The 57,232-nt window shown below is 62.8% G+C and carries 51 protein-coding genes (2 of these 51 only partly in view); 26 read left to right on the top strand and 25 right to left on the bottom strand.

The genetic code is table 11. The features are described from left to right. The 5 genes from J7548_RS06610 to J7548_RS06630 form a co-directional block, all read left to right on the top strand. A protein-coding gene (locus tag J7548_RS06610) for a tripartite tricarboxylate transporter substrate-binding protein (protein ID WP_290972066.1) crosses the window boundary here: on the top strand, nt 1-435 show its 3' portion. Its footprint begins 528 nt before the window's first position; 435 of the gene's 963 nt are visible here — the last part of the coding sequence; its start codon lies off the left edge, out of view; it ends in the stop codon at nt 433-435. Nucleotides 436-491: 56 nt separating this feature from the next. Then, nucleotides 492-1,598 carry an ABC transporter substrate-binding protein gene (locus J7548_RS06615; protein WP_290972069.1) on the top strand — a complete coding sequence of 369 codons (1,107 nt, stop codon included), beginning with the start codon at nt 492-494 and terminating at the stop codon, nt 1,596-1,598. Nucleotides 1,599-1,781: 183 nt separating this feature from the next. Continuing rightward, complete coding sequence (locus tag J7548_RS06620) at nt 1,782-3,593, top strand: iron ABC transporter permease (RefSeq protein ID WP_290972072.1); 1,812 nt, start codon at nt 1,782-1,784, stop codon at nt 3,591-3,593. A 15-nt stretch (nt 3,594-3,608) separates the two neighbouring features. Beyond that, nucleotides 3,609-4,706: an ABC transporter ATP-binding protein gene (locus J7548_RS06625; RefSeq protein ID WP_290972075.1), complete on the top strand. Its 1,098-nt coding sequence runs from the start codon at nt 3,609-3,611 to the stop codon at nt 4,704-4,706. 179 nt (nt 4,707-4,885) lie between these two features. Next, nucleotides 4,886-5,959: a porin gene (locus J7548_RS06630; protein WP_290972078.1), complete on the top strand. Its 1,074-nt coding sequence runs from the start codon at nt 4,886-4,888 to the stop codon at nt 5,957-5,959. 100 nt (nt 5,960-6,059) lie between these two features. Here the strand turns inward: J7548_RS06630 and J7548_RS06635 are convergent, their stop codons facing one another. Together J7548_RS06635 and J7548_RS06640 are read right to left on the bottom strand one after the other, a co-directional pair. Continuing rightward, nucleotides 6,060-6,638 carry a disulfide bond formation protein B gene (locus J7548_RS06635; RefSeq protein ID WP_290972081.1) on the bottom strand — a complete coding sequence of 193 codons (579 nt, stop codon included), beginning with the start codon at nt 6,636-6,638 and terminating at the stop codon, nt 6,060-6,062. Nucleotides 6,639-6,648: 10 nt separating this feature from the next. Further along, on the bottom strand, nt 6,649-6,807 hold the full coding sequence (locus J7548_RS06640; RefSeq protein ID WP_290972083.1) for a DUF5993 family protein: 159 nt from the start codon (nt 6,805-6,807) through the stop codon (nt 6,649-6,651). Between the two features lie 190 nt (nt 6,808-6,997). Here J7548_RS06640 and J7548_RS06645 point away from each other — a divergent pair, with 190 nt between their 5' ends. Then, a complete protein-coding gene (locus J7548_RS06645; protein WP_290972085.1) occupies nt 6,998-7,963 on the top strand; it encodes a 3-hydroxyacyl-CoA dehydrogenase NAD-binding domain-containing protein in 966 nt (321 codons plus the stop codon). A gap of 51 nt (nt 7,964-8,014) precedes the next feature. On the opposite strand, the gene J7548_RS06650 is transcribed toward J7548_RS06645, so the two are convergent. Further along, on the bottom strand, nt 8,015-8,920 hold the full coding sequence (locus J7548_RS06650) for a LysR family transcriptional regulator (RefSeq protein ID WP_290972088.1): 906 nt from the start codon (nt 8,918-8,920) through the stop codon (nt 8,015-8,017). A 138-nt stretch (nt 8,921-9,058) separates the two neighbouring features. Between J7548_RS06650 and J7548_RS06655 the strand changes: the two genes are divergently transcribed. Both J7548_RS06655 and J7548_RS06660 read left to right on the top strand, forming a co-directional pair. Continuing rightward, nucleotides 9,059-9,487, top strand: coding sequence for a PACE efflux transporter (locus tag J7548_RS06655; protein WP_290972091.1), 429 nt, complete (start codon nt 9,059-9,061; stop codon nt 9,485-9,487). An 83-nt stretch (nt 9,488-9,570) separates the two neighbouring features. Continuing rightward, complete coding sequence (locus J7548_RS06660; RefSeq protein WP_290972094.1) at nt 9,571-10,209, top strand: FMN-binding negative transcriptional regulator; 639 nt, start codon at nt 9,571-9,573, stop codon at nt 10,207-10,209. A 12-nt stretch (nt 10,210-10,221) separates the two neighbouring features. On the opposite strand, the gene maiA is transcribed toward J7548_RS06660, so the two are convergent. The 3 genes from maiA to J7548_RS06675 are packed head-to-tail and all read right to left on the bottom strand — an operon-like array spanning nt 10,222 to nt 12,806. Continuing rightward, complete coding sequence (gene maiA, locus J7548_RS06665) at nt 10,222-10,857, bottom strand: maleylacetoacetate isomerase (RefSeq protein ID WP_290972097.1); 636 nt, start codon at nt 10,855-10,857, stop codon at nt 10,222-10,224. A 27-nt stretch (nt 10,858-10,884) separates the two neighbouring features. Then, complete coding sequence (locus tag J7548_RS06670; RefSeq protein WP_290972099.1) at nt 10,885-11,037, bottom strand: hypothetical protein; 153 nt, start codon at nt 11,035-11,037, stop codon at nt 10,885-10,887. Between the two features lie 23 nt (nt 11,038-11,060). Next, nucleotides 11,061-12,806, bottom strand: a complete 1,746-nt coding sequence (locus J7548_RS06675) for a cytochrome c biogenesis protein DipZ (protein ID WP_290973309.1) — start codon at nt 12,804-12,806, stop codon at nt 11,061-11,063. A 351-nt stretch (nt 12,807-13,157) separates the two neighbouring features. On the opposite strand from J7548_RS06675, the gene J7548_RS06680 reads away from it, so the two are divergent. The 5 genes from J7548_RS06680 (at nt 13,158) to ilvD (ending at nt 18,812) form a co-directional block, all read left to right on the top strand. Further along, on the top strand, nt 13,158-13,898 hold the full coding sequence (locus J7548_RS06680; RefSeq protein ID WP_290972101.1) for a response regulator: 741 nt from the start codon (nt 13,158-13,160) through the stop codon (nt 13,896-13,898). Beyond that, nucleotides 13,895-15,223 (top strand): HAMP domain-containing sensor histidine kinase, encoded by a 1,329-nt coding sequence (locus J7548_RS06685; protein ID WP_290972104.1) that lies wholly within the window; start codon nt 13,895-13,897, stop codon nt 15,221-15,223. The genes J7548_RS06680 and J7548_RS06685 overlap by 4 nt, the downstream gene beginning before the upstream one ends. Nucleotides 15,224-15,368: 145 nt before the next feature. After that, nucleotides 15,369-16,409 (top strand): alpha/beta hydrolase, encoded by a 1,041-nt coding sequence (locus J7548_RS06690; protein ID WP_290972107.1) that lies wholly within the window; start codon nt 15,369-15,371, stop codon nt 16,407-16,409. A gap of 202 nt (nt 16,410-16,611) precedes the next feature. Further along, entirely contained in the window at nt 16,612-16,818 is a 207-nt protein-coding gene (locus tag J7548_RS06695; RefSeq protein WP_290972110.1) for a hypothetical protein, read from the top strand. Between the two features lie 131 nt (nt 16,819-16,949). After that, nucleotides 16,950-18,812 (top strand): dihydroxy-acid dehydratase, encoded by a 1,863-nt coding sequence (gene ilvD / locus J7548_RS06700; RefSeq protein ID WP_290972112.1) that lies wholly within the window; start codon nt 16,950-16,952, stop codon nt 18,810-18,812. A 77-nt stretch (nt 18,813-18,889) separates the two neighbouring features. Here ilvD and J7548_RS06705 read toward each other — a convergent pair whose 3' ends face one another. Then, complete coding sequence (locus tag J7548_RS06705) at nt 18,890-20,008, bottom strand: DJ-1/PfpI family protein (RefSeq protein WP_290972114.1); 1,119 nt, start codon at nt 20,006-20,008, stop codon at nt 18,890-18,892. A 59-nt stretch (nt 20,009-20,067) separates the two neighbouring features. Between J7548_RS06705 and J7548_RS06710 the strand changes: the two genes are divergently transcribed. Further along, entirely contained in the window at nt 20,068-21,087 is a 1,020-nt protein-coding gene (locus J7548_RS06710; RefSeq protein ID WP_290972116.1) for a GlxA family transcriptional regulator, read from the top strand. Here J7548_RS06710 and J7548_RS06715 read toward each other — a convergent pair. The 4 genes from J7548_RS06715 to J7548_RS06730 all read right to left on the bottom strand — a co-directional run bounded on the left by J7548_RS06715 (nt 21,084) and on the right by J7548_RS06730 (nt 24,767). Then, nucleotides 21,084-21,959, bottom strand: a complete 876-nt coding sequence (locus tag J7548_RS06715; protein WP_290972118.1) for an NAD(P)-dependent oxidoreductase — start codon at nt 21,957-21,959, stop codon at nt 21,084-21,086. The genes J7548_RS06710 and J7548_RS06715 overlap by 4 nt on opposite strands. Continuing rightward, entirely contained in the window at nt 21,956-22,279 is a 324-nt protein-coding gene (locus J7548_RS06720) for a putative quinol monooxygenase (RefSeq protein ID WP_290972119.1), read from the bottom strand. Before J7548_RS06720 ends, J7548_RS06715 begins: the two co-directional genes overlap by 4 nt. Before the next feature lie 8 nt (nt 22,280-22,287). Beyond that, the gene (locus J7548_RS06725) at nt 22,288-23,637 is read right to left on the bottom strand and encodes a flagellar biosynthesis protein FlgA (protein ID WP_290972121.1); all 1,350 of its coding nucleotides are present in this window, start codon (nt 23,635-23,637) and stop codon (nt 22,288-22,290) included. Nucleotides 23,638-23,846: 209 nt separating this feature from the next. Beyond that, nucleotides 23,847-24,767 (bottom strand): LysR substrate-binding domain-containing protein, encoded by a 921-nt coding sequence (locus J7548_RS06730; RefSeq protein WP_290972124.1) that lies wholly within the window; start codon nt 24,765-24,767, stop codon nt 23,847-23,849. A 223-nt stretch (nt 24,768-24,990) separates the two neighbouring features. Between J7548_RS06730 and J7548_RS06735 the strand changes: the two genes are divergently transcribed. Continuing rightward, entirely contained in the window at nt 24,991-26,019 is a 1,029-nt protein-coding gene (locus J7548_RS06735; protein ID WP_290972126.1) for a TRAP transporter substrate-binding protein, read from the top strand. Continuing rightward, the gene (locus J7548_RS06740) at nt 26,016-27,893 is read left to right on the top strand and encodes a TRAP transporter large permease subunit (RefSeq protein ID WP_290972128.1); all 1,878 of its coding nucleotides are present in this window, start codon (nt 26,016-26,018) and stop codon (nt 27,891-27,893) included. The genes J7548_RS06735 and J7548_RS06740 overlap by 4 nt, the downstream gene beginning before the upstream one ends. A gap of 101 nt (nt 27,894-27,994) precedes the next feature. Here the strand turns inward: J7548_RS06740 and J7548_RS06745 are convergent, their stop codons facing one another. Then, a complete protein-coding gene (locus J7548_RS06745) occupies nt 27,995-30,106 on the bottom strand; it encodes a TonB-dependent siderophore receptor (protein ID WP_290972130.1) in 2,112 nt (703 codons plus the stop codon). A 294-nt stretch (nt 30,107-30,400) separates the two neighbouring features. After that, complete coding sequence (locus J7548_RS06750; RefSeq protein ID WP_290972132.1) at nt 30,401-31,357, bottom strand: LysR family transcriptional regulator; 957 nt, start codon at nt 31,355-31,357, stop codon at nt 30,401-30,403. A 92-nt stretch (nt 31,358-31,449) separates the two neighbouring features. On the opposite strand from J7548_RS06750, the gene J7548_RS06755 reads away from it, so the two are divergent. The 6 genes from J7548_RS06755 (at nt 31,450) to J7548_RS06780 (ending at nt 38,724) form a co-directional block, all read left to right on the top strand. Next, complete coding sequence (locus tag J7548_RS06755; RefSeq protein WP_290972134.1) at nt 31,450-32,247, top strand: substrate-binding domain-containing protein; 798 nt, start codon at nt 31,450-31,452, stop codon at nt 32,245-32,247. A 29-nt stretch (nt 32,248-32,276) separates the two neighbouring features. Then, complete coding sequence (locus J7548_RS06760; RefSeq protein ID WP_290972137.1) at nt 32,277-33,581, top strand: MFS transporter; 1,305 nt, start codon at nt 32,277-32,279, stop codon at nt 33,579-33,581. Nucleotides 33,582-33,708: 127 nt separating this feature from the next. Further along, nucleotides 33,709-34,650 carry a LysR family transcriptional regulator gene (locus J7548_RS06765; protein WP_290972140.1) on the top strand — a complete coding sequence of 314 codons (942 nt, stop codon included), beginning with the start codon at nt 33,709-33,711 and terminating at the stop codon, nt 34,648-34,650. A gap of 85 nt (nt 34,651-34,735) precedes the next feature. Continuing rightward, nucleotides 34,736-36,145 carry an FAD-dependent tricarballylate dehydrogenase TcuA gene (gene tcuA, locus J7548_RS06770; protein ID WP_290972143.1) on the top strand — a complete coding sequence of 470 codons (1,410 nt, stop codon included), beginning with the start codon at nt 34,736-34,738 and terminating at the stop codon, nt 36,143-36,145. Then, on the top strand, nt 36,132-37,340 hold the full coding sequence (gene tcuB / locus J7548_RS06775; RefSeq protein ID WP_290972145.1) for a tricarballylate utilization 4Fe-4S protein TcuB: 1,209 nt from the start codon (nt 36,132-36,134) through the stop codon (nt 37,338-37,340). The genes tcuA and tcuB overlap by 14 nt, the downstream gene beginning before the upstream one ends. 64 nt (nt 37,341-37,404) lie before the next feature. Further along, nucleotides 37,405-38,724 carry an MFS transporter gene (locus J7548_RS06780; RefSeq protein WP_290972147.1) on the top strand — a complete coding sequence of 440 codons (1,320 nt, stop codon included), beginning with the start codon at nt 37,405-37,407 and terminating at the stop codon, nt 38,722-38,724. Nucleotides 38,725-38,772: 48 nt separating this feature from the next. On the opposite strand, the gene J7548_RS06785 is transcribed toward J7548_RS06780, so the two are convergent. The 9 genes from J7548_RS06785 to J7548_RS06825 form a co-directional block, all read right to left on the bottom strand. Continuing rightward, a complete protein-coding gene (locus tag J7548_RS06785; RefSeq protein ID WP_290972149.1) occupies nt 38,773-39,366 on the bottom strand; it encodes a YdeI/OmpD-associated family protein in 594 nt (197 codons plus the stop codon). 29 nt (nt 39,367-39,395) lie between these two features. Beyond that, nucleotides 39,396-40,622: an MFS transporter gene (locus J7548_RS06790; protein ID WP_290972151.1), complete on the bottom strand. Its 1,227-nt coding sequence runs from the start codon at nt 40,620-40,622 to the stop codon at nt 39,396-39,398. Nucleotides 40,623-40,731: 109 nt separating this feature from the next. Beyond that, a complete protein-coding gene (locus J7548_RS06795; protein WP_290972154.1) occupies nt 40,732-41,631 on the bottom strand; it encodes an amidohydrolase family protein in 900 nt (299 codons plus the stop codon). Continuing rightward, nucleotides 41,628-42,947 carry an MFS transporter gene (locus tag J7548_RS06800; protein WP_290972157.1) on the bottom strand — a complete coding sequence of 440 codons (1,320 nt, stop codon included), beginning with the start codon at nt 42,945-42,947 and terminating at the stop codon, nt 41,628-41,630. Before J7548_RS06800 ends, J7548_RS06795 begins: the two co-directional genes overlap by 4 nt. Before the next feature lie 64 nt (nt 42,948-43,011). Further along, entirely contained in the window at nt 43,012-43,956 is a 945-nt protein-coding gene (locus J7548_RS06805) for a hydroxyacid dehydrogenase (RefSeq protein ID WP_290972159.1), read from the bottom strand. Then, entirely contained in the window at nt 43,953-44,645 is a 693-nt protein-coding gene (locus tag J7548_RS06810; protein ID WP_290972162.1) for an RraA family protein, read from the bottom strand. The genes J7548_RS06805 and J7548_RS06810 overlap by 4 nt, the downstream gene beginning before the upstream one ends. Nucleotides 44,646-44,697: 52 nt before the next feature. Then, the gene (locus J7548_RS06815; RefSeq protein WP_290972165.1) at nt 44,698-45,621 is read right to left on the bottom strand and encodes an SMP-30/gluconolactonase/LRE family protein; all 924 of its coding nucleotides are present in this window, start codon (nt 45,619-45,621) and stop codon (nt 44,698-44,700) included. Between the two features lie 22 nt (nt 45,622-45,643). Continuing rightward, nucleotides 45,644-46,969, bottom strand: coding sequence for an MFS transporter (locus tag J7548_RS06820; protein ID WP_290972168.1), 1,326 nt, complete (start codon nt 46,967-46,969; stop codon nt 45,644-45,646). Nucleotides 46,970-46,979: 10 nt separating this feature from the next. Continuing rightward, the gene (locus tag J7548_RS06825; protein ID WP_290972171.1) at nt 46,980-47,927 is read right to left on the bottom strand and encodes an amidohydrolase family protein; all 948 of its coding nucleotides are present in this window, start codon (nt 47,925-47,927) and stop codon (nt 46,980-46,982) included. 130 nt (nt 47,928-48,057) lie between these two features. On the opposite strand from J7548_RS06825, the gene J7548_RS06830 reads away from it, so the two are divergent. Then, nucleotides 48,058-48,939, top strand: coding sequence for a LysR substrate-binding domain-containing protein (locus J7548_RS06830; RefSeq protein WP_290972174.1), 882 nt, complete (start codon nt 48,058-48,060; stop codon nt 48,937-48,939). A 978-nt stretch (nt 48,940-49,917) separates the two neighbouring features. Here the strand turns inward: J7548_RS06830 and glmS are convergent. Further along, nucleotides 49,918-51,735, bottom strand: a complete 1,818-nt coding sequence (gene glmS / locus J7548_RS06835; RefSeq protein WP_290972176.1) for a glutamine--fructose-6-phosphate transaminase (isomerizing) — start codon at nt 51,733-51,735, stop codon at nt 49,918-49,920. A gap of 194 nt (nt 51,736-51,929) precedes the next feature. On the opposite strand from glmS, the gene J7548_RS06840 reads away from it, so the two are divergent. Beyond that, nucleotides 51,930-52,409 carry an Lrp/AsnC family transcriptional regulator gene (locus J7548_RS06840; RefSeq protein ID WP_290972179.1) on the top strand — a complete coding sequence of 160 codons (480 nt, stop codon included), beginning with the start codon at nt 51,930-51,932 and terminating at the stop codon, nt 52,407-52,409. Between the two features lie 97 nt (nt 52,410-52,506). Here the strand turns inward: J7548_RS06840 and glmU are convergent, their stop codons facing one another. After that, nucleotides 52,507-53,865 carry a bifunctional UDP-N-acetylglucosamine diphosphorylase/glucosamine-1-phosphate N-acetyltransferase GlmU gene (gene glmU / locus J7548_RS06845; protein ID WP_290973311.1) on the bottom strand — a complete coding sequence of 453 codons (1,359 nt, stop codon included), beginning with the start codon at nt 53,863-53,865 and terminating at the stop codon, nt 52,507-52,509. 110 nt (nt 53,866-53,975) lie between these two features. Continuing rightward, on the bottom strand, nt 53,976-54,710 hold the full coding sequence (locus tag J7548_RS06850; RefSeq protein WP_290972181.1) for a glycosyltransferase family 25 protein: 735 nt from the start codon (nt 54,708-54,710) through the stop codon (nt 53,976-53,978). Nucleotides 54,711-55,103: 393 nt separating this feature from the next. On the opposite strand from J7548_RS06850, the gene J7548_RS06855 reads away from it, so the two are divergent. Further along, nucleotides 55,104-56,246, top strand: a complete 1,143-nt coding sequence (locus J7548_RS06855; protein WP_290972184.1) for a hypothetical protein — start codon at nt 55,104-55,106, stop codon at nt 56,244-56,246. Between the two features lie 22 nt (nt 56,247-56,268). Continuing rightward, nucleotides 56,269-57,232, top strand: partial view of an aminotransferase class I/II-fold pyridoxal phosphate-dependent enzyme gene (locus tag J7548_RS06860; RefSeq protein ID WP_290972187.1) — the 5' portion only. It continues 236 nt past the right edge of the window; only the first 964 of its 1,200 coding nucleotides appear in the window; it begins with the start codon at nt 56,269-56,271; the stop codon falls past the right edge of the window.

Genomic DNA, 57,232 nt, shown 5'->3' on the forward strand with positions numbered 1-57,232 from the left:
TTCCGATTTGTGGCGCTGGAGGGCGGCGGCGATTCCTTCGCCGCGCTGCAGGCAGGCCATGTGCAGGTGATTTCTGGCGACGCCTCGGAAGCGGCCCACTTCATCGCCGAAGGCAAGGTAAGGATATTGGCGGTGCTGTCCGAGCAGCGGCTGCCGGGCCCGCTGCAGGCGGTGCCGACCGCGCGCGAGCAGGGCTATGACGTGGTATGGCCCATCATCCGCGGTTTCTACATGAGCCCGCATGTGCCGGAAGCGGAGTACCGGCGCTGGGTGGAGATTTTCGACAAGGCGATGGCAGATCCCGCCTTCGACCGGCAACGCGGCGCCAGCGGCCTTTATCCCTTTGCCATGACCGGCAAGGCGCTGACCGATTATGTCGCGCAGACCGTTGCGCAGTACCGCAAGCAGTCCCAGGAGCTAGGGCTGGTTCGTTGAGCAGGCGTCACCTCGGCGTTCCGCAACCGGCCCCATTTCAACATCAAGGAGAACACATGTTGCACAAACGTCGCCTGAGCGTCGCGCTCAGCCTCGCCCTCGCTTTGCCTGCCGCTTTTACCACTTCCGCTTTCGCGCAGGTACCGGCCGGCTATCCTGCCGACTACGCCAAGGTCATCGACGGCGCCAAGAAGGAAGGCAAGGTCGTGATCTACAGCACCACCGATTCCAAGGCCGCCGAATCGCTGATCAAGGATTTCAGCGCGCTCTATCCCGGCGTGAAGGTCGAGTACAACGACATGAATTCGACCGAAGCCTACAATCGTTTCATCTCGGAAGCGGCCGCCGGCGGCGCCACTGCCGACGTGATGTGGTCGTCCTCGATGGACCTGCAGGTCAAGCTGGCCTCGGAAGGCTACGGCATGGCCTACAAGTCGCCTGAAGCCGCGGCCGTCCCGGGCTGGGCCAACTGGAAGGAGACCGCCTACGGCACCACCTTCGAACCGGCCGCCATCGTCTACAACAAGCGCCTGGTGACGGAAGCCGAAGTGCCGGCCACTCATGCCGATTTCACCAAGCTCCTGACCACCAAGCAGGACAAGTTCAAGAACAAGGTCACCACCTACGACATCGAAAAGTCCGGCGTCGGCTTCAGCCTGATGACCTACGACCTGAAGCTGAACCCGCAATTCTGGGATTTCGCCCGCGCCATGGGCGGCGTCTCGGCGCGCGTGCAGTCGTCCACCGGCACCATGCTGGAGCGCATCTCCTCGGGTGAAAACCTGATCGGCTACAACGTGCTCGGCCCTTACGCGCTGGTGCGCGCCAAGAAGGATCCGTCGATCGGCATCGCCTTCACCAAGGACTACAACCTGGTGCTCTCGCGCGTGATCTTCATCAACAAGTCGGCCAAGAACGCCAACGCCGCCAAGCTGTGGCTGGACTACATCCTGTCCAAGCGCGGCCAGACCATCATCGCCAATGACGCGCAGCTGTTCGCCATCCGTGGCGACGTCACCGGCGCGACCACCTCGGCCGAGTTGAACAAGCAACTGGGCGCGGCGCTCAAGCCGATGCCGGTGTCCACCGAATTGCTGGAATACCTGGACCAGACCAAGCGCCTGGCATTCCTGAAGCAGTGGAAGGAAGCCACCAAGAAGTAAGCGCAAGCCGACGGCGGGCCATCCGGCCCGCCAGCCGCAGCGGAGCCGTTACAAGCCCATCGTCGCGGCGATTTTCAACAGAGGAACCTGCATGGAGCGCGGCCGGCCGCAGTTCCGTTGCCGCCGCTTCGCCTGCCGTATGGCAAAGCGCCGCGGGCAGGTTCCGGTTTTACGAGCTGAATCATGCAAACAACCACATCGCTGCCTTCCGGCGAAGCCATCCCGGCCAAGCGGCGCCTGCGCCTGAACTGGCCACGCGGCCTGGTCGTCGCGCTGGCGGCGCTGGCCATCTTCGTGCCGCTGCTGCTGATCTTCTACCAGAGCTTCCTGTCGGCGCCGTTCTTCGCGCCGGTCAAGCACCTGAGTTTCGATTCCTACCGCTTCATCTTCGATGACCCGGACTTCCACCAGGCTTTCCTCAACGGTTTCGCGCTGGCCACAGGCCTGACCGTGATCGCCGTGCCGCTGGGCGGCATGCTGGCCTTCCTGATGGTGCGCACCGACCTGCCCGGCCGCAACTGGATCGCGCCGGCGCTGATGGTGCCGATCTTCGTGTCGCCGATGGTGATCGGTTTCGGCTACGTGGTCTCGATGGGGCCGGTCGGCTTTTACACGGTCTGGGCCAAGCACCTGCTGGCGTTCTTCGGTTTCGAGGGCGACCCGTGGAATATCTACGCCTTCTCCAGCATCGTCCTCATCGCCGGCCTGACCCACGTGCCGCACGTCTACCTGTACGCCTCGTCGGCCCTGAAGAGCCTCGGCTCGGATGTGGAAGAAGCCGCGCGCGTGGCCGGCGCCTCGCCGCTGCAGGTGGCGCTGAACGTGTCGCTGCCGATGATCATGCCGGCGCTGGCGTTTTCCGGCGTGCTGGTGTTCTTCCTCGGCTTCGAAGTGTTCGGCCTGGTGCTGGTGCTGGGCGACCCCGAAGGCCACCTGGTGCTGCCGACCTATCTCTACAAGCTGACCAACAAGCTCGGCACGCCGTCCTACCACCTGATGGCGGCGGTGGCCGTGTGCCTGGTGGCGGTGACCATGCCGCTGGTGATGCTGCAGCGCTGGCTGCTGCGTTCGGCCAACAAGTATGTGGCGATCAAGGGCAAGGGCGCCCGCCAGAAGTCGCTGCCGCTGGGCAAGTGGCGTTGGGTGGCGTTCGCGCTGATCGCCGCCTGGCTGTTGTTTACGGTGGTGATCCCGCTGTCGGGCATCGCGCTGCGCACCTTCGTGTCGCACTGGGGCGACGGCGTGAACCTGCTGGATGTGCTGACCCTGCAAAACTTCCGCGACGTGTGGGAACAGCCCTCGCTGGTGCGCGGCATCATCAACACCGTGCTGATCGGCGTGATCGGCGGCGCGCTGGCCGTGGCCTGCTACACCGCCATCGCCCTGGCCATGCACCGCAAGCAGGACGGCGTCACCCGCTTCCTCGACTACAGCGTGCTGGTGCCGCGCGCGGTGCCGGGCCTTTTGGCCGGCCTGTCCTTCCTGTGGGTGTTCCTGTTCGTGCCGTCGATGCTGGAATCCTTCTTCAAGGGCAGCGACAACTTCATCGCGCTGTGGCTGGTGGACAGCTTCATCCCCATGCTGCGCTCGCTGCGTTCGACCATCTTCTCGGTCTGGCTGGCGTATTCGGTGGTGTGGATGGCCTACGGCCTGCGCCTGATCAACACCGCGCTGCTGCAGGTCGGCCCCGAGCTGGAAGAGGCCGCCCGCGCCGTCGGCGCGCCGCGCGCCCGGGTCACCCGCGACGTCACCATCCCGCTGGTGCGCTACGGCCTGATCGGCGCCTGGCTGATGGTGTTCCTGATCTTCGAGCGCGAATACTCCACCGGCGTCTACCTGCTCTCGCCCGGCACCGAAGTGATCGGTTCCATGATCGTCTCGATGTGGGCCGCCGGCGCCGTCGAACTGGTGGCCGCGCTGTCCTTCATCAATATCACGCTGGTGGCCGTGGGCCTCGGCATCGCGCTGCGCTTCGGCGTCAAGCTGCACGACTAAAGCAAAGGAAACATCATGTCTGAACTTTCCGTCAACGACCTGCACCTGGATTACGGCACCGGCGCCCACGCCAACCCCATCCTCAAGGGCGTCTCGATGCAACTGCAGCGCGGCGAAGTGGTGGCGCTGCTGGGTCCCTCCGGCAGCGGCAAGACCACGCTGCTGCGCGCGGTGGCCGGGCTGGAATCGCCCAAGGCCGGCACCATCGACATCGCGACACGCCGCGTGTTCGACGGCTCGCGCAACTTCGAGATGCCGGCTGAAGAACGCAACCTGGGCCTGGTGTTCCAGTCCTACGCGCTGTGGCCGCACAAGACCGTCTCCGACAACGTCGCCTACGGCCTGAAGCTGCGCAAGGTGGGCTCCTCCGACATCGCCGCGCGCGTCAAGGCGGTGCTGGCGCAACTGGGCCTGGGACACCTGGGCGAGCGCTATCCGCACCAGCTCTCCGGCGGCCAGCAGCAACGCGTGGCGATCGCCCGCGCGCTGGTCTACAACCCGCAGGTGATCCTGCTGGACGAACCGCTCTCCAACCTCGACGCCAAGCTGCGCGAGGAAGCCCGCGCCTTCCTGCGCGAACTGATCGTGCGACTGGGCCTGTCGGCGCTGATGGTGACCCACGACCAGGGCGAGGCGATGGCGATCTCGGACCGCATCCTGTTGCTGAACAACGGCCGCATCGAGCAACAGGGTACGCCGCAAAGCATGTACCAGACGCCCGATACCCTATTCACCGCCGAATTCATGGGCAGCAACAACAAGCTGGCCGCGCAGGTGGTCAGCCGCCAGGGCGACCGCGTCACCCTCAAGCTCGAAGGCGGCACCGCCACGGCGACCCTGCGCGGCAACCCCGACGCCGCGCCCGGGAAGAACGTCACCGGCATCATCCGCGTCGAGCAGGTGCGCATTTCCGATCAGCCCTCCGATAACGCCATCCGCCTGCCGCTGTCCACCTGCATGTACCTGGGCGACCGCTGGGAATGCCTGTTCAAGGCCGGCAATCCCGACGATTCCGGCAACGGCACGGTGGGCCTGCGCGCTTATGCGCCGCAGCGGCTGGAGCAGGGCGAGTACTGGCTTTGCCTGCCCGAGCAGGCGCTTTGGGCTTTCTGATTCATCCGCCCTTAAGGGGATGACAGCAAGAGTCGGGCACACGGCCACGAGCCGATGCGCCCGCAGCAGCATGCAAGGCCGGCAATACCAGCAGTGCAGATAACGACAAGCCGCAGCCGTCCCCACGGCACTCGATATGCGGCACACCACCACAACAGCTTTCAACCAAGGAGATTACAGTGCAGAAGAAACATCTGGCCATCGCAGCAGCGGCCACCGCATTTGCCGCCGTCGGCGGCGCCGCCCAGGCGCAGAGCAGCGTCACCGTCTACGGCTTGCTCGATACCGGCGTGGAGTTCGTCAGCAACGCCAACAAGAACGGCAACAGCGTCACCCGCCTGTCGTCGGGCAACATGAATACCTCGCGCATCGGCTTTCGCGGCAGCGAAGACCTGGGCGGCGGCCTGAAAGCCATCTTCCAGCTGGAAAACGGCTTCAAGCTGGACACCGGCAGCTTCGACGGCGACGCCAACCAGCTGTTCAACCGCCAGTCCACCGTCGGCCTGGAAGGCGGCTTCGGTCGCGTGGTGGCGGGCCGTTCGTACACCACCACCTATGACTTCATCCTGCCGTTCGACCCGATGGGCTATTCGGCCAACTACTCGTGGGTCACCTCGGCCGGCGCCACCGGTAACCGCAAGGACGGCATGCTCTCCAGCGCCTCCAACCTGGTCAAGTACCAGGGCGAATTCGGCGGCGTGAAGATCGGTGCGACCTACGCCTTCGGCGAAGTGGCTGGCAGCCAGAGCGAGGGCGCCAAATATGCCCTCGGCCTGGGCTACGGCAATGGCCCCTTCGCGGTGGCGGCTGCCTACGACCGCAACAACAGCACGGCCACGCCAACCGGCGGCCCTTATGACAAGGCCACCTCGGCCCACCTGGCCGGCAGCTATGAGCTGTCCGACGCGTGGAAGCTGAGCGCGGGCTATCGCTACTACAAGAAGACGCAAGCTTCCGGTGCGACCGACCTGCGCAGCGATATGTTCTGGGGCGGCGGCAGCTACAAGATCACGCCTGCGATGACCCTGATCGGCGCGATCTACTACCAGAACATCAAGAACGTGACCAACGATGCCGATCCCATCATGTACGCGCTGCGCTTGAAGTACGCGATGTCCAAGCGCACCGACCTGTACGCCAGCACCGCTTACGCGCGCGCCAAGAACGGCCAGCTGGTCGGCCTGTCGCGCGACGAGGCGGGTTTCGGCAGCAGCCAGTTCGGTGTGACCCTGGGCATGCAGCACCGCTTCTGATGAGGCGCATGGCGCAGCCGCGCCATGCATGAATAGTCTTGAGCGTCGGATTTGATGCCGGTGCAAAAGGAACCTTCCGGTTCTTTTTGCGCCGGTTTTTTTATTTGCCCAGCAGCAGGTAATAGGTGGGATCGTCCTCGCAGGCGCCGGCGCCGCATTCGAGCACAGTGGAAGCCAGGTTGCCCGCCACCAGCAGCAGGAACAGGAAGCAGGCCAGTTTGCCGCCGGCCGATTTCCAGGCCGGGAAGCGCGTCGGCGGCTCCCAGCTCTTGAGCATCAGCAGCGCGGCGATGCCGGCGATTGCCGCCAGCGAAGAGAGCGCGGCCAGCGTGTAGAAATGCAGACCCATGAAAGTCGAGCCGTAGCCGGCGTCGCCCGGCGCGATGTGCAGGAACACCTGGCGCAGCGCGACGATGCCGGTGGTCAATGCCCCGGCCAGCGCGACGCCGTAGTGCGCGCTCCTGACGCCGAAGCGCACGTTCATCATCAGGCCGATGCCGGTCAGGATCAGGCCGGCGCGCTGCAGCAGGCACAGGGGACAGGGCAGTTCCTTCAACGCCAACTGGTAATAGAAGGCGATGCCCAGGGAGGCGCAGACGGCCAGCAAGCCCAGCACGTTCAGGATGTTGCCGCCGGAAGTGGCGCGGTCGCGCGAAGAAGACAGGATGGATCGGTTCATGGCGCCGGCCTCAGAAGGAAAGCTTGAGCGGGCTGGTGGCGTGGAAGCTGAACCAATACAGTGTCACGCACAGCGCGCATAGCCACATCGCGAAACTGAACGTCCTCCAGCCGATCACGATGCCGACCACGGCCAGCAGCGCCAGCAGGAAGGGAAGATACATGAACATGGGGAATCCCTCTGTTTTGATTGTGCCGATGGAGCGGCTTTGTTTGTGCGCGATGATAGCGTAAAGATGGCCGCCGGCAGGTGATAAGCTGCGGTCTTTTCGGGGCGGGGGCGGATATTTCACGCGAACGGTCGGTACATCTTGTCATACCGATAACCCCAGGCGACAGCAACCAGCGGAGGAGAGCGGAATGCAGCAAACAGGCGGCCCACAAGCCAAGGACGGGATCAGTCGGATCGCCGTGGTCGGCACCGGCGTCATCGGCGCCAGTTGGGTGGCGTATTTCCTGGCCCGAGGCCTGGACGTGTCGGCCACCGACCCCATGCCCGACGCCGAACGGAAATTGCGCGAGGCCGTCGCGCGCCATTGGCCCAGCCTGGAAACGCTGGGGCTGGCGCCGGGCGCTTCGCTTTCCCGCCTGCGGTTTTTCGACAAGCTGGAAGATGCGCTGCAAGGCGCCGATTTCGTGCAGGAAAACGGCCCCGAGCGCGAAGACCTGAAGATCGACCTGTTCCGGCGCATGGATGCCGCGCTGCCGGCGCGCGTGATCCTGGCATCGAGTTCGTCGGGCCTGTTGATGAGCAAGGTGCAGGCGGCTTGCCGCCATCCGGAACGCGTGGTGCTGGGCCATCCCTTCAATCCGCCGCACCTGATTCCGCTGGTGGAAGTGATCGGCGGTGCGCTGACCTCGCCGCAAGCGGTGCAGGGCGCCATCGACTTCTACGCCGCCATCGGCAAGAAGCCGATCCATGTGCGCAAGGAGGTCAAGGGCCATATCGCCAACCGGCTGCAGGCGGCGTTGTGGCGCGAAGCCTTCCACCTGGTGGAGCAGGGCGTGGCCAGCACCGAGGATGTCGATACCGCGATCGCCTACGGGCCGGGATTGCGCTGGGCGCTGATGGGGCCCTACCTGAACCTGCACATGTCCGGCGGCGAGGGCGGCATCGGGCATCTGCTGGACCACCTGGGGCCGCCGATCGAGAGCTGGTGGGCCGACCTGGGAACGTCGGCGATCACCGATGCGCTGAAGCGGACTTTGCAAGCGGGCGTCGAGCAGCAGATGCAAGGCATGACGTCGGCCGAGGTGGCGGCCGAGCGCGACCGGTTGCTGGTGCAGTTGCTGGCGTCCAAGGCGGAGTCGAAGATATTGCCTTGATGGTTGTAGTTCCATGAATCCCGATCCCGGCGCAGGCCGGGATCGGGCAGGTCATTTCCCCTTGCGCCGGCTCGGCGCCATCTCCCGCATCAGCGCGATGAAGCGCTGCGCTCCCAGCCCCAGCGGCTTGTCCTTGTTCCACACCACATCCACCCACAGCCGGAGCTGGTTGCTGATGTTGTCGAAATCGATGGCGGCCAGCGCGCCGGAGTCGATCTGCGCCTGCACCAGGCTATGCGGCAAATAGGCCCAGCCCAGGCCTTCGCGCACCAGCGACAGCGTGGCCAGGTGGTTGTCGGTGCGCCAGATCTGGCGCGCCAGGAAGAAGCGCGGGTCGGAGACGCTGGCGTCGCGGCTGGCCACGGCGATCTGGCGGATGTCGTACAGGTCTTCGTAGCGCAGCTTGCGCTTCTTCGCCTTCAAGGCCGGATGCTGCGGCGAGATCACCGCTACCAGCATCTCGCTGCTGAATTCCTGGAACGCCTCGCGGTCGTTGCCGGCATGGCGCTCGAACACCACCGCCAGTTGCGCGCAGTCCTCATACAGCATGCGCATCGCATCGGCTTGCGGCGTGGACAGCACTTCCACCTCCAGCGAAGGAAATTCCTCGGCCAGCACCGCCAGCGGCTTGGCCCAGGGCACCGACAGCAGTTCGGGGGCCACCGCCAGCGTCAGCTTGCGCTCCAGTCCCTGGTGCATGGCCAGCGCATGGGCGTCGAGCTGGCGCAGGGTGCTGGCCAGCAGGCGCGCGTCCGGTTCCAGTGCACGGGCCATGTCGGTGGGGCGGGCATCGCGCGCGGTGCGGTCGAACAGCACCAGGTCCAGTTCGGCTTCCAGCTGGCTGATGGCCATGCTGACCGCCGACGGCACGCGTCCCAGCATGCGCGCCGCGGCCGAGAAGGAACCGCCGTCGAGCACCGCCAGGAAGATTTTCACGTTGTCGCTGGAGAAGGCCATGTTGTCTTTTTAGTTATCAATAAAACTGAAAGAAGCTGACTTCTTCTGTCAGAAATTAAACCATAGAATGCCTTCCGTACCCAAGGCCGTTCTTCACGCGACAACAGGGCGGCCCGCTATTCAACCAGGAGAATTTTCATGCAAGGTTTTAAACGCAAATTGGTCTACGCCTGCGCTTTCGAACTGCTGGCGATCGGTTTCACCACCTTCGGCCTGGCGGTCATCGCCGGCCACGACAGCGGCCATTCGACGGCGGCGGCAGTGGCTTCCTCGACCATCGCCTTCATCTGGAATTTCATTTTCAACGGCCTGTTCGAGCGCTGGGAAGCGCGCCAGGCCAAGCGCGGCCGCAGCGCCGGCCGCCGCATCGCGCATGCCCTCGGCTTCGAGGGCGGCCTGGTGCTGATGCTGGTGCCGCTGTTCGCCTGGTGGCTGGACATCGGCTTGTGGGACGCCTTCGTGCTGGACATCGGCCTGATCGTGTTCTTCATGGTCTACACCTACCTGTTCAACCTGCTGTTCGACAAGATCTTCGGCCTGCCCAGCTCGGCCATGCCGGTTGCCTGAAACAGGCTTCCGGGCTGTACACATTGATCCGTGTTTGGCCTCACAATGGGCGTTTCCATTGTCCAACGCCGCCAGGAATCTCCATGTACATCCCAGCCCATTTCGACGAACCGCGCCCCGAGGCCTTGCACCAGTTGATCGCCAGCCATCCGTTCGGGGTGCTGGTCTCGCATGGCGCCGGCGGGCTGGACGCCAACCACCTGCCGTTCCACCTCGATCCGGCACAGGGCGCCTTGGGTACGCTGCATGCCCACGTGGCGCGCGCCAATCCCGTATGGCGGGCGCTGGCCGACGGCGACGAGGTCATGGTGATCTTCTCGGCCGGCGACGCCTATATTTCACCAAGCTGGTACCCTAGCAAGCACGAGGCCCACAAGCAGGTGCCGACCTGGAACTACATGGTGGCGCACGCCCACGGGCGCATCACGATCCGCGACGACGAGCGCTACGTGCGCGGCGTGGTGGCGCGCCTCACGCGCACGCATGAAGCGGCGCAGCCGGCGCCGTGGAAGATGTCGGACGCGCCGGCCGACTACACCGATACGCTGCTCAAGGCCATCGTCGGGCTGGAGATAGAAATCACCCGCCTGGAGGGCAAGCGCAAGCTTAGCCAGAACAAGGACGTGCGCGACATCCGCGGCGCCGGCGAGGCGCTCAAGGCCGGCGGCAGCGACGCCGTGGGCGATGCGATGCTGGCCGAGGCCGCGATGAAGGAAAAATAAGCTCTCCTCTTTTTACTTGCGCGGCGCCGGCGCGTTGTCGGCGAACGCCGGCAACGTCTTCAGCTTGGCATAGACATCCGCCACAGCCGGCCACTGCGCCAGATCCAGGCCCATGCGCTCGGCATTGACCGCCTGTGGAAACAACAGGATGTCGGCGATGGAGGGGCGGTCGCCGCCGATGAATGGGCCGCTGCGGCGCGCGCTCACCAGGGCATTGACCGCTGCCAGCCCCTCCACCGTCCAGTGGCGGTTCCAGTCGGCGATGCCGGCGGCGGTCATTCCGGGGATGGCAGACAGGCGGCGTGCGATGCGCGGCGGCACCAAGGCATGGATCTCGGCGGCAATGGCAACGGCCACCGAACGCGACAGCGCACGTTGTTCCAGGTCCGTCGGCAGCAGCGGCGGCTCCGGTTGCAATTCATCCAGGTATTCGATGATGGCGATGGATTGTGTGATCAGCGCGCCGCTGTCGGTCACCAGCGCCGGCACCAGTCCTTGCGGATTGATGCGCAGGTAGTCGGCGCCGAGGTTTTCCGGATGTTCGCCAAGAATGGTGACCGGCAATGTCTCCACGCTGATGCCTTTGAGCGCCAGGGCGATGCGCACGCGCGAAGCGGCCGAGGAGATGTCGTTCAGATACAGTTTCATGGTGTTTCCTTTCGTCGTTGTGGTGGGTCAATGCCGGCCTGCCGTGTTGGCGCCGGGTATGGCTTGTGCAGTCAGCGCGGTCGGCTGCATGCGTTCGATCAGCTCGCGCTGGCTGGTGTCCCATACGCAGGGGCTGGCGGAAATGGCGGCGGCGGTGAGCCAGCCGATCATCGATTTCATACATCTCTCCTTTCAGGAATTGTTCAGCCGAAGGTGAAGGCGTAGGCCTTGGCGCCGGGATCGAGGAAGCGCACCTCGAAGTTGCGCTCCTTCACTTCGCTGCGCTGGCGCACCAGTTGGAACAGGCGGGTGCGCGTCACCATGCCGTTGCCGCCGGCATCGATGTCGGCGCCGTGCAGTTCGCCCGGCGGCTTGCCATCCACCGTCACCTGGAAGCGCACCGGCTTGCCGTCGTCATCCGGCCCCAGCACCAAGTGCAGGTCGCGCGCCGAGAAGCGGTAGGCGATGGCGCCGCCGGCGCGTTGCAGGGCGATCTCGTCGGCGCTCACGCGCCAGTCGCCATCCAGGCTCCACTGGTTCAGGCGCAGCGGTGCTGCGCTGTAGCGGTTGCCGGTGTCGGGGCGCACCCGTTCCTGTGAGGCAAAACCGCTGGCCTGGCGATATCCGAGATAGGTCTCGCCCGAGCCCAGGGCGGCCAGGTCGGGAGCGGCCTGGATGCCGGGCGCCTCGGGCTTGACCAGTGCGCCCGGCTGGACGGAACCGGCTTCCCTCAGCAGATCCTGGATCGCCTTCTCGGAACTGTCGTAGCGGCCTTCGCCGAAGTGGTGGTAGCGGATGCGTCCTTGCGCATCGGCCAGGTAGATCGCCGGCCAGTAGCTGTTGTCGAAGGAGCGCCAGATGCGGAAGTCGCTATCCACCGCCACCGGGAAACCGAGCTTGAATTCACCCAGGGCGCGCTTGACGTTATCCACCTTCTTCTCGAAAGCGAATTCGGGAGTGTGCACGCCGATCACCACCAGCCCCTGATCCTTGTATTTCTCGGCCCAGGCGCGGATGTAGGGCAAGGTGCGGATGCAGTTGATGCAGGAATAAGTCCAGAAATCGACCAGCACCACCTTGCCGCGCAAGCCGTCGGCCGACAGCGGCGGCGAGTTCAGCCATTCGACGGCGCCGTCCAGTTCCGGCAGCTTGCCTTCCACCGGAAGCAGGCTGCGGTAGGGGCGCGCAGTGCCGGTGTCCGTTGCGGCGGCGGTCGGTGCGCGTTGCGGTGCCAGGGAGTTGAGCAGGGCGTTTTCCAGACTCTCGGCGGCGCGGCTGGGCGTGCCGATGCTGCTGAACGGATTGAGGCTGGCGCCGAAGGCGGCGCTGGCCACGCCGGCCAGCACGGCCGTACCCAGGGCGCGGCGCACCCACTCGCCGGCATGCAGGCGGCGCTTGGCGAATCCCAGCACGTGTCCGCCGGCGGCCAGCAGCAGCCCCAGCGCGGTGGCGGCGCCCGCTGCGTATGCCAGCAGCAGCGCCACCGTCTGCAGGTTCGGCCCTTGCCAGGCAGCGCTGGACAATACCAGGCCCAGGATGGGGCCGGAGCAGGGGGTCCACAGCAGGCCGGTGGCGGCGCCCAGCACGAAGGATGCGCCGGCGCCGGCCTTGCGCGGCGCAACGTGTTCGGCCAGATGGTTGCCCAGCGCCACTGCCGGGCGGGCTAGCAGTTGGGCCACGGCCGGGGACAGCAGCGCCAGTCCGAACACGGCCAGCACCAGCAGGGCCGCCACGCGACCCCATTCATTGACATGCACTGCCCAGCCGGCACCGACCGCCGCCAGCGTGGCGACCGCGGCGAACACCAGCGCCATGCCGGCCAGCATTGGCAGGCGTGCCGACAGGAAAGGCTGGTCGGCACGGGCGAACAGGAAGGGCAGGACCGGCAGGATGCAGGGACTCAGCAGCGTGAGTGCCCCGCCCAGGAAGGTGGCGAGAATGAGGATCATCATGGCTCCTTGCGAAGGTGGGTGCGAAGATTCGCGACCCCTGCATGAAACCGCGCCGGTGTATCCGCCATGTGTAGTGCATACCGGGTTTGTGTATTCCAGTTTGTCCGGCGATGGCGCTTGTACATTCGCGTACAAATCCGGCGACAATGGCGGATGCGACGGCGGGTGGAGCGGCTTGCCGCCGGGGCTCAGCCGGATGTCATCCCGGCAACGCCGGTACGATTGTCCCCGCCTGTATCTGTGTGCGGCCCGGATACACTGGAATACAAATCTCCCGTCGCCTCCCCTTGCGCGGCGGCTGGCGCGAACGTAAAACACGGGTTACAGATCCCGGAGAAAGGCTGGCAGGTGGAACACATCGATCACATCCTGATCGTCGACGACGACAGGGAAATCCGCGAACTGGTCGCGGACTATCTGAGAAAGAACGGGCTGCGCGTAGATGTCGCCGCCGACGGCCGCCAGATGCGCGCCTTCGTCGCCGCCAATGCGGTGGACCTGATCGTGCTGGACATCATGATGCCCGGTGACGACGGCCTGGTGCTGTGCCGCGAGCTGCGCGCCGGCAAGCACAAGGCCACGCCCATCGTGATGCTGACTGCGCGCTCGGAAGAGACCGACCGCGTGGTGGGGCTGGAGATGGGGGCCGACGATTACCTGACCAAGCCTTTCGCCGCGCGCGAACTGCTGGCGCGCATCAAGTCGGTGCTGCGCCGCACGCGCATGTTGCCGCCCAACCTGCAGGTGAGCGAGGCCGGCAAGCTGCTGCGCTTCGATAAATGGCGGCTGGACACCAGCGGGCGCCACCTGCTGGCCGAGGACGGCACGGTGGTGATGCTGAGCGGCGCCGAATACCGTTTGCTGCGCGTGTTCGTCGACCATCCGCAGCGCGTGCTCAACCGCGACCAGTTGCTGAGCCTGACGCAAGGGCGCGAAGCCGAAATTTTCGACCGCTCCATCGATCTGCTGGTGAGCCGGGTGCGCCAGCGGCTGGAAGACGATGCGCGCGAACCGCGCTTCATCAAGACGATCCGCAACGAAGGCTATGTGTTCTCGATGGCGGTCGAGATCGAAGAGGCGCGCGAATGAGCGGTAGCGCAGGGCGCCTGCTGCGCTGGCCGCGCACGCTGGGTTCGCGGCTGTTCCTGATCCTGCTGGCTGGGTTGGCGCTGGCGCACATCCTGTCGTTCGGCGTGCTGTTCCTGGAGCGCTACATGGCCGCGCGCGCGGTGATGCTCGATACGCTGGAAAACGACGTCGCCACCTCCGTCGCCATCCTCGACCGCCTGCCGGCCGCCGAACGCGCCGAATGGACGGCGCAATTGCAGCGCGGCACCTATGGCTATGTGCTGGGAGAGGGCATGGCCGGCGTGCCGGAACTGTCGCCGCGCGGGCAGGAGATCGCCGGCAAGATCCGCGATGCCTTGGGCGCGCGTTATCCGATCCGCATGGAAACCGTGCCCGGTCCGCGTGAGCATTTGCAGGCGCACCTGACGCTATCCGACGGGAGTCCGATGGCGGTGGACATCAAACCGGCCATGAAGCCGCTGACGCGGTGGCTGCCTTATGTGTTGGTCGCGCAACTGCTGTTGCTGGTGCTGTGCTGCTGGTTCGCGGTGCGTCTGGTAATCCGTCCCCTGGCGCGCCTGGCCGATGCCGCCGATAACCTGGACCTGAGCCGCGATGCGCCGCGCTTGCCGGAGACAGGGCCGGACGAAGTGGCGCATGCCGCTGAGGCCTTCAATGCCATGCGCGATCGCATCGCGCAATATCTGCAGGAGCGGGTGCGGATTCTGGCGGCGGTGTCGCACGATTTGCAGACGCCGATCACACGCATGAAGCTGCGCGCCGAAATGGCTGACGATAGTCCCGAGCGCGACAAGCTGATGAACGATCTGGCCGAGATCGAGCGTCTGGTGCATGAGGGGATTGCCTATGCGCGCAGCGCTCATGGCAATACCGAGGCGCCGGCCAGGATCGACCTCGGTTCTTTCCTGGAGAGCCTGGCGTTCGACTATCAGGATACTGGCAGTGCGGTTTCCTTTCCCGGCAGTTTGAAAGGCGTGGCGATAGTGACGCGTGCGCATGCCTTGCGGCGCATCCTGACCAATCTGGTGGATAACGCGCTCAAGTTTGGCGGTGCGGCCGAGGTGGAGGCTGCCTTGCTGGAGGACGGGCGTGTGGCGGTGCGGGTGCGCGATCGGGGGCCGGGGATTCCTGAGGATCAGTTGCAGGCGGTGTTTCAGCCGTTTTTCCGCTTGGAGCAGTCGCGTAACCGGGGGACTGGGGGAACGGGCTTGGGGTTGGCCATCGCCCAGCAATTGGCTGCCGCGCTTAACGGTTCTCTGGTGTTGCGCAATCGTGTCGATGGAGGCGGATTGGAAGCGGAATTGGTGATTGCTTCCGTGGGGTAGCCTGGCCTCTTCGTTCGTATCCGAATGTATCTGCCGATACGCACGGTACAAAGCCTTGCAAACCGGCACCGCCGCGTACACAAGCGCGATACATGCCTAGCCCATTCTTCGTCTTGCCCCATTCATTCACAGACGGAGAATCCAGATGTCCAGCGAAATCAATGTTCAGCGTCGTCGCCTGTTCGGCGTGGCGGCGGCTACCGCGGTAGCCGCACAGTTCGGCCTGGCTGGTACGGCACAGGCGCAAGCGCAGGCCGTGCCCGGCGGCGCGGCTGCCGGCGGCTATGCGTCATTCCGCGAAATCAGGCAGATCAACGCCGGCCTGCTTAATGTCGGTTATGCCGAGGATGGCCCGGCCGATGGCCCGGTGGTGATCCTGTTGCATGGCTGGCCGTACGACATCCATAGCTTCGTCGACGTTGCGCCCATCCTGGCCGCTGCCGGCTATCGCGTGATCGTGCCTTACCTGCGCGGTTACGGCACGACCCGTTTCCTGTCGGATTCGACCGTGCGCAACGGCCAGCAGGCGGTGGTGGCATTGGACATCATCGCGCTGATGGATGCCTTGAAGATCCGCCGCGCCGTGTTCGGCGCCTTCGATTGGGGGGCGCGTACCGCCTGCATCATCGCCGCCCAGTGGCCGGAGCGCGTCAAGGCGCTGGTGTCGGTCAGCGGCTATCTGATGACTAATCTCGACGCCGGCCGCCAGCCGTTGCCGCCGCAGGCCGAATTCGACTGGTGGTACCAGTTCTACCTGGCCACCGACCGCGGCGTGGCCGGTTACGACAAGTACCGCAAGGACTTCAATCGCTTGATCTGGAAGACCGCTTCGCCCAGGTGGAATTTCGACGAGGCGATTTATGCCCGTAGCGCGGCATCTTTCGACAATCCGGATCATGTCGCCATCGTGGTGCACAACTACCGCTGGCGCCTGGGGTTGGCGCCGGGCCAGGTTCAGTACGATGCGCTGGAGCAGCGCCTGGGGAGCTTCCCCGCCATCGGCGTGCCGACCGTAACGCTGGAAGGCGACGCCAACGGTGCGCCGCACCTGGATCCGGCGGCTTACCGCAAGCGCTTCACCGGTCCTTATGCGCACCACACGCTGAGCGGCGGCATCGGCCACAACCTGCCACAGGAAGCGCCGCAGGCCTTCGCCGATGCCATTGTCGAAGCCGACCGCCTGTAATGCGCATATGCGCCATCACATGCTATGAGGGATGCAGCCTCCGGCCAGGAGGCTGCGGAGGTTGCTGGAGGGCGATGAAATGGTGAATAACAAGTTCTAAATTCCAGCTGTATATCTCGTCCAATGAGAGTGGGAGGCTGGTGGATCTGCGCCTCGCCCTCCATAATAGGAGCCACGAATTCCTAACACCGAGGAGTATGACGTGGCCAGAAAATCCATCCCAGAAATAGTCCCGCAGGACCCCGGATTCATCCGCGATCCGGACGGCTTCATCAACGTGCCGGTCAGCAAGGAAACCCGTGAACGGCTGCATGCGCTGAAAGCCAGCATGCGGGTCTCCAGCCAGGCCGAAGTGATCGAAAAGGCCATCGCCATCGTCAGCGCGATCGACGCCGCGGTACGAAAATAAGCGCGGCCGCCGCGGCGCGCTTTTCATATCCTGTGCGAATCACAGGGCATTGAATAATATATTGGACAACTGGCAGGACCCGCGGCACCCTAATGCTCCTTTACGTTCGCAGCCCTGAGGAGACACCCAACATGCCTACCTACCGTTCCCATACCACCACCCAAGGCCGCAACATGGCCGGCGCCCGCGCGCTGTGGCGCGCTACCGGCATGAAGGATGGCGACTTCAACAAGCCCATCATCGCCGTGGTCAACTCGTTCACCCAGTTCGTGCCGGGCCACGTGCACCTGAAGGACCTGGGCCAACTGGTGGCGCGCGAGATCGAGGCGGCCGGCGGCGTCGCGAAGGAATTCAACACCATCGCCGTCGACGACGGCATCGCCATGGGCCACGACGGCATGCTGTACTCGCTGCCCTCGCGCGACCTGATCGCCGACTCGGTCGAATACATGGTCAACGCCCACTGCGCCGACGCCATGGTGTGCATCTCCAACTGCGACAAGATCACCCCGGGCATGCTGATGGCCGCCATGCGCCTGAACATCCCCGTGGTCTTCGTCTCCGGCGGCCCGATGGAAGCCGGCAAGGTCATCAAGACCGTCAACACCGACAAGAAGGTCATCAAGCTGGACCTGGTCGACGCCATGATCCAGGCCGGCGACCAGAACATCTCCGACGCCGACGTGGCCGAAGTCGAACGCTCGGCCTGTCCCACCTGCGGTTCCTGCTCCGGCATGTTCACCGCCAACTCGATGAACTGCCTGACCGAAGTGCTGGGCCTGTCGCTGCCGGGCAACGGCACCATCGTCGCCACCCACGCCGACCGCAAGGAACTGTTCCTGCGCGCCGGCCGCCTGATCGTCGAACTGGCCAAGCGCCACTACGAGCAGGACGACTACTCGATCCTGCCGCGCAACATCGCCACCAAGGCCACCTGGGAAAACGCCATGACCCTGGACGTGTCCATGGGCGGCTCCACCAACACCGTGCTGCACCTGCTGGCGGCCGCGCATGAAGCCAAGGTCGAATTCACCATGGCCGACATCGACCGCATCTCGCGCAAGGTCCCGTGCCTGTGCAAGGTCGCGCCGATGACCAACAAGTACCACATCGAAGACGTGCACCGCGCCGGCGGCATCATCGCCATCCTGGGCGAACTGGCGCGCGCCGGCCTGCTCGACACCTCGCGTCCCACCGTGCACAGCAAGACCCTGGGCGAGGCGATCGAGAAATACGATATCCGCGTCTCCAGCGACGCCGAAGTGCACAAGCTGTTCCGCGCCGCGCCCGGCGGCGTGCCGACACAAGTGGCGTTCTCGCAGCAGGAACGTTTCGACGCCAGCGACCTGGACCGCGCCAACGGCTGCATCCGCGACATCGAGCACGCTTACTCGAAGGACGGCGGCCTGGCGGTCCTGTACGGCAACATCGCCGAGAAGGGTTGCATCGTGAAGACCGCCGGCGTGGATGAAAGCATCCTCAAGTTCTCCGGCACCGCGCGCGTGTTCGAAAGCCAGGACGCCGCCGTGGAAGGCATCCTGGGCGACAAGGTCAAGGCCGGCGACGTGGTCATCGTGCGCTACGAAGGCCCCAAGGGCGGCCCCGGCATGCAGGAAATGCTGTACCCGACCTCGTACATCAAGTCCAAGGGCCTGGGCAAGGCATGCGCGCTGTTCACCGACGGCCGCTTCTCCGGCGGTTCCTCGGGCCTGGTGATCGGCCACGCTTCGCCGGAAGCGGCCGAAGGCGGCGCCATCGGCCTGGTGGAAGAGGGCGACATGATCGACATCGACATCCCCAACCGCACCATCAACCTGCGCATCGGCGGCGACGAGCTGGCCAAGCGCCGCACCGCGATGGAAGCGCGCGGCGACAAGGCCTGGCAGCCGGTCAACCGTGAACGCGTGGTGTCGCAGGCGCTGCAAGCCTATGCCGCGCTGACCACCTCGGCCGACCGCGGCGCGGTGCGCGACCTGTCGCAGCTCAAGCGCTGATACGGGAACGCCCGATGAAAAAACCGCCAGGTAATACTGGCGGTTTTTTTTCGCGGTTGCGGTCCTTCGGTCGCGCGTCAGCGCATATCGCCAAGGCCGTCCGGCCACGGATATTCCAGTTGCAGCGCAACGAGGTCGGCGGTGTCATCGCCGTAGCGGGATGAAATGGCAGCAAGCGCCCGATCCAGATGCCTGGCGGAAGGGAGATCGTCATCGAGCCGGATGATCCAGTCCGGCTTGCGCCGGTCCGTTTGGTCGGCAAGGCGCAAATGCAAGCCTTCGCGAGTGACGACCGACGAGGCCGCGCCGATGGCGATGGCTTGTGAACGGAAGGTGCGCGACCATGCGTCGGCGGTCAGGGCCAGCGCGATGCCGTCGATGCCGTCGCCGGCCGCAATGCCTGCCGTCTCATGCCGCCATACGGCAGCGCCGTTGGCGACGATACGCCAGATGCGGCCGGCATCCAGGCGGTAACGCCCGCCGGGATGCGTATCCCCATAGTCGGCGATGCCGATGCTGTCGGCCAGTGCCCGCGCCGGAGCGCCGCCGCCGATGGCTTCCACCAGGGCGAGCGAAACCGGCAGGGAGGCGGTCACCCCGGTTGTCGTCACGATGCCGCCGTCGATGACGTAGCGGCGTTGCGGCGTCCAGCGCATCGTGGGGTAGGCCGAGCGCAAGGAATCGGCGGCGTACCAGTGCGTGGTGGCCTTCCTGCCGTCCAGCAATCCGGCGCGCCCGAGGACTTTGGCGCCTTCGCAGATGCCCATGACGATCGCGTGCGAATCGGCCTGGCGCCTGAGCCAGTCGACCACCGGGCCGCGGTCATCGTCGTGATGGAAGGCGGGTACAATCACGTAGTCCGCGCCATCGGGATGGGCGCGGTCGAAAGCGTCCAGCGTCTGCTGCGCGGCGATGGTCAATGCGGGCATCAAGGCGATGTCCCCGGATTGCGGCGCCACGACGACGACGTCCGCCAGGCCCGAGCGCGCCAGGATCGCCTGCGGAATCATCAGGTCCGTGGTTTCCGTCCCGCGGTTGTCGGCGACAATCGCAACCAGTGGCCGAGTACGTTTCGGCGGGCGCGGCATGGCGCTATTTTCGTTCGCCGCTGCTTCTGCCGCTGCCGCCGCCGCACATTGGCCGGCCGATGTGGCGACAATGACCGCCATCCCCAACAAAAAACGTCGCCTATCCATGCCCTGCCTGCCAATGAGTTGTGATGGCGGCATGGTAGACCGGCAAGACCTTCATCGCCATGACAGAGAAGTCTGATTTTCTGCCACCCGCAACCCGCCGCAACCCGCCCCGCCAGATTGTCTTCGTCGCTTTCGACGGGGCCGAACCGCTGGACCTGGCCGGGCCGATCGGGGTTTTCTCGCGTGCGGAAGAGCTGGTTCCCGGCAGCTATGACATCCGTGTGGCATCGAGCGACGGCATCCCCATCAAGACGCGCTCGCCCCTGACGCTGGGCGGCATCGAGCCGCTGTCGGGCATCAAGGGAACGATCGATACGCTGCTGGTCGCCGGCGGGAGCGAGCAGGCCATCCGCCGCGCCGCGCTGGATCCGGCGCTGGTCGCATGGGTGGGGGCGCATGCAGGGGCCGCGCGCCGCGTCGGCAGCATCTGCACCGGCGCGTTCGTGCTGGGCGCGGCCGGTTTGCTGGATGGGCGCGCGGTCACCACGCACTGGGCGGCGGTCGCGGCGCTCAAGGAATACTTCCCCCGGGCGCAGGTGGAAGCGGACGCGATCTATCGCATCGACGGGCCGATTTGCACCTCGGCCGGCGTCACGGCCGGCATCGACCTGGCATTGGCGCTGGTCAAGGCCGACCTCGGCCATGCGGTCGCCGCCGCCATCGCGCGCGATCTGGTCCTGTACCTGCACCGGCCGGGAGGACAGCGGCAATTCAGTTCGACCCTGGAGGCGCAGGCCGCCGGCAGCGGCCTGTTTTCCGAATTGCTGGCATGGATGCAGGAGCATCCCCGGGCCGACCTGAGCGTTCCCGCATTGGCTGACCGCGCGGCCATGAGCCCGCGCAATTTCGCGCGACGGTTTACGCAGGAGGTCGGGACGACTCCCGCGCGCCATGTGCTGCAAATACGACTCGACCATGCCTGCCGCCATCTGGAAAAGACCGCGTGGACGATCGACCGTGTCGCCGAGAGAAGCGGATGGAAAACGGCCGATACCATGCACCGGGTCTTCCGCCAGGAGCTGGGGCTGACGCCTTCGGAATACCGATCGCGTTTCGCAGCGGCGGAGAACGTTGGCTAATCTGATGCTTGCCGTCTCCTGAGTTCCAGAATGACGCCGCTATGATCGAGCTCGCCGTCACCATGCTCGATCATGTCGGCGAACAAGCGGTCGGCCTGGTTGAGCATCGGCAGGGACAGCCCGACGCTATGCGCGAAGGAGATGGCGGTGCGGGTGTCCTTGAGCTGGTACTTGGCCGGTCCGCCCGGCGCGAAGTCCGAGGCGATCATGCGCAGCGCATGCTGGCGCAGGATGGTCGAATCGGCGAAACCGCCCAGCAGCGCCTCACGCACCTTGGCGACGTCGGCGCCGCCGTGTTCGGCCAGCAGCATGGCTTCGGCGACGCTGGCGATGTTGGCCGCCACCATCATCTGGTTCACCAGCTTGGCGAGCTGTCCGCATCCTGCCGGGCCTACATGAGTGGGCCGGCCCATCAGCGCCAGCAGCGGCTGTGCGGCTTCCCACGCTTGTGTCGTGCCGCCGGCCATGATCGCCAGCGTGGCTTCCTTGGCGCCCTTTTCCCCGCCCGAGACCGGCGCATCCACATAGAGCACGCCATGCTCGCCGGCCGCGGCCGCCTGCCGCCGCGCCGTCTCCACCGGGATGGAACTCATCACCACCAGCAACGCACCCGGTTTCATGGTGGCGATCAGCCCTTGCCCGCCCAGCAGCAATTCGTCGCAGGCCGGGCCGGAACTGAGCATGCAGATCAACGCGTCGGCATCGCGCACGGTGTCCGCTGCGGCGGGCACGACCTGTGCGCCCAGCCCGGCCAGCGGTGCGGCCTTGGCCGGCGTGCGGTTCCATGCCTTGAGCGCCAGCCCGGCGCGCAGCAGGTGGCCGGCCATGGGAAAGCCCATGATGCCGGTGCCGATGAAGCCGACCATCTTCATGCGGTGACCCCTTCCCAGTGCCGGTGCATCCGGCCGAAGCGCACCGGCAGCTCGCGCACCACCAGTGCCGGGAAGCCGGCCTGGAAGCGTTTGAGATGCGGCGTTTCGAGGTGCCGGTCGAAGGCGCGCCGGTCGTCGTACAGTTCGTAGAACAGCACGTGGTTGGTGCCGTCGAGCCGCACTACGTCGAAACGTTGGCAGCCCGGTTCGCTGTTGACGGAATGGTGGGCATCGTCATGCGCCAGCGCGAGAAAAGCCGCCATGCAGGCCGGCTTTACCTCGAACTCGGCGATGACGGCAAATGCGTCTGCGTTTGCCATGCGTGCCCCTAGCGGATGTTGCCGCGCGCCTGGTTTTCCATCTCGCGGCGCAGCGCCACCACGTCCAGGTCGTTGACCAGTTCCACGTCCTCGAAGCGCACCACGGTGTCCTTGGCGACGGCGCGCTTGAGCTTGACGTTGTGCGCCAGGCCGATCGGCAGCGCCCCGTGGGCCATGCTCTTGGTGGCGGGGATGGCGTTGGCCCACACCGCGTAGCCGCCTTCGCCGTCGAGGAATTCGCCCGGCTTCAGGTCGCGCTTGGCGGTGGCCACGGCATCGCCGCGGAACTCCTTGGAGCAGCCGGTCGATTCGCCGCGCAGCACGGCCGACAGCACGCTGATGCTGGTTTCCAGGCCGATCATGTGGAACGGGCGCCACATCGAGCCGTACCAGCCCGACTTGTCGACCAAGAGGCCGTATTGTTTGAAGCAGGCGCGCGCATATTCGGTCGGCGCCTTGAAGGTGACGAACACGCCGTAGCGGATGTTGTTGAACACTTCGCGGCCGTCCGGCTCCTGGCTGGCGGCGATGTCGACCAGGCCGGCGCGCGGCAGGCGCCCGCCTTCGGAGGCCGGCTTGAACACGCCGGCCAGGTCGTGCAGGCCGGTGGGCGGGAAGGCCAGGCCGTCGTCCGGGCAATCCAGGCCGGTGCCGTTGGCCACCGCCGCCATTTCGATCGCGGCCTTGGTGCCGTCGGTGAAGGAGTTGTACATCTTGGGGTTGAAGTCGCCCTTGGCCACTTCCTCATCGGTCCAGCCGAAATAGCCCCAGACGGTATCCGGCGTCGAGTAGCGGTAGCGCGGTTCGAAGTTCATGCCCTTGCCGGCCGAGACCAGCTCGAAGCCGCAGGAGCGCGCCCAGTCCACCAGTTCGCAGATGATGGCCGGCTGGTCGCCGTAGGCCATGCTGTAGACCAGGCCCTTGGCCTTGGCGCGCGCCGCCAGCAGCGGTCCGCACATGGCGTCGGCTTCGACGTTGACCATCACCACGTGCTTGTTGCCGTCGATGGCCGCGAGCGCATGGCGCACGCCGGCGATGGGGTGGCCGGTGGCTTCGATGATGCACTCGATCTCTTCGCAGTCGGCCAGCGCGGCGGCGCTTTCCAGTACGCAGGTGGTGCCGTTCTTGACGGCTTCGCCCAGGCTCTTGGCGGCATAGCGTTCCTTGGGCCAGCCCACGCGGTCGAGCGAGGCATGCGCCTTTTCGACGTTGAGGTCGGCCACGCCGACCACGTGCATGCCTTCGATATGCTGCGCCTGGGCCAATACCATGGAACCGAACTTACCGGCGCCGATCAGGCCGACGCGCACCGGGCGGCCGGCTGCCGCGCGTTCGCGCAGCAAGCTGTACAAATTCATCTCAATTCCTTCTCGTAGTGTGCGGCGGCCCGCTGCGTGGGCGGGCGCCGGATGCGACGCTGACTCGTCAAATGCGGCGCGGAACGGGTCCGGCCGTGTCTCCTTTTGCGGACTGCCTGCAGCGCGCAGCCAATCCGTGCAAAAAAGTTTAATCAGCGCATCTTGTTAAAACAATTAACATTTACGAGAGGAATAATTAGTTTTTCTAATTATTTGGCGTCGGGCATGCCGGGCGGGATGAATTGCTGCGCTTGCCATTGCCTGACCTCATCCCGGAGCCAGTCGAGGAACAGGCTGACTTTTTTCTTGCGCAGGCTGTCGACCGGGCAGACCACCCACTGCGTCGTCTGCGCGATGCGCGGCGGGCGGCGCAGCGGGCAGGCCAGCGTGCCGTCGCGCAGTTCGCGCCACATCATCAGCGAACTTTCCAGCGCCATCCCGATGCCGTCGGCGGCGGCATCGATGGCCATGTGGCTGCGGTCGAACAGCACGCGCCGCATCTGGTTGGGCGGGGTGAGCTGGTTGAGGGAAAACCAGTACGGCCATTGCACCTGCGACTTCACCGACTGGATCAGCCGGTGATGCACGAGATCTTCCGCTTCCAGGCTGCCGGGCGCGGCATAGCCGGGATGGCAGACCGGGAAGAACAGTTCCTCGGCCAGGCCTTCGGTGTACAGGCCCGGCCATTGGCCGCGGCCGTGGCGGATTTCCACATCGACCGTTTCACGCGTGAAATCGGTGACTTCATTGGTGCCGTTGAGGCGCACCTCAAGGCCGGGGTTGGCGTCCAGGAAGCCCTTGAGCCGGGGCAGCAGCCATTTGCTTGACAGCGTGGGCGTGGCGCGCACCGTCAGCAGGGTGACCGGCCGCAAGCCGCGGATGCTTTGGGTCGCTTCGGAGATGCGGTCGATCTCTTCGGCGATCATGGAAAAGTAGCGCTCTCCCGCTTCGGTGAGCGCCACGCCGCGGCCTATCTTCACCATCAGGGATGTGCCCAGGTGCGTCTCCAGCGCCTGGATCTGCTGGCTGACGGCCGAGGGCGTCACATTGAGTTCTTCGGCGGCGGCCGAGATGCTGCCGGAGCGGGCGGCGGCGTGGAACACGCTGATGGCGCGAAGGGGCAGGTGCATACGCTTAACCTTTAAATTTTCTAAAGATTAGTGAAAAATAAATTAATTGTACTTCACCAATAAACCTTTTAAATTCAATTCCGAACTCGCCAAGGCAGCCCAGGAAGGCCGCCGCCAGAGTCGTATGCGGCCGCAGAGCCGTACTTCCAGGAAGCGGTCGGCAATCCCCGGTGGTGCCGGTAAGCCGCGCTCCTCCGACATATAAAACTGGAGACAACGCATCATGAGCAAAACCACCCCGCCGCGCGGCGTGTCGCGCCGTTCCGTCCTGGCCGCAGCCGCCGCCTTGCCGCTGGTGACGATCTGGAGCAAGCCGGCCCGCGCCGCCGAATTCAACTACAAGCTGGCCACCGGGCAATCGCTCGACCAGCCGATCAATGCCCGCCTCAAGCAAGCGACCGACCGCATCCGCGAAGCCAGCTCGGGCCGCCTGGATATCCGCTTCTTCCCGGCCAGCCAGCTGGGTTCCGATACCGACCTGCTGACCCAGGTGCGCACCGGCGGCGTGGAATTCCTCAACATCGCCGGCTCGGTGCTCTCGACCGTGGTGCCGCTGGCGGCCATCACCAATGTCGGCTTCACCTATTCCGACTACCAGCAGGTGTGGTCCAGCGTCGATGGCGAGCTGGGCAAGCTGATCCGCGCGCAGATCGAAAAGAGCGGCATGGTGTCGGTGGCCAAGGCGGCCGACAACAGCTTCCGCCAGATCTCGTCGTCCTCCAAGCCGATCAAGACGCCGGCCGACCTGCAGGGCTACCGGATCCGGGTGCCGGTGTCGCCGATGTTCACCTCGCTGTTCAAGGCGCTGGGCGCCAACCCGACGTCGATCAACTTCAACGAGCTGTACACCGCGCTGCAAACCAAGCTGGTGGACGGGCAGGAAAACGGCCTGGTCGCCATCGACGCCGGCAAGCTCTACGAAGTGCAGAAGTACATCAGCCAGACTAACCACATCTGGGACCCGTTCTGGCTGCTGGGCAACCGCCGTGCCTTCAATAACCTGCCGGACGACCTGAAGGCGATCGTGCGCCGCGAATTCGACCGCGCCAGCGTCGAGCAGCGCGGCGATGTGGAGCAGCTTAACGCCACGCTCAAGGACCAGTTGGTCAAGAAGGGCATCGTGTTCGACACCGCCAACCGCGACGCCTTCCGCAAGGCGCTGGCCGACGCCGGCTTCTACAAGGAATGGAAAGACAAATTCGGCGCCGCGCCCTGGGCGGCGCTGGAGTCGGCGGTCGGGAAGATGGCATGAGCGCGGTGCACAGCATGCAACCGGGAACAGCGGTGGGCGCGCACCATGGCCCGCACGGACTGATCGACGCCTGCCAGCATTGGCTGCAGAAATCGGTGGAGGCGTTGGCGGCCACCGTGTTGGTGGCCGAGGTGGCGATCCTGATGGCCGGCATCGTCGCGCGCTCGGTGCTGCACAGTTCGCTGGTGTGGAGCGACGAGCTGGCCTCGATCCTGTTCCTGTGGCTGGCGATGCTGGGCGCGGCGCTGGCGGTGCAGAAGAACTGCCATATGCGGCTGACCTTCTTCGTCTCCAAGCTGCCGCCGCGCGCCCGGGTGTGGGCCGAGACGCTGGCTGTCGGCGTCACGCTGGTGCTGCTGGCGCTGGTGCTGCATCCGAGTTTCGACTACGTGGAAGACCAGGGCTTTGTCGAAACGCCGGCGCTGGGATGGAGCGGCATGGTGCGCGCCCTGGCCTTGCCGGCCGGTTTCGTGGTGGCCTTCGCCAGTTGCGCGCTGCGCCTGCTGCAGCATGGCAAGCGCGATGTGGCGAGCGTGGCGGCGCTGCTGGCGCTGGTCGCCGGCGGCTGCTACCTGGCCGCGCCGACGCTGGCGGCGATGGGGCAGCAGGCGCTGCCGGTGTTCTTCCTCGGTATGCTGGGCGTGGCGGTGATGGCCGGCGCGCCGATCGCCTTCGCCTTTGCCATCGCCACCAGCGCCTACCTGCTGTGCACCACCTCGACGCCGCTGGTGATCGTGGTCGGGCGCATGGATGAGGGCATGAGCAGCCTGATCCTGCTGGCCGTGCCGATGTTCGTGCTGCTGGGCCAACTGGTGCACGCCACCGGCCTGGCGCGCGTGATGGTGGAATTCCTGGCCTCGCTGGTGGGCCATGTGCGCGGCGGCATGTCGTATGTGCTGCTGGGGGCGATGTTGCTGGTGTCGGGCATTTCCGGATCGAAGACCGCCGACATGGCCGCCGTGGCGCCGGTGCTGTTCCCCGAGATGCGCAAGCGCGGCGTGCAGGACAGCGAACTGATCTCGCTGCTGGCCGCCTCCGGCGCGATGAGCGAAACCATCCCGCCGTCGCTGGTGCTCATCGCAATCGCCTCGGTGACCGGCATTTCGATCGCGGCGTTGTTTACCGCGGGCATCCTGCCGGCGATCGTGCTGGCCGTGGTGCTGGCTGTAGTGGCCTGGTGGCGCGCCGGCAGCGACCATGTGGAAACCGCGCGCGCTCCCGTCAGGCAAGTGCTCAAGACTTTCGCCATAGCGTTGCCGGCCTTGCTGCTGCCGTTCGTGATCCGCACCGCCGTGGTCGAAGGCGTGGCGACGGCGACCGAGGTCTCGACCATCGGCATCGCCTATTCGCTCGTCGTCGGCCTGCTGATCTACCGGGGCAGCCTGAAGTGGAGCATGGCCATGCCGATCCTGGTGCAGACCGCGGCCTTGTCGGGCGCGATCCTGTTCATCGTCGGCGCCGCCAGCGCGATGGGATGGGCATTGACGCAGTCGGGCTTCTCGCACGACCTGGCCGCGCTGATGACCCATGTGCCGGGCGGGGCGGCGGGTTTCCTGCTGGTGTCGATCGCGGCCTTCATCGTGCTGGGCAGCGTGCTGGAGGGCATCCCCGCCATCGTGCTGTTCGCGCCCTTGCTGTTCCCGGTCGCGCACCAGCTCGGCATCAATGAAATCCACTACGCGATGGTGGTGATCCTGGCGATGGGTTTGGGCGTCTTCGCGCCGCCGTTCGGCCTGTGCTACTACGCAGCCTGCATCATCGGCCAGGTGCCGCCGGAAACCGCGCTCAGGCGAATCTGGCTGTACCTGGGCGTGTTGCTGGCGGGGCTGGTGGCGATCACCTTCATCCCCGCGATCTCGACCTGCTTCCTCTGAGCTGCAAAAAACGGCCGGCGCGCCCGGCTTGCGGCAATGCATGAAAAAAATGCCCCGAAGCTTGAGCCTCGGGGCATTTTCGTTTGGCATATGCCGGCGTGTCAAAGGTCGATCTTGAGTCGCGCCACAACGGTTCTTTCCGTTCCGGGAATAACGTACAGGTTCCCCCAGGAGCCCGTATAGTAATTGCGGTTGAACAAGTTATGGACATCCAGGGAAAACCGGACGGATTTGGACACTTGCCAGTAGCTAAGCAACTTCACCGTGGTGTAAGCCGGCAGGGTGTAAGTGTCGGCGGCATTGCCCGAACGATTGCCGACATAGTTCACGGCGCCGCCCAGGCCGTACCGGTTTCCGTTCACAAGGGCATCTTCCCGCATGGCCAGCAGGCCCGCGCTGTAAGCGGGGATGTTGGTCAGGCGCGTTCCCGGGGCCAGGGTTTTGTCCTTCGTCACCCGAGCGTCATCCCAGGAGAAATTGCCCGAGACACGCCAGTTGGCATTGATCTGGCCGTAAACGTCGGCTTCAAAGCCGGTACTCTTTACCTCGCCGGCGGCAACGGAGAATCCGGGAACATCGCTCGAGGTCAGCACGTTGGTCTTGGTGATGTCGTACACCGCGAAGTTGGCGCCAAGGCGTTCGTCCTTCGATTGCAGCTTCAGGCCGGCTTCGTAGGCGGTGGAGTGTTGCGGGTCAAATGGCCGGCCGTTGACGTCGACGCCGCTGTTGCCCCGGAACGACTTGCCGGCCGACAGGTAGACGGAACTCCATTCGGTCGGCAAGTAGCTGATGCCCGCGCGCGGCGAAACGGCGCTTTGCTGCTGGGACGTCGTGGTCACCGTTCCAACCCGGTTCTCGACGCTTTGGTTGTATTGATCCCAACGCAATCCGCCGAGCAGTTTCCATTGGGGTGACAAGCTGAGCTGGTCCTGGACGAACACGGCCTTGACCCGTTGGTACTCGTCGGAACTGCTGGTCCGGTTGGTAAGCGGCAGCAAGGGGGCGCCGTACACCGGGTTATAGATGTCGATGGGAGTATTCGCCGAGCGCAGGATCTCGGTATTCATCCACAGCTTCGATGCTTCCGCGCCGAACAGAACGGTGTGGCCGATGGCGCCGGTATTGAACTTGCCCTCGAGCTCTGCCTGGAAGGAGATATCGCGCGATGGCAGCTGGCGCCAGGTGCGGGTCCGGTTCAAGGTACGGTTGTCGGCCTGGAGAGGATTGCTCAGGGCCGCTTCGGTGTAATAGCCGTCAAAGGTGCTTTCCTTGTAGCTGGCGCCGAATTTTGCGCGCCAGTTCTCCGAGAATGCCCGCTCAAGCGTCAGCTGATGGGTATTGCTGCTCATGTTCATGTTGCCATCGGATGGCTCGCTCAAGACACGGTCTCGCGGCAAGCTTCCCAGGACGCCGCGGACGTTGATGATGCCGCGGTCCAATGGGGTGCTTGCTTGAAGGAATTCGCCTTCGTAATTCAGCACGGTGTCTTTATCGATGAGCCAAGTTACCGCCGGCGCAATCAAAGAGCGGCGGTTATTGAGCAGATTGGAACGGCTATCGCCTTCCTCGGTCATCAGGTTCAACCGATAGGCGACGCTCTGGCCGAGCGGGCCCGTACTGTCGAGGGACGCGCGCTTGAGCCCGCCGGTGCCGGCGCTCAGCTCCGCGACGTTCTTCGGTGTGAACAGAGGCTTCTTCGTGACGATGTTGATAGTGCCGCCGGGTTCGCTGCTGCCATAGATCGCCGAAGCGGGGCCCTTCAGGAATTCGATGCGCTCGACGGTCGCCGTGTCGCGGCGCGGATTGTAACCGCGGGAACCGGGGAAGCCGTTCACGAGAAAGCCCATGTCCGTGCTGCTGAAACCGCGGATGCCGAAGTTGTCCCAGGTGCCGCCGAAATCGTTGAGGCGGCTGATCCCGCTGACGTAGTCGACGATGTCGGCCAGGCGCAATGCGCCCAGGTCTTCAATCTGCTGGGTAGTGATGACCCGTACGGATTGCGGTACTTCCATCAAAGGCGTGTCAGTCCGGGTGGCGCCGCTGGAGCTGCTCGTCATGTAGGACTGGGACGTTGAATTTGAAACGACGCTGATTTCCGGAAGCGCTGTACCCGAGGAGGCTGACGTGGTCTCGGCCGATACGACGGTGCTGGAGGAAAGCAATCCGACGGCAATCAACTGGATAGCAAGAGGGGAGACCTTCAACTTATTCATTTTTCCATTCGGGTACAAACGTGGGATACGGAATATAAATGAGAATCGTTATTAAATGTAAAAAATGTGAAGCGGTGTTGTTTAGAGGCTGAAGTTGCCTCTTCGGATAATGCTTTGGCGTTGTGCCATTCAGTTAAGCCATCCATTTGCAAATCGTCGTCCCGGCGAAGGCCGGGATCCAGTGTCTTCCGTGGTGTCTCGATGGCCGCTGAACGACACTGGGCCCTGACCTCCGTCAGGGCGACGGGGATAGTTTCGGCTTAGCTGAACAGCATTACCGGGAGAGGGGAGGACTCAACCAACGTCTTCCTGCACGACCTGGATTCTTTTGCCGCTGCGGGTTGTCTTGGAGGTGCTGGCTAAAATGGCGGCACGCATTTCCCTGGCCATGATTTCTGCGGCAGGCCGAAGCACATTGCCCTTCCGGGTGATCAGGCCCAACGGGCGCGTGATGACAGGCCTGGTGAGGCGCTTTGAAATGATGCCGGTGTAGGGCGCGCCTGTGATGGCAAGCTCCGGCAGCAATGCGATGCCGACCCCGGCCGCGACCAGGCTGACGGCGCCGGAGACATGGTTGATCTCGTACTGGATGACGGGCCGCTCCCGCACCTTGGCGAAGGCGCGATCGATGACGCCGCGATTGCCGCTGCTTGACGAGACCGAGACGAGCCTTTCGCCGGAGAGCGCTTCGCACGAAACCGAGCCCAGGTGCGCAAGCGGATGGTCCGCCGGCATCACCGCCAGATAGTGTTCATTGGCGATTTCTTCAAACTCGATTTCCGCTTCCTGCGCGCCGATGAAGTTGATGCCGAAGTCGGATTCCCCCTTGCGAACGCTTTCGAGAACGTCGATGGCGCTTTCATCGATGACTTTCACCCTGACGTTGGGATGCTGTAGCGAGAATTGCCGCAACACCCGGGGCAGGACCCGGGTGGCGACCGAAGGAATGCAGGCGACCGTGATATGTTCCCTTCGGTGAACCGTTCCTTGCTCGACGTTCTTCATGGCAATGTCGAGCTCCTCAAGCACCGCCAGGGCATGGGTGAGGAATATCTCGCCGGCGCGCGTGAGGGAAACGCGCCGCGTCGTCCGGTTGAACAGGCGTTCCTGGAGCGCATGTTCGAGGTTTTCGATGCGCCTGCTGAGGGCGGGCTGGGAGATGAAAAGACCTTCGGCAGCGGCCTTGAAGCTCGATTGCCGGGCCACGGCGACAAACGCCTGGATTTCACTCGTCTCGATATTGATGCGCATTGTTTATTAATAATTAGATTAAATGCATTTAACTTTTTAAACAGATTTGCCCAATATTGCAAGTTTCAATAACTCTACTGGAGGAGACAGTGATGAAAAGGAATTCCCTGGTCGTTCAATTCAAGCGCGTGGTCTTCGCATTGGCCCTCGTTTCGGCCGCAAGCTGGGCCCAGGCGGCGGATATCCATGTGGTCAGCTCGGGCGGCTTTGCCGCGGCGTACAAGGCGCTGAGCCCGGGCTTCGAGAAGAAGACCGGCCATAAGCTGATTTCCGATTGGGGGCCTTCCATGGGCGAGACCCGGCAAGCGATTCCCAATCGGCTGGCCCGGGGCGAACAATTCGACGTGGTGATCATGGTCGGCGATTCGCTGGATGGCTTGGTCAAGGCCGGCAAGGTGTCGCAAAAAGACCATGAGCTGCTGGCGCTGTCCCGCATCGGCCTGGCGGTCAAGGCCGGCGCCCCCAAGCCCGACATCTCCAGCGTGGACGCCTTGAAGAAGACGTTGCTCGCCGCGCGTTCGATTGCGTATTCCGATAGCGCCAGCGGCGTTTATCTGTCGACGGTCCTGTTCAAGCGTTTGGGCCTGGAGGAACAGCTCAAGGGCAAAGCCCGCATGATTCCCGCGGAACCTGTCGGTGACGTCGTGGCGCGCGGCGAAGCGGAGCTGGGCTTCCAGCAGATATCCGAGTTGAAGCCCCTGGCCGGCATCGACATCGTCGGCCCGCTTCCGGAAGAGGCGCAACAGGTGACCCCCTTCTCCGCGGGCATCGTAGTCGGCGCGCGACAGCCGGAAGCGGCGCGTGAATTGCTGGACTACCTCGCCTCCCCGGAAGCGCAGGACATCATCAAGCAAACGGGACTGGACCCCGCTCCCAAGCGCCAACAATAAACTGAACCAGGCGAGCGAGAGAGACAATAATGCATAAGCAACACGCCAAACCATCGAAACTGTCGACCGTCATTCGCGTGACGAGCGGCAATTTCCTGGAGATGTTCGACTTCTTCCTGTACGGCTTTTACGCCAGCTACATTTCGAAGACCTTTTTCCCGTCCGACAATGAGTTCGTATCGCTCATCCTGACATTCGGCACATTCGGCGCGGGCTTCCTGATGCGTCCCCTGGGCGCCATCATCCTGGGTTCCTATATCGACCGCGTCGGGCGCCGGCAAGGCCTCATCGTCACATTGAGCATCATGGCGATCGGCACCATCCTGATCGCTTTTGTGCCGGGATACGCGTCGATCGGCATCGCCGCGCCGATGCTGGTCCTCATCGGACGCCTGCTGCAAGGCTTCTCGGCCGGCGTCGAGCTGGGCGGCGTTTCCGTGTACCTGGCGGAAATGGCGACGCCAGGCCGCAAGGGTTTCTACGTGAGCTGGCAGTCCGCCAGCCAGCAGGCCGCCATCATGGCGTCCGCGCTGATCGGCTATCTGCTGAGCCAGTGGCTGGCGCCGGCCCAGATCAGCGATTGGGGATGGCGCGTTCCGTTCTTTCTCGGCTGCATGATCGTGCCGGTGATCTTCATCATCCGCCGTTCGCTGCAGGAAACGGAAGAATTCCTGGCGCGCAAACACCATCCGTCCTTCGGCGAAATTGTGGCGTCGATCGCCCAGAACTGGAGGATTGTCGTCGCCGGGATGATGATGGTGGTCATGACGACGGTTTCCTTCTACCTGATCACCGTCTATACGCCGACCTTCGGCAAGAACGTCCTGAAGCTCACCGCATCGGAAAGCCTGATTACGACCTTCTGCGTCGGCTTGTCGAATTTCATCTGGCTGCCCATCATGGGTGCCGTGTCCGACAAGGTGGGGCGCCGCCCGGTCCTGATCGTCTTCACGCTGCTGGCGATCCTGACCGCCTATCCGGTGATGACCTGGCTGGTCGCCAACATCAGTTTCCGGAATCTGCTGGTCACCGAGCTGTGGCTGTCCTTCATCTATGCCAGCTATAACGGCGCGGCGGTGGTGGCGCTTACTGAAGTGATGCCCGCCCATGTGCGCACGGTCGGTTTTTCGCTCGCCTACAGCCTGGCGACGGCGATTTTTGGCGGCTTTACCCCGCTGGTCTCTACCTGGCTCATCGAAGCAACGGGCGACAAGGCTTCACCCGGTTACTGGATGACATTCGCCGCCGTATGCGGACTGGTTGCCACGATCCTTCTGTATCGCAATAAGTGCCGCGATACGGCCATCGGCGGAGTGGGGCAGGCGAGCCGGTAAGCCTGCCGGCGGGAGCTTGTCTTCACAAGCTGGCGATGGCACGGGATGTTAAGATTTGTGCGCAACAGAGGGGGCGCGCCGTTGCGAAACGCATCCTGAAAAACAATGCACTGATCCCGGGCCTTGTATGGAAATCCGCCAGCTAAGATATTTTGCCAGCATCGTCGAGCACGGCAGCATCGGCAAGGCCGCGTTGGAGCTGGGCATGGTGACCTCGGCCCTGAGCCAGCAGATCACCCGGCTGGAGAACGAACTGGCGACCCGGCTGCTGCAACGGACTTCCACCGGCGTGGTGCCGACCGACGCCGGGATCGCCTTCCTGAAGCAGGCGCAACTGGCGTTGCGGCATATCGACGACGCGGCGCTGGCGGCCCGCCAGGCACGCCTGTCCGGCCATGTCAGCGTTGGCATGGCTTCCAGCACGGCGGGCGTGATGGGGCTGGCGTTCATGGCGGCGATGCGGAAGCGTTATCCGGATGTGCGCCTGCGCATGGTGGAAAGCCTGTCCGGCCATTTGGGGGCCATGCTCGGGGCGCGCCAGATCGATCTGGCAATCCTGTTCCAGGAAGAGCCGGCGCAGCGCTGGAGCGTGATGCCCTTGCTCGACGAGCGCCTGTTCGTCATCGGCGCGGCCACGTTGCCTGGCATGCCCGCAGCACGGCAGGCGCGCTTGAAATCGCTGGGCGACTTGCCCCTTATTCTTCCTACCCGCAAGCACGGGCTGCGTTCCTTGCTGGATACGGCGTTCAAGCATGCTGCCTACGAGCCCCGCATCGTGATGGAAGTCGACGGCTTGCCCATGCTGATGGATGCCGTGCGCGCCGGCATTGGCGCCACCATCCAGCCTGGCGCCGCGCTGGCCCGTTCGGAGAACGCGGGCCTGGCCAGCGTGCCGCTGGCCGGCGGCGACGCCACGCGGCCGAACCTGATCGTCAGCGTATCGGATGACGAATTGTCCCCGGCCGGCCTGGCCGCGCGCGTGCTGCTGGCGGAAGTGGCGCGCAAGCTGGTGGACGAGGCGCGCTGGCCTGGCGCCACCCTGCGTCCCGCCACCCTTCACAAAAACTGAATACCCCTTGCCGGCCCGCCGATAGCGGCGCGGGGCCGGCGTGCCTATAGTCGCCTCCTGGACATATCTCAAGGAGGGGACGGCGATGGTCGACGTTCTAGTCATCGGCGGCGGCAACGCCGCGCTGTGCGCCGCCATCATGGCGCGCGAGGCCGGCGCCTCGGTGCTGATGCTCGAATCGGCGCCGCGCGCCTGGCGCGGCGGCAACTCCCAGCACACCCGCAACCTGCGCTGCATGCACGACGGCCCGCAAGACGTGCTGGTGGATGCCTATCCGGAAGAGGAATACTGGCAAGACTTGCTGAAGGTCACCGGCGGCCTCACCAATGAGCGCCTGGCCCGCCTCACGATCCGGGCCTCGGCCACCTGCCGGCCCTGGATGCGCAAGCATGGCGTGCGCTTCCAACCGCCGCTGTCGGGCGCCTTGCATGTGGCCCGCACCAATGCTTTCTTCATGGGGGGCGGCAAGGCCCTGGTCAACGCCTACTACCGTAGCGCGGAGGCGCTGGGCGTGCAGGTCCTCTACGACACGCCGGTTGACGCCATCGAGCTGGACGGCACGCGTTTCGTCGCCGCGCGCAGCGGCAACCGCCATTTCGCGGCGCATGCCTGCGTGCTGGCCGCGGGCGGCTTCGAATCCAATCGCGAATGGCTGCGCGAGGCCTGGGGGCCTAACGAGCGCGGAGAATGGCCGGCCGATAATTTCCTGATCCGCGGTACCCGCTTCAACCGGGGCGACCTGCTGCGTTTCATGATCGATGCCGGCGCCGACAAAATCGGCGATCCGACCCAGGCCCACATGGTGGCCATCGATGCGCGGGCGCCGCTGTATGACGGCGGCATTTGCACCCGCATCGATTGCGTCTCGCTGGGCGTGGTGGTCAACCGCGATGGCGAGCGTTTCTATGACGAAGGCGAGGATTTCTGGCCCAAGCGCTACGCCATCTGGGGGCGCCTTGTGGCGCAGCAGCCTGGGCAGGTCGCTTACTCGGTCATCGACGCCAAGGCGGTCGGGCATTTCATGCCGCCGGTGTTTCCCGGCGAGAAGGCCGACACCCTCGCCGAGCTGGCCCGCAAGCTGGGCGTGCCCGAAGCGCGCTTCGTCCAGACCGTCGAAGCCTATAACGCAGCCTGTAGCGGCGGGAGTTTCGACCACACCGTATTGGACGACTGCCGCACCGAACATCTGCATCCCCCCAAGACCCACTGGGCACGGCCGATCGACAAGGCGCCGTTTTACGGCTATGCCCTGCGGCCTGGCGTGACGTTCACCTACCTGGGCCTGAAGGTCAATGAGCAGGCCCAAGTCCATTTCTCCGGCCAGCCCAGCGAGAACCTGTTCGTGGCCGGCGAAATGATGGCCGGCAACGTTCTCGGCAAGGGCTATACCGCCGGAGTGGGCATGTCCATCGGCACCGCGTTTGGACGCATCGCCGGCGCCCAGGCGGCGCAGTTCGCCACACGGCAATCTGGAGTTGAAAATGCACAAGCTTGAAACCCTGGCCAGGCAGGCGCGCGACGATGCCGGCAACGTTGGCCTCCCACCGGCGCCGGCACCGGTGCGTCATCGCATCATTCCCATCGCAGCGATGAACGCCGAAGAAACCGAAGTGGCGCGGCAGATGCAGATCTGCAATGCCTGCCGCTATTGCGAAGGCTTCTGCGCGGTCTTCCCGGCCATGACGCGGCGCCTGGAATTCGGCAAGGCCGATGTCCACTACCTGGCCAACCTGTGCCACAACTGCGGCGCCTGTTACCACTCCTGCCAGTACGCGCCGCCGCATGAATTTGCGGTCAACGTGCCCAAGGCGATGGCCAAGGTGCGGCTCGACACCTATGCCAGCTATGCGTGGCCGGCGGCGGCCGGGGCGCTGTACAAGCGCAACGGATTGGCGGTCGCGCTGGCGCTGGTGGCCGGCCTGGCGCTGTTCCTGCTGCTGGCGCTGGCGGCCAATGGCACGCTGGCCGGCGGCCAGCTGGGCGCCAACTTCTATGCGGTGTTTCCCCACAACCAGTTGGCCGGGATGTTCGGCGCGGTTTTCGGATTCTCCGTGCTGGCGCTGGGCATCGGCGTGACGCGTTTCTGGCGCGATGTCTCGGCCGGAACGGCGAGCGCCGGCGCCGTGCTCGAAACGACCGGCAATGTGCTCGCGCTGACTTATCTGGATGGCGGCCACGGCGAGGGATGCAATGAATCCGATGACGCATTCACCCTGTTGCGCCGGCGCTTCCACCACTTCACTTTCTACGGTTTCATGCTGTGCCTGGCGGCGACAACGGTGGCGACCTTCTACCACTACGCGCTGGGGATGGAGGCGCCTTATCCGGTCTTGAGCTTGCCCGTCCTGCTGGGCACGGCCGGCGGCATCGGCTTGCTGATCGGGCCGGCCGGCCTGCTGTGGCTGAACCTGCGGCGCCATCCCGAGCATGGCGATATCAGGCAACGCCCAATGGACCGCGGCTTCATCGCCTTGCTCCTGTTGACCAGCCTGACTGGCCTGGCGCTGCTGGCCTGGCGCGACAGCGCCGCCATGGCGGCACTGCTGGCCCTGCACCTGGGATGCGTGATGGCGCTGTTCGCCACGCTCCCCTACGGCAAGTTCGCCCATGGCATCTATCGCTGCGCAGCGCTGCTCAAAGCCGCCATCGAAAAGCGGCAGGCCGTGCACATCGATCCCGGATCCGCCTGATCCGCCCGATCCACCGGGGCCGGCCAACCCGGCCCGACAATGACAACATCAAGGAGACCTCAGTATGCCAACCCCGGCGCCCCATACCCGTGGTTCACGCGCAGGCGCTGTCCTGCGCGTGACCAGCGGCAATTTTCTCGAACAGTTCGATTTCTTCCTGTTCGGTTTCTATGCAACCCATATTTCCCGCGTCTTTTTTCCGGCCGGCAGCGAGTTCGCCTCGCTGATGCTGACCTTCGCCGTCTTCGGCGCAGGCTTTCTGATGCGCCCGCTGGGAGCGATCATCCTGGGCGCCTACATCGACGAAGTAGGGCGTCGCAAGGGACTCATCGTCACGCTCTCCATCATGGCCAGCGGCACCATCCTGATCGCCTGCGTGCCTGGTTACCAGACCATCGGCTTGCTGGCGCCGTTCCTGGTATTGGTCGGCAGGCTGCTGCAAGGATTTTCCGCGGGAGCGGAACTGGGAGGGGTATCGGTCTACCTGGCCGAGATGGCCACGCCGGGCCGCAAGGGCTTTTATACCGCCTGGCAGTCGGCCAGCCAGCAAATCGCGATTGTGGTCGCCGCCCTCATGGGCTACGGCCTGAACAGCTGGCTGAGCGCCGGCGAGATCGGGGCATGGGGATGGCGCATTCCGTTCTTCGCCGGTTGCATCATCGTCCCTTTCATCTTCCTGCTGCGCCGCTCGCTCCAGGAAACCGAAGCTTTCCAGGCGCGTACCCGCCGCCCCGCCGCGCGCGAGGTCTACCGGACCATGCTGGAACACTGGCGCAGCGTCATTGCCGGCATGCTGCTGGTGGCAATGACCACCACCACGTTTTATCTGATCACGATCTATACGCCGACCTTTGGCAAGTCCGTACTCAAGCTCTCGACACAAGCAAGCCTGGTGGTGACCTTGCTGGTGGGCCTGTCGAATTTCTTTTGGCTGCCGGTGGGCGGCCTGGTTTCCGACCGCATCGGCCGCCGTCCGGTGCTGCTGGCCATCACCTTCCTGGCCATTCTCACGTCCTATCCGGCGTTGTCCTGGCTGGCCGCATCGCCCAGCTTCGAACGCATGCTGCTGGTGTTGCTGTGGCTGTCTTTCTTCTTCGGCATGTACAACGGCGCCATGGTCGCGGCGCTGACCGAAATCATGCCGGAGAAAATACGCGTGGCGGGATTCTCGCTGGCCTTCAGTCTGGCCACGGCAGTATTCGGCGGCTTCACGCCGGCGATCTCGACCTACCTGATCGAGTTGACCGGCGATAAAGCCGCCCCGGGCTACTGGCTGACCTTTGCCGCCGTCTGCGGGCTCTTGTCGACGCTGGTTCTGTATCACGGCCGCGGCGCCTGGTCGGCTGCCGGGAAAGCTTCCGGGCCGATGCATTCTTCCCATTGAGTGAAGGCAACGACAGGCAGGGCCGCTTTCCGGCCCGGCCCGGACGGGTCAGGAATGTATCTTTTCGTGCCGCTCCAGCATCTGCACGAACTGCGCAATCCGCTTGGCGCGCGTTTCGGCCTTCTTGGCGGTTTGTATCCTGAACAGGATGGCGTAGCGGTTCCGGCTGTCTAGCGATCCGAAGAAATCCTTCGCTCGCGCATTGCCATCCAGCGCGGACTGGAAATCGGCTGGCACCGTTGCCGTGCTGGCCGAGTCATATGCTGCGTCCCAGCGTCCATCGGCCTTTGCGCGCTCAACTTCCTTGAGTCCGGCCGGTTGCATGCGTCCGGCCTTGATCAGGGCCAGCGCTTTTTCTTTATTGATCTTGGACCAAATGCTTTTGTCTGAGCGACGGGTGAATTTCTGCAGCCAGAATTGTTCGTCGTGGGCTTGCTTTTGTCCGTCTATCCAGCCGAAGCAAAGGGCAGTTTCAACGGCTTCGTCGTATGAGACTGACTGTGCATCGGCGCCTTTTTTTGCCAGTTTCAACCACACGCCAATAGATGTGTTGTGGTTTTCCATTAGCCAGGCAGTCCAGTCTTGTTGCTGCTTAAAGTGATGGGTGGGCAGCGCTGCCGGAGAACTGGTTTGGGATTTCATTCTCGATCCATCCTGGCGTAACTGGACGCTTAACTTGTTGTTCCCACATCGACCGGCTCGATCTCCTGAACCACGAACAACATCGACATGGCCGAAACCAGGATTCCCACGCCGGCCACAAGCAACGCCATCTGGAAACTCCCGGTGAATTTGTAGATGAACCCGGTAATCGTAGGCGCCATCACCCCAGCGATCGAACTGACTGTATTGACGGCGCTGGCGACCGTGCCTCCCATGCCCTTGGGCGACACTTCAGTCAAAATTGTCCACATGATTCCTGCCGAAGCGGACTCGCCGGCGATATTGATCGTCAGCAGAATGACGGCGATCAGCGGATCGTCCACGAAACCAACGGCGATGACCGAAGCCGCGACCGCTTGCGACCCAACCAGCGCATATTTTCGTGCCTTGGTCACGCTGACGCCTTTCTTGATCAGCCAGTCGGAGAAATGCCCCATCGCCGGTTGGGCAACGAATCCGACAATCCACGGAATCGAGGCGTACAGGCCCATCTTTAGAATGGAAAATCCTCGCTCCATGACCAGATAGCTGGGCAACCAGCTGATGAAGACAACCCACAGGTAGTCGAGGAAGAATTTGGTCAGCATCAGGCCGAGGATGGTGCGGTTGCTCAGCAACTTCCGCCAGGGTATCGGCATGCTCCCCGGTTTTACGCCTTCTTTTCCGATGGCATCCTGCTTTGGCTCGCGGAAAAACAGATACCAGGCAAGGCACCACAGCAGGCTTCCGATACCGGTGACCAGAAAGGCCGTACGCCAGCTCCAATAGGTCATCAGGAATCCCATGAGCACCGGAACGGCAGCCATGCCGAGCTTGGTCCCTGACAGACACCAAGCGGTGGCGCGAGCCCGCTCCTCCGATGGGAAGTTTTCGTTGATGACTTTGGCGCTCAAGGGGTTGCCCGCCGTCTCTCCGGCGCCGACGCCGAGACGTACGGCGATCAGCCCATAGAATCCCTGGATCAGCCCGGTCGCGGCCGACGCCAGCGACCAGAATGCCGCCGCCCAACCCAGTGCCGTTTTCGCACCGTATTTGTCGGCCAGTCGGCCGACCGGAACCATGCACAGGATATAGCTGCAATAGAAGGCGGACAGGGCAATTCCCATCACCCCGGGATCCATATTGAGGTCTTTGAGCATTTGCGGGGCTGCCACACCCAGCGCGCCCCGGTCGATGGCGTTGATGAACATGCCGAAGGCGAGCAGCGCCACCAGCGTGATTTTATTTGTTTTCATGGGTGTCTCCTCGAGTGGCCCATGTTTCAAGGCCTGTTGTTCTCTTGGTCTTCGGCGATCGCTACAGCGCGATGCCTGTTGAGCTGTCCTGGCGCGCTGACTGCACTGGCTAATCCTTCCAGTACAGTTGCTGCGGGTTGTCCACCAGAATGCGATGGCGCACGCTTTGCTGCGGCGCCCAGCGCGTGAGCCGGTCCAGCATGGCCGCATCGTCCGGCTTGGGATCGCTGATGACCAATGTATGTGGCCAGTCGCTACCCCACAACACACGTTCCGGCGCAGCATTGATCAACGCGACAGCGACCGCATCAAGATCCGCGTAGCTCTGCGGACCAACGCGCGAGGTGATATACGGCGCCGACAACTTCACGTAAGTCTTGCCGTTGGCCAGCAGACGAAGCAGGGTCGCCATCGTCGGATGAGCCACGCCTTCCGGTTGTGGCACATAGCCGAAGTGATCGATCACCAATGTGCAAGGAAGCGCCTGGAAAGCTGCTTCCGCTGCCACCAGTGCTTCCCCTTCGACGGCAATGACCTGGATATGCCACCCGAGACGCTCGATTCGCCGTGCATACTCGATGAACCGATCCGGCGGCGTCGGTGCATCGCCGATCAGGTAGAGACGCACGCCACGCACGCCGTGACGATGCAGGCGATCGAGCTCGGCGTCGCTGACATCCAGCGGCACCGCCGCCACGCCACGCGCCTCCTCACCCAAGGCATCGAGGGCGTCGACCAGGCATCGGTTGTCGAAACCGTAGCTCTGCGGCGAGACGACCACCGAGCGGCTCAGACCAAGCCGCTGTTTGAGGCGGCGATAGTCATCCACCGTTCCCCAGATGGCGCTACGGCTGTTTGCCCGGGGAAAGCGCGGATCGAAGATATGGTGATGGCAGTCCACGGCGCCGGGCGGCACCGGATGGGCCGGCGCTTGGGTACCGCCCGAATGCACCACCTCCATCTCCATGCCCGGCACGATCCCCGGGGGATTGGTCGCTAACGATGTCACGATGCTTCTTTCAGCTTCGTGCCAGGACTGCTCGATTTCCGGCTAAGAAAGAACAGGATCGTGACGCTTGCCAACGACATCAGCACCATCGGCAACAATGCCATCGAGTAGCTTCCGGTAGCATCCTTCACCCATCCATATACGTTGACCATCAAGCCGCCGCCAATCAGGTTGGAGACCGCGTTGATCCCTGCAAGTCCGGCGGCCGCCGAGCCTGTTGCAAGCCAGCTGGTTGCCATTGCCCAGAATGGGCCCTTGAACGAGTACGCGCCAATGAGCACCATCGACAGGATGACGACAATCGGCGCCAACGAATGGAATGCTGATGCCAGGGCCATCCCGCCACCGATCATCAGCAAGGGAATCGCGGTATGCCAGCGACGCTCGCCCGTACGATCCGAGTGACGGCCCCACCAAACCATCAGGATGGAAGCCACAGCGTAGGGAATCGAGTTGACCAAGCCAGTCTGGATGACACTGAGACCGAAGGATTTGAGCAACTGCGGCTGCCACACATTCAATACGGTTCCGGCAGCCGATGCACACGAGCAAACCAAAGCCATTCCCCACACATGAGGCGTGCTGAACAATTTCCAGAGAGGCACATGTGCCTTCGCAGCACGAGAGGCAGCCTCTTTATCCATCGTGTTTGCCAGCCATTCGCGCTGTTCCGGGCTTAACCACGATGCCTGGCTTGGACGGTCAGTCAGGAATCGAAGGCAGATGATGCCAAGCAATACCGTCGGCAAACCTTCAATAATGAACAACCAGTGCCACCCTCTCATGCCACCGATGCCATCCATTTGAAGCAGCAACGCGGAAATCGGGGAGGCTATGAAACTAGCAGCCGGAATCGCGACCATGAAGAGCGCGACGATACGGGCACGATAGGCGGCTGGGAACCAATACGTCAGGTAAAGAACCACACCGGGGAAAAAGCCTGCCTCTGCAGCTCCCAGCAGGAAACGGACAACGTAAAGCGAATATGCGCCTTGTACAAACGCCGTGCTGGCGGAAATGAGGCCCCAGGTAATCATGATCCGGGCCAACCATTTCCTTGCGCCATAGCGCTGTAACGCGAGATTGCTGGGAACTTCGAAAATGAAGTAGGCAATAAAGAAGAGGCTACCCGCAAAACCGAACATCTTCGAAGACAGTCCGATGTCATGGTTCATTTGCAATGCGGCCATACCGATGTTGCCGCGGTCGATAAAGGCAAACAGGTAGCACAGCATCAGGAAAGGCATCAGGCGCCAGGTAATTTTCTTTATTGTTGCCTGTTCGAGCTGCTGCCCGCTATTCGTGATCGTCTCCATGAACTCTCTCTCCAGGAGACGGTCCCCGCCTTATTGTTGGCGGCTGACCGTCTTTATTATTGAATCAAGCAGCTGCTTCTTCTGCTTCAACAACCGCCAACAAATTGGCCGCAGCACCCGTGCCCATCGCGACGTAGGCATTATCGGAAACGCCACCCACGTGCGGGCTGAGAATCACGTTGCCGATGCTTTGCAGCGGGTGATTTTGAACCATCGGTTCTTGCTCGAAGCTGTCGAGGCCCGCACAGCGCAGCTTGCCGCTGGCCAATGCTTCCACCAGCGCTTTTTCGTCGATGAGGCCACCGCGTGCCGTATTGACGAGAATCGCACCATCCTTCATCTTGGCCAAGGACTGCGCATTGACCATATGCTTGTTCTCGGCCGTCAACGGGCAGTGCAGCGACAGAACATCCGAATCGGAAAAGATCTTATCCAGATCAACGAGTTCGACGCCGGCGATAGCTTCCTTGGCAAAGGGGTCGTGTGCAATGACGCGCATCCCCAGAGAGACCGCGGTCAATGCAACACGGCGGCCGATGGCGCCCAGACCGACCAGGCCGAGCGTACGGCCCTGAAGCTCAAGGCTCTTATGGGTCGACTTGTCCCAGTGTCCTTCGCGCATGCGCCCGTCCAGATGCACCACACCCTTGGCGCAGGCGAAGATGAGTGCCCAGGTATGCTCCGCCACCGCCGGTGCGTTCGCGCCGGTAGCGGCCTTCACTGCAATGCCGCGCTCTTGTGCGGCTTTGCTGTCGATCGTATCGATGCCGGTGCCGTGCTTCGAAATCACGCGCAACGCCTTGTTCGCATCCATGATACGGCCGGTGATAGCGCCGTAACGCACGATGATTCCCACCGGCTTATATTGCTCGGACAGCTTGACCAGGTCGTCTTCAGTCGGTTTGGCGCCGGCGAAGACCAGTTCGTAGTCACGCAGCATTTCGACTGCTTGCGGCGCCAGGTCAACACCAGTGACAACCACCACACCCTTTTTCTCGCGCGCACTCACAGCACTTCTCCTTCGCCCAGAACACCGGCCTTGCGCAGTGCGCCTTCCAGCCAGCTCGGACGCAGCGGACCACCGGTGCGGATTTCGGTCAGACGCTTGGTCTCGTCCTGGACTTTCTTTGCCGCGGCAGCCAGCAGTCCAGGCGCTTTCTCGCGCTCGACAACGACGACACCATCGGCATCGCCGACGATGAGGTCACCTGGCTGCACAGAGGTGCCGCCCACCGATACCGGCCAATTGACGCGGCCAGCGATATTCTTGGTCGGGCCATTCGGGTTGGCGCCAACTGCGTAGACGGGGAAGCCAATTTCGCGAATTGCCTCGGTATCGCGTACAGAACCGTAGATGATGATGCCAGCCAAACCGATGGCCTTGCATTGCGAGACCATGATTTCTCCCAAGAGCGCACAAGTCTCGTCGCCCTTGCCGTCGATCACCAGCACGTCGCCGGGCTTGGCGATGGCCATGGCGGCATGGATCATCAGGTTGTCGCCAGGACGGACTTCCACGGTCAGCGCCGGACCTGCTACCCGTGTATCGGGGGTCAAGGGGCTGATGCGGCTGCTGAGCGTGCCGCGACGGCCCGCGACGTCGGCCAGAATGGAAGCCGCGAATTCGGATGCCTTGGCAACGGTGGCCGGGTCGACGCGTTCGAACTCGCGAATCATGTCAGGTTTAGTGGTGCTCATGTTGGTCCTTTGTATGGAAAAAGATGGATGAGAAAGGTCTTCTTGTCGTGGCTCAAGCGGCGTGGGAGTACATCGGCAAACCAGCCACCGGTACCTCCGCGCGAAGAATGGAACCGGTCGCGGATTCCGTGATGAACAAGCTCTTGTTTTCCGGGCCGCCGAAGGCCAGGTTGGTAGTCGAGATACCCGCGTTGGAGCGGATACGCAGAAGCGGTTCTGCAAAACGCGACAAGCGCCAGATGGAGCCGAAGCCGGTATGTGCGATGTACAGGCAGCTCTCCGAGTCAAGCGCCAGGCCATCAGGGCCGGCCATGCCGCCGTGCAGATTGGCGAATACGCCGACTTTGCCGACGACTCCCTTGTTGTGGAGAGGAATGCGCCAGATCTGCTGCGCGCGCGTTACCGCCACGAGCAAATGGTTCAACGCCGGGTCATAGACGATACCGTTCGGGCTGGGAATGGTATTGATGAGGCAAGTGAGCTCCCCCGAGGGCGAGAGCCGGTAGACACGGCCGGTAGGATCTTGCAAGCCCGACTGCCCCTGGTCAGTGAAGTAGATCTCGCCTTCGGGGCCGAACACCAGATCGTTGACGCCCTTGAAGCCTTCGGACCCGACGGTCTCAAGAAGCGGGGTCACCACGCCGGTATCCGGATTGAGTTCGACCAGGCCGCGCCGATAATCGGTAATGACGATACGGCCGCTCTTGTCGATTTTCAGCCCGTTGGGCCATCCGTCGTATTCGGCAACGAGCTCCCACTCTCCGGCCATCGAGATGCGGAAAATGCGGCCATTCGGAATATCCGTCACATACAAGCGTCCTTGACGGTCGAAGGACGGCCCCTCGAGAAACGAATCAATCGGATTGCCCCCGCGATTGGCATCTGCCCAGGAGGTCCTGCGAAGCTTGCGGAAATGCTCCGGGAGTTTGGTAAAGACCGTCGTCTCAACGGTGGGGGGAGGCGCAAAGAAGCTCATGACCGAATTCCTTGAAAACGATTTATTTGCCGCGGGCAGGATTGCCGAACACCAGCGTAATCACCGCACCCAGCAGCAAGGCTGCGGAAACGAAGAGCAGCGGGTAGGTGAAGCCCTGCGTCTCTTGTTTGATGAAGCCAATCACCGAAGGGCCCACGAAGCCGCCGAGATTGCCGATCGACACGATCAGCGCCAGGCCGCCGGCCGCAGCGCGCCCCGTGAGGAATGCAGAAGGAATGGCCCAGAAGGTCGCTTGAAAGGAAAGAATCGAGGACACCGCGACGGTGATCGCAATCATCTTGAGCAGCGGGTCGTGCAGATAGGCGGACACGCTGAGCGACAGGGCAGCCGCCGCGATGGCGCCGGCGACGAAGAACAGGCGGTTCCCTCCACGGTCTGCGAGCTTTGCCCACACTGTCATGGCAATGGCGCCGACCACATACGGGAATGCGGCAACCAGACCGACTTGATGCGATGGCAGGCCAAATTCCTTGATGATCTGCGGCAACCACAGGCCAATGCTGAGCGATCCCAGAATGCCGCAGAAGTTGGCGCCTGCCAGGGCAAAGACGCGTGCGTTCTTGAAGGCATCGCGCAGTTTGTTTCCGTGACGGGCGGTCAGATCGCTTTGCTCGGTTTCGAGTCTGGACACAAGCCAGCCCTTCTCGCTCTTGCTCAACCAGCCGGCTTTCGACGGGCCGTCAGGCAAGATGAACCAGCACATCACGCCCAGCAAGACTGCCGGCAGGGCTTCCAGCAAGAGCAGCACTTGCCATCCCTTGAAACCCCACATCCCATGCAGCTCCATCAGGGCGCCCGAGATCGGCGAACCGATGATATTGGCGATAGGGATCCCGACCAGGAAATATGCCGTTGCCTTTCCGCGCCAAGCTCCCGGGAACCACTTTGTAAAATAAAGATAGATACCGGGAGTAAAGCCAGCCTCTGCCATACCCAGGAGGAAACGCGCCAAGGCGAAACTCTTCGGCCCCACGACGAAGGCCGTCGCCATGGAAATGAGACCCCAGGAAATCATGATTCTTGAAATCCACATCCGCGCGCCGAATTTGTGCAGCGCAAGATTGCTGGGTATTTCGAAGAAGAAGTAGCCGATGAAGAACAGCCCCGCACCAAGACCGAACTGCGCGGGCGTGAGGCCGAGGTCCTTGTTCATGGTCAAGGCAGCGAAGCCGACGTTGATACGGTCGAGGTAGCTGACGACGTAGCAGAGGAGGATGAACGGGATAAGGCGGCGCAGCACCTTTTTCATCGTCGCCTGTTCATCAACTAAGACGTCGCCTGTTTCCGAGGTATGACCTTGGATTTTAATTTCTTGTGTTTGGCTCATGATTTATTGCTCAGAAGTGATAGAGACGCGCCGGGTTATCGACCAACAGCGCTTTGAGCTTTTCTTCCGAGCCGGCCCAGCTGGCCATCATGTCCACCAGCGCGGCATCATCAGGCTTGTGTTTTTCGGTCGGATGAGGCCAGTCGCTCCCCCACAGAACCTGTGTGGGCGCCAGGTCGATGAGCTTTCTCGCCAATGGCGTCACGTCGCTGTAGCTTGGCCCGCCGACTTTGCTGACCAGGTAGGCTCCCGACAGCTTGATGTAAGCGCGCTTTGCCGCCAGCAGATCAGTGACGAATTTGAAAACCGGGTGCGACTCGCTGTTCTGGACAGGAATTTTTGCAAAGTGGTCAAACACGATGGGCACCGGCAGCTTGGTCAGCATGTCGCGGTTTGCGAGCAAGTCATCATTGGACATGTTCAGCTGGAGGTGCCAGCCAAGCGGCGCAATCCGGCGCGCCATCGGCTCGATCATTTCCGGCGTCATCACTGAAGTGATCGCCACGTTGAATCGCAGGCCTTTGATGCCGGCCCGATCCAGGCGAGCCAGCTCCTCGTCGGTCACCTCCTTGGCCACCACGCCCACACCACGCGCATCGGCGCCAAGTTGCGCCAGAGCATCGAGGGTGCAGCTGTTGTCCGTGCCATACGCAGAGGGCGTCACAACAACAGTGCGAGTCGTCCCGTTTCGCTTCTGGATTTGACGATACATCGCGACCGTAGCTGCAGCGTGAGCCAAGCGAGCGCCTGGCACTGCAGCAAATCGGTCGTCATAGATATGCATGTGGGAATCACAGGCATTGGACGGAAGGCTGCGGCTGGCACGCTCCCGCCCGCTCGAATGAGGAAAAGCCTCATCAGCAGCCATGGCCGTGGGCAAGTACCCGGCAGATGCCAGACCGGCCAGCATTGCGCCCGAATGAAGCAAGAAATCGCGTCGTGTCTGAATCGTTTTCAAAGTCACTGTCTCCGAATTTTTTCCGGGCAACTGATGCCGGGTTTCTTGATTTTTGGAGGAGTCTACGCGCTGACTTTTTTAATGTATATTTTCTTTTTGTTTCATAACCAATTACTTTTGGTAATCAATCATGGACTACAGAGACCTGAAATATTTCGAAGTGATTGCCGAGGAATGTCACATGGGCAGAGCGGCGGAGAGGCTCTACAAATCTCAGCCAGCGCTGACAAAATGCATTCACCGAATAGAGGAACAACTGGGAGCGCCTCTGTTTGCACGCGTAGGCAGAGGAATTCAACTGACCTCGGTTGGCCATGCCCTGCTGGTACGCGCACGAAAACTCGGGCAGATGATGGACGATACGACCAGGGAAATCAGTGACTATGCATCCGGCAAGGCCGGGAAAATCCGCCTGGGGTGCATACCGACGCTGGCCGAGCACATTCTTCCACCGGTTTGCGAAGACCTTCTCGCAGAGGCTGCCAACGTCACCATCGAATTGAAAGTCGCCATGAACGATGCCCTGCATGAGGGACTGCGCGCCGGCGAACTCGATATCGTGCTTGGTCCCTTGCTCAAGACTGAAGAGGACTTTGAAACGGAAGTCATCATTCAAGACCAGATGGTGGTGATGGCTCGCGCCAATCATCCGATCTTCAAGAAAAAGAAGTCGCTACGAACCTTGCTTGACTATCACTGGGTACTTCCGGCGGAATCGGTGTTGAGTCGCCAGTGGCTCAATAACGTGTTCGACAGGAACCACCTTCCCCGACCGACCGTTCAAATTGAACCGACCGTTCTCAACATGATTTTGCCGTTGATTGAACGCACCAATCTGTTGGGCTTTGCGTCCAGATTGAATTTCAAGTCAGGCCACAAGGGACTCAAGGAATTCGTTCTCAAGGAAACCACCATGCACCGGCCGATGGGCGTTACATATCGCCGTGGAATGTATCTTTCCCCTGCTACTCAGCGATTGATTGCGATTTTGAAACGGAAATATAAATCGTAGCGATAGCATCTATGTTGCTGGAAATCCTGTGCCGCCGATATGGACCTCTTGCTGCTATGATGCCGCTCCTCCAGGGAAGGCTCAACAAGCGTATCACTTCATCGACTGCCCTTGGTCCAGCCCGAGGGGTTCGCTTCATGGTCGAGGCAAATAGACACGTTACAGAGCTCCTAACTCGGCAAAAGTAGCGTTTTACGCTATACGGATTCCAGATGTGAAGTTTGAGAGGGCCGCCAGACTTGCAGCAGGATTGTGGAAATGACAAAATCCCCCTCCCAGAACACCTACCGAACTCCCGCCTCCGCCTCTACGGCGTCGAAGCGGAAAACGGCCAGTAGGGTTGCTGCCGCCGGTGTGACTGGATAACCGTCCTATAAGACGAACACACGAAATGGCAGCAAAGCCTGGACGGCTCGTCCCTACTCTTCATGAGGCCCGAGCCACTTACTTTAGGGGGAATGACCATTTATGGCCAAACCGAGTAAAGCAAGCCCAGGCGACTTAGGGTGTGTTACGAAGGCTGTGTGTCTTGTCTATGCAGGCATGATTGCAGCTGGCGTTTCACCATTGGTTGCTCTTGTGGCTCCAGCCGTAGTCTTCACCGTTATAGCGGTGGCTCTGCGGTCAACCTAAGCGTTGAGCGGTTACCTCGGCTGGCCTCGTGCCAGTCGAGGCTAACTTAGCCTCTTCGAAATGGCGCCGTCCTGGTGCCGTTGATGAGTTCTATTCGATGGATATCCCCGCGGCTCCTCAGGGCAAGGGAAGGGGACATTGCGGCCGTGAGGTGGCTGCGAATTCGCGCGAAAGGTATGCCCAAGAAGCCTTTCTTTTCTTGGAAGGGAAGGCAGAAATGAAAGGCTTTCTTTTCAGGCTGGGCGTGACTTTCAGGCGGATATTGAGGCATGAAAAAAGGCTTTCTTTTAAAAAAGGAAAGCCTTTCATTTCAGGTCAACAGTTGGCGGGAGCCCCGCCTGGCTCTTATTCCACCGTCACCGACTTAGCCAAATTCCGCGGCTTATCTACATCAGTCCCACGCGCCAGCGCCGTGTGATAAGCCAGCAACTGCAACGGCACCACGTGCAGAATCGGCGACAATACCCCATAGTGCTCCGGCATGCGAATCACATGCACTCCTTCGCCTGAATTGATGTGCGAATCGCCGTCAGCGAACACATACAGCTGGCCGCCGCGGGCGCGCACTTCCTGCATGTTCGATTTCAGTTTTTCCACCAGCGCGTCGTTGGGCGCGACCGTGACTACCGGCATCTGCTCGGTTACCAGCGCCAGCGGGCCGTGCTTGAGTTCACCGGCGGCGTAGGCTTCAGCGTGGATGTAGGTGATTTCCTTGAGTTTCAGTGCGCCTTCCAGCGCGATCGGGTAGTGCAGGCCGCGGCCGAGGAACAGGGCGTTTTCGCGGCGGGCGAAGGCTTCGGCCCAGGCGACGATGCTGGGTTCCAGCGCCAGCACGCTTTGCAGCGCGGCGGGAAGGTGGCGCATGGCCTTGAGGTGGGCTTCTTCCTGCTCTTGCGCCAGCAGGCCGCGGGTTTGCGCCAGCGACAGCGTGAGCAGCATCAAGGCCACCAATTGGGTGGTGAAGGCTTTGGTCGAGGCGACGCCGACTTCGACGCCGGCGCGCGTGATGTAGGCCAGTTCGCATTCGCGCACCATCGCGCTGGTGGCGACGTTGCAGATGGTCAGCGTGTGCTGCATGCCGAGGCTGCGCGCATGCTTGAGTGCGGCCAGGGTGTCGGCGGTTTCGCCGCTTTGCGAAATGGTGACCACCAGCGATTTCGGGTTGGGTACGCTGTCGCGGTAGCGGTATTCGCTGGCGATTTCGACGTTGACCGGGATCTTGGCGATCGATTCCAGCCAGTACTTGGCGGTGAGGCCGGCGTAGTAGCTGGTGCCGCAGGCCAGGATCAGGACCGAGTCGACTTCCTTGAAGATCTTGTAGGCCTTGTCGCCGAACAGTTCCGGCATGATGCCGGCCACGCCTTCGAGCGTGTCGGCGATGGCGCGCGGCTGCTCGAAGATTTCCTTTTGCATGTAGTGCTGGTAGGGGCCGAGTTCGACCGCGCTGCTGAAGGCTTGCACGGTGCGTACCTCGCGCGCGGCGGGTTTGCCGGCGGCGTCGACGATCCAGACCTTCTGCAATTGCAGGTCGACCACGTCGCCTTCTTCCAGGTAGATGATCTGGTCGGTGGTGCCGGCCAGCGCCATGGCGTCCGAGGCGACGAAGTTCTGGCCTTCTCCCAGGCCGACGATCAGGGGCGAACCCTGGCGGGCGGCAACCACGCGGTGCGGTTCGTCGGACGAGAACACGGCGATGGCATAGGCGCCGGTCAGGCGGCGCACCGCCTGCTGCACGGTGGCGAACAGGTCGCCGTCGTACATGTGGTCGATCAGGTGGGCGATGACTTCGGTGTCGGTCTGGCTTTCGAAGACGTAGCCGGCGGCTTGCAGTTCGGCGCGCAGTTCGTCGTGGTTTTCGATGATGCCGTTGTGGACCAGCGCGATGCGATCGCGCGAGAAGTGCGGGTGGGCGTTGTGCGTGGCCGGGGCGCCGTGGGTGGCCCAGCGGGTGTGGGCGATGCCGGTGAAGCCGGCCAGGCCGCTTTGGTCGATCTGCTTTTGCAGCTCGGCTACGCGCGAGGTGCTGCGCGAGCGCTGCAGCTTGCCGTCGACGTACAGCGCGACGCCGCAGGAGTCGTAGCCGCGGTATTCGAGGCGCTTCAGGCCTTCGAGCAGGATGGGAGTGACGTTTTGTTGCGCAACCGCGCCGACGATGCCGCACATGATGAACCTCGTTGGAAGAAATGTGAGGCCATATTAGGCGAGTCGATGTGAAATAAGATTTCTAAAAACTATTAAATATGAACTATTATTGCTTGGTAAATTAATGATGGAATTAATGTGAAAATGTATTTGGTTTATGAAATTATCTTTCTTATTAAGTCTTCCAGGCCGCATGCCTCACTGCTGAATATCCGATGAAACTTGAACTCGACGATCTGGATCGCCGCATCCTGAGCGCGCTGCAAACCGATGCCAGCCAGACCAATCACCAGTTGGCGGAGTCGGTGCATGCCTCGCCGCCGACCTGCCTGCGCCGGGTCAGGCGCCTGACCGAGGCGGGCGTGATCGCGCGCCAAGTGGCCTTGCTGGATACCGACAAGCTGGCTGCGACACTGACGGCCATCGTCGAAATCACGCTGGACCGACAAGGCGACGAGGAGCAGCAGGCGTTCGAAGCGCTGGTGGCCGGCGAGCCGGCGGTGCAGCAGTGCTACCGGGTGTCGCCCGGCCCGGATTTCGTGCTGGTGGTGCTGGTGGCCGACATGCCTGCCTATCACGCACTGGCGCATCGCCTGTTCGCTTCGCAAAAGAATGTGCGTAACGTGCGCAGTTATTTCTCGGTACTGCGCAGCAAGTTCGAGACAGCGGTGCCGATCGGCATGCCGAAGGAATAGGCGGCATCGGCTCCGGCATGCTGCCGCAAAAAAAGGACCGGCCCGCGATGTGCGGAACCGGTCCTTTTTTGTTTGCCGTGGGCGTTCGCCGGGGCGCTTACTTCTTGACCTTCACCGGACGCTGCCAGCCCGGCAGCGAAAGCTGCTTGGCGCGCGACAGCGTGAGCTGGCCGGCCGGGGCATCCTTGGTCAGCGTGGTGCCGGCGCCCAGCGTGGCGCCACGGCCGACGCGCACGGGCGCCACCAGTTGCGAGTCGCTGCCGATGAAGGCGTCGTCTTCGATGACGGTGCGGAATTTGTTGGCGCCGTCGTAGTTGCAGGTGATCACGCCGGCGCCGATGTTGACGCCGCTGCCGACATCCGCATCGCCCACGTAGGCCAGGTGGTTGGCCTTGCTACCGACGCCGACGATGCTGTTCTTGACCTCGACGAAGTTGCCGACGTGGACGTCCTGCGCCAGCTCGGTGCCGGGGCGCAGGCGCGCGTACGGGCCGACCTGGGCGCCGGCGCCGACCACCGCGTCTTCGATGTGGGTGAAGGGCTTGATGCTGGCGCCGGCGCCGATGCTGGCGTTCTTGATCACGCAATTGGCGCCGATGGCGGCACCTTCGGCGATGCTGACTTTGCCCTCGAACACGCAATTGACGTCGATGGAGACGTCGCGGCCGCAGGCGAGCTCGCCGCGCACGTCGATACGCGCCGGATCGGCCAGCGTGACGCCGGCTTCCAGCAGCTTGCCGGCGATATTGCGCTGGTAGACGCGCTCCAGTTCGGCCAGTTGCACTTTGCTGTTGACGCCGAGGGTTTCGGCGACGTCGCCGGGCTGGGCCGAGACCACTTCCACGCCATCGGCCACGGCGGCGGCGATGATGTCGGTCAGGTAATACTCGCCCTGGGCGTTGTCGTTGGACAGCTTGGCCAGCCACTTGCGCAGGTGCGCGGTGGGGGCGGCGATGATGCCGGTATTGACCTCGCGGATGGCGCGTTGCGCCTCGGTGGCGTCCTTTTGCTCGACGATGGCGACGATCTTGCCGTTTTCACGCACGATGCGGCCGTAGCCGGTGGGATCGTCCAGCGTCACGGTCAGCACGCCCAGCTTGTCGGCGCCGGCGGCGTCGAGCAGGCGCTTGAGCGTGGCCGGGGTGGTCAGCGGGACGTCGCCGTACAGCACCAGCGTGGTGGCGCCGTCGTCGATATGCGGCAGCGCCTGCATCACGGCATGGCCGGTGCCCAGCTGCGGCTCCTGCTTGGCGAATGACAGCCCTTTGTCAGCAAAGGCAACGGGCACGGCATCGCCGCCGTGGCCGTAGATCACGCAGAGCTTGGCGGGGGAGAGCGATTGCGCGGTGTCGACCACGTGGCCCAGCAGGGATTTGCCTGCCAGCGGATGCAATACCTTGGGCAGGGCCGATTGCATGCGTTTGCCCATGCCGGCGGCGAGGATGACGATGTTCATGTTGTACGGAGAAAAATAGACCGGAAAGTGTAGCATGCGTCTGCACGGCGCCGAGGCGACTGACCAGCCGCAATGTTCGGCTCAGCCATGCCATGTCGCGGCCGGTTTTATCAACGCGCCGAATTGGTTTGTACGCTGGAAATCTCGTGTTCGTTTTTTGTGATGGCCAGCGGCGGGAAGCAGGCGTACGAATTGGAGACGGCGTAAACCCGGTTCATCGCGATATCGATGCCATTATTGGGGAGAGAGCGGTTGAGGACCGGGAAGTGGACCACATAATTTTTCAGTGGAAAGCACTCTTCCACGAACCGCGCGGCGCCCTTGGGGCTGATGGTGTATGCGGGCGTGCCGAAGCATTTGTCCAGCGGCAGCAGAACCGGCGCCTGGGTGGAGCGCTGGAATTCATCGGTTTTACTGCGCAGGGTTTGCTGGTCAAAGAGCATGACGGTCTGTGAAATGCCTGGCATCGCATTCAATGACAGGATCGAATCAAAATTCCAGCCCCACACCACGATGTCCCAGTCGTCGGGAAGACTGCCCAGCAGTCGTTGCTGCTGGGCATGGAAGTCGTGCCTGAAGATGGCGTCATCTTCGGCGACTGTCACCGGCTGCTGGGTATCTATCGATTCAAACCAGGCTGCCAAATGGGAAAGGGCGCAGCCGAATGCGCCTTTGGTGTATTCCAGGTTGTCGGCAAACAGGTTCGGATTGCTTAATACCTGGGGATCTATTGTCGTTCCCCGGACGGCATTGACGATTTCATAGTCGAGGTGTTGATTTTGGGCTGCAAAGCTCGCCCTGCGGGCATCGGCGTCGTCCAGGCTGATGATGCGAACGGGGTTCATTATGGATGCGGACTTTCGAAATGTTTGTTGAATGGCGAATTGCTTTTTTGGCAACGATGTTTCGCGGTCATGGCATGGTTTGGGTCATTAGGCCGGTGCACGTACCAAGTTTCCCTTTGTAAGTATGGCAATACACGCTTGCGGACATGAAGGGAGAATCCTGCCTTTTTTCCTTCTGTTTCGAGCTTGGCGCCATTGTCGAAACGCGATTGTCCACCCGGCCAGCTTGGAGCTGGCCGTCGCAAACACAAATTGAGGGTTAAATTTACATGTTCTCCCAACTTTGAGTGTTTGTCTTGTCTTTAAGATGACACCTTGGTCATGGTGTCTGTATTTTGCTCAGCCCAAACGCGCCAGCAGCACACCTCAACAAAATATCGGATTGGAGAAGAAATGAGTTTCAGCCAAAGGGCGACTGCGCTGTTGCAGTTGCCGGTCTCGCCGCTTACCTGGGACGGCATTTTGAATGAGTGTGACCGCCTGCATGCGGATTTCCTGCACATCCCGTCGGAATTCAAATGGGCACTGGACTATAAGCGTTTCCAGGTTGAACGCGATCGGGGCAACAACGGCCTGGCGCTGGCGCATTTGAAGGCGGCCATCGCTGCCACGCCGTATAACGCCGACATCCTCGGCGATTATCAGGAGTTGGTGAAAAAGACCGCGGGACTGGAGAAGATGGTCCTGATTATCTCCAGCAAACGCACGGAAAGCCAGGCCCTGAGGCTGGCGGATCAGTTCGACCAGGCCGATATCGACTATGTCATCGTGAGCGGCGCCGATACGCCGTCGATCGGGCATTTTCGCGCCCTGCAAGTGGATGCGTCCGACAAGTATGAGGCGCGCCCGCAAAAAGTCGCGGCGGCCTTTGCCTGGATATATGAAAACATCGGCGGCAATGTCGGCGTGATGAAAATCGATGACGACATGCTCTTGCTGGATGCGGCGCAGTTCAAGCGCAGCCTGGCGCAGTTCAGCGGCGAAACTCTTTATACCGGTGTGCCTTCGGTGACGCTGTCCCACGACCGTTGCCAGCATTGGGGCTTGTGCCAGGACCGTGAGCTCAATCGTCGCGTCTACGGCCGTCCCGTTTTGGCGCCATGGGCCATCGGCGGCGCTTATTACCTGGGGCCTAAGGCGGTAGAAAAGCTGGTGCTCGCGACATTGCGTTTTCCTGGGCTGTTCGAAGGCGAATACTACGAAGACAAGCTGGTGGGAGATATCCTGGTCTTCGAAAGCGTATCGTTGACCGCAGTCCCTGGGTTCAATGCATTCGGCCTGAGCATGCCGGGATTGGCGTCGCCACCGCCAGCGGCGCATTCCGCCGCGGCGCCTGTTGCCATGCCGCCTTCCGTCCCGGTGCCGCCGGCGGCCAAGCCGTCTACCCTCGCGGTAAAGTCCGCGAATCCGGCGCCCGCGACGACGGCTGCCGGCCAGTCTGCCGCGGTTTCAGCGCGGCCGAAAAAGCGTCTGGATCTCACAGGCCTGGGCTCGCCGTTGAAGGTTTCCCCGGCGAGCGACGGTAACGGGAAATGAAGTCATAAGGAGTGGCGAAGTCATGACAATGAAGTTGGCGCTGGATGATCTGGGTTTGAGCGGCGGCAAGCCCCTGTTTGAACAGATCAAGTCTGTCTCGAATCTGGTGCGTCCGGATATCGAGTCGTTTCTCTCTTATTCGCGTCAATTCTTTGACGCACAGTCCTGCACCGGGCACGGGCCGGTTGAAGCCAAGATGGAGCGGCGCCTTGCCGAGTTCCACGGAACCCGCAACTGTGTTTCTTTTTGCGGTGGGTTCTGGGGGCTGGTGTTGACAATGAAATGCCTGGCCTTGCCGGGGCGAACGGAAGTCGTGATGCCTTCGCTGACGTATCGCCGTCTGGCGGATATCGTCGCCTGGGCGGGATTGACGCCGCACTTTTGCGAGGTCGATCCGGACCTGTTATGCGTGACCGGCGAAACAGCGGCCGCTTGCATCAATGAAAATACCGCCTTGATCCTTGGGGTGCATCCCATTGTCAATTGTTGCGATATCGATGGGTTGGAAGCGCTGTCCGAGCGTACGGGAATCCCATTGATGATCGATGCGGTCGAGTCCGTGTATGAATCCTACAAGGGACGGAAGATCGGTTCCTGCGCGCGTGCAGAATGCTTCTCCATGCAGTCGAGCAAGCTGTTCAATGCCTTTGAAGGCGGTTACGTTACGACTAACGATGATGAATTGGCGCAACGCTTGCGCACGATGCGCGATTTCGGCGTCGGCGCTGAAGGCATTCCGGTCGAGGCATGCGCGTTGGGCGTGCAGCAAAACGAAATGCATGCGGCTATGGCATTGGCTTGCCTGGACGATGTCGATGAACAGATGGTTGCCAATCGCAACCGTTACTACGCATACCGTCGCTATCTGGCGGATGTGCCGGGAATCAGGCTGCGCGAGTTCGATGAAACCGAACGCTGCGGCTTCAAGAACATCCTGGTGGAATTGCTGGACGACTGGCCGTTGAGCCGCGAAGCCACGATCGCAC

This window comes from Herbaspirillum sp., from assembly GCF_017744395.1.
Classification (GTDB): Bacteria; Pseudomonadota; Gammaproteobacteria; order Burkholderiales; family Burkholderiaceae_D; genus Herbaspirillum.

Excerpts from the sequence above, each read along its gene's own strand:
- J7548_RS06615 (WP_290972069.1), top strand. The coding sequence starts at position 492 with ATGTTGCACAAACGTCGCCTGAGCGTCGCGCTCAGCCTCGCCCTCGCT.
- J7548_RS06620 (WP_290972072.1), top strand. The coding sequence starts at position 1,782 with ATGCAAACAACCACATCGCTGCCTTCCGGCGAAGCCATCCCGGCCAAG.
- J7548_RS06625 (WP_290972075.1), top strand. The coding sequence starts at position 3,609 with ATGTCTGAACTTTCCGTCAACGACCTGCACCTGGATTACGGCACCGGC.
- J7548_RS06635 (WP_290972081.1), bottom strand. The coding sequence starts at position 6,638 with ATGAACCGATCCATCCTGTCTTCTTCGCGCGACCGCGCCACTTCCGGC.
- J7548_RS06640 (WP_290972083.1), bottom strand. The coding sequence starts at position 6,807 with ATGTTCATGTATCTTCCCTTCCTGCTGGCGCTGCTGGCCGTGGTCGGC.
- J7548_RS06645 (WP_290972085.1), top strand. The coding sequence starts at position 6,998 with ATGCAGCAAACAGGCGGCCCACAAGCCAAGGACGGGATCAGTCGGATC.
- J7548_RS06650 (WP_290972088.1), bottom strand. The coding sequence starts at position 8,920 with ATGGCCTTCTCCAGCGACAACGTGAAAATCTTCCTGGCGGTGCTCGAC.
- J7548_RS06655 (WP_290972091.1), top strand. The coding sequence starts at position 9,059 with ATGCAAGGTTTTAAACGCAAATTGGTCTACGCCTGCGCTTTCGAACTG.
- J7548_RS06660 (WP_290972094.1), top strand. The coding sequence starts at position 9,571 with ATGTACATCCCAGCCCATTTCGACGAACCGCGCCCCGAGGCCTTGCAC.
- maiA (WP_290972097.1), bottom strand. The coding sequence starts at position 10,857 with ATGAAACTGTATCTGAACGACATCTCCTCGGCCGCTTCGCGCGTGCGC.
- J7548_RS06670 (WP_290972099.1), bottom strand. The coding sequence starts at position 11,037 with ATGAAATCGATGATCGGCTGGCTCACCGCCGCCGCCATTTCCGCCAGC.
- J7548_RS06675 (WP_290973309.1), bottom strand. The coding sequence starts at position 12,806 with ATGATCCTCATTCTCGCCACCTTCCTGGGCGGGGCACTCACGCTGCTG.
- J7548_RS06685 (WP_290972104.1), top strand. The coding sequence starts at position 13,895 with ATGAGCGGTAGCGCAGGGCGCCTGCTGCGCTGGCCGCGCACGCTGGGT.
- J7548_RS06690 (WP_290972107.1), top strand. The coding sequence starts at position 15,369 with ATGTCCAGCGAAATCAATGTTCAGCGTCGTCGCCTGTTCGGCGTGGCG.
- ilvD (WP_290972112.1), top strand. The coding sequence starts at position 16,950 with ATGCCTACCTACCGTTCCCATACCACCACCCAAGGCCGCAACATGGCC.
- J7548_RS06705 (WP_290972114.1), bottom strand. The coding sequence starts at position 20,008 with ATGGATAGGCGACGTTTTTTGTTGGGGATGGCGGTCATTGTCGCCACA.
- J7548_RS06710 (WP_290972116.1), top strand. The coding sequence starts at position 20,068 with ATGACAGAGAAGTCTGATTTTCTGCCACCCGCAACCCGCCGCAACCCG.
- J7548_RS06715 (WP_290972118.1), bottom strand. The coding sequence starts at position 21,959 with ATGAAGATGGTCGGCTTCATCGGCACCGGCATCATGGGCTTTCCCATG.
- J7548_RS06720 (WP_290972119.1), bottom strand. The coding sequence starts at position 22,279 with ATGGCAAACGCAGACGCATTTGCCGTCATCGCCGAGTTCGAGGTAAAG.
- J7548_RS06725 (WP_290972121.1), bottom strand. The coding sequence starts at position 23,637 with ATGAATTTGTACAGCTTGCTGCGCGAACGCGCGGCAGCCGGCCGCCCG.
- J7548_RS06730 (WP_290972124.1), bottom strand. The coding sequence starts at position 24,767 with ATGCACCTGCCCCTTCGCGCCATCAGCGTGTTCCACGCCGCCGCCCGC.
- J7548_RS06735 (WP_290972126.1), top strand. The coding sequence starts at position 24,991 with ATGAGCAAAACCACCCCGCCGCGCGGCGTGTCGCGCCGTTCCGTCCTG.
- J7548_RS06740 (WP_290972128.1), top strand. The coding sequence starts at position 26,016 with ATGAGCGCGGTGCACAGCATGCAACCGGGAACAGCGGTGGGCGCGCAC.
- J7548_RS06745 (WP_290972130.1), bottom strand. The coding sequence starts at position 30,106 with ATGAATAAGTTGAAGGTCTCCCCTCTTGCTATCCAGTTGATTGCCGTC.
- J7548_RS06750 (WP_290972132.1), bottom strand. The coding sequence starts at position 31,357 with ATGCGCATCAATATCGAGACGAGTGAAATCCAGGCGTTTGTCGCCGTG.
- J7548_RS06755 (WP_290972134.1), top strand. The coding sequence starts at position 31,450 with ATGAAAAGGAATTCCCTGGTCGTTCAATTCAAGCGCGTGGTCTTCGCA.
- J7548_RS06760 (WP_290972137.1), top strand. The coding sequence starts at position 32,277 with ATGCATAAGCAACACGCCAAACCATCGAAACTGTCGACCGTCATTCGC.
- J7548_RS06765 (WP_290972140.1), top strand. The coding sequence starts at position 33,709 with ATGGAAATCCGCCAGCTAAGATATTTTGCCAGCATCGTCGAGCACGGC.
- tcuA (WP_290972143.1), top strand. The coding sequence starts at position 34,736 with ATGGTCGACGTTCTAGTCATCGGCGGCGGCAACGCCGCGCTGTGCGCC.
- tcuB (WP_290972145.1), top strand. The coding sequence starts at position 36,132 with ATGCACAAGCTTGAAACCCTGGCCAGGCAGGCGCGCGACGATGCCGGC.
- J7548_RS06780 (WP_290972147.1), top strand. The coding sequence starts at position 37,405 with ATGCCAACCCCGGCGCCCCATACCCGTGGTTCACGCGCAGGCGCTGTC.
- J7548_RS06785 (WP_290972149.1), bottom strand. The coding sequence starts at position 39,366 with ATGAAATCCCAAACCAGTTCTCCGGCAGCGCTGCCCACCCATCACTTT.
- J7548_RS06790 (WP_290972151.1), bottom strand. The coding sequence starts at position 40,622 with ATGAAAACAAATAAAATCACGCTGGTGGCGCTGCTCGCCTTCGGCATG.
- J7548_RS06800 (WP_290972157.1), bottom strand. The coding sequence starts at position 42,947 with ATGGAGACGATCACGAATAGCGGGCAGCAGCTCGAACAGGCAACAATA.
- J7548_RS06810 (WP_290972162.1), bottom strand. The coding sequence starts at position 44,645 with ATGAGCACCACTAAACCTGACATGATTCGCGAGTTCGAACGCGTCGAC.
- J7548_RS06815 (WP_290972165.1), bottom strand. The coding sequence starts at position 45,621 with ATGAGCTTCTTTGCGCCTCCCCCCACCGTTGAGACGACGGTCTTTACC.
- J7548_RS06820 (WP_290972168.1), bottom strand. The coding sequence starts at position 46,969 with ATGAGCCAAACACAAGAAATTAAAATCCAAGGTCATACCTCGGAAACA.
- J7548_RS06830 (WP_290972174.1), top strand. The coding sequence starts at position 48,058 with ATGGACTACAGAGACCTGAAATATTTCGAAGTGATTGCCGAGGAATGT.
- glmS (WP_290972176.1), bottom strand. The coding sequence starts at position 51,735 with ATGTGCGGCATCGTCGGCGCGGTTGCGCAACAAAACGTCACTCCCATC.
- J7548_RS06840 (WP_290972179.1), top strand. The coding sequence starts at position 51,930 with ATGAAACTTGAACTCGACGATCTGGATCGCCGCATCCTGAGCGCGCTG.
- glmU (WP_290973311.1), bottom strand. The coding sequence starts at position 53,865 with ATGAACATCGTCATCCTCGCCGCCGGCATGGGCAAACGCATGCAATCG.
- J7548_RS06850 (WP_290972181.1), bottom strand. The coding sequence starts at position 54,710 with ATGAACCCCGTTCGCATCATCAGCCTGGACGACGCCGATGCCCGCAGG.
- J7548_RS06855 (WP_290972184.1), top strand. The coding sequence starts at position 55,104 with ATGAGTTTCAGCCAAAGGGCGACTGCGCTGTTGCAGTTGCCGGTCTCG.